The organism is Asaia sp. VD9 (assembly GCF_037150015.1).
GTDB lineage: Bacteria > Pseudomonadota > Alphaproteobacteria > Acetobacterales > Acetobacteraceae > Asaia.
The window spans coordinates 1-57671 of sequence record NZ_JBBCQM010000011.1; the positions used below are offsets into that span (position 1 = coordinate 1).

Below are 57671 nucleotides of genomic sequence, written 5' to 3' on the forward strand. Positions count from 1 at the left end.
AGGCATCACAAGCCCGGCAAACATAACAACGATCTCTTGAGAAAGAAGAATATGTCATGAGAAGATGACGTCTCTGTCGAAGCAGGGAGTCGTAGAATGCAGCGTCGTGAGATCCTGACAGGACTCCCCATAGCCGCCGCACTCGGGGGAATTTCCGCCGCCGAAGGAACACCAATGCACCGACCGGTCGTGCTCGTCCATGGATTGAATTGCGGCGGATGGGTCTGGCGCTTCGTGGGGTGAAGGCGGGCTTGGAACAAAACTCAAGACTACTCTCTGGATCGAGGGGTTTTCAGCTTGATCACGTAAGCGATAATCGCGGCGACGGGTTTGAAGAACTCTGACGGTATCTCGGTCTCGAGGGGCAGTGTGTATAGGCCACGCGCCAGAGGCGGGTTGTTGACGATAGGAACGCGCGCTTCATCAGCGGCATCGCGGATGCGAGCCGCCAACTCGTCAGTGCCTTTGGCGACGATTATCGGCGCCGCATTAGATTGATTTTCATACAATAACGCCACGGCATAATGCGTGGGGTTTGTCACCACTACGGTCGCCTTCTTGACAGATTGTATCATGCGCTGCCGCGCACGCCGCATCCTGAGCTGATGGCGCTTCGCCTTGATCTTGGGATCGCCGTCTTCCTGCTTTGTTTCGTCCTTTACATCCTGATGACTCATACGCAGTTTCTGCAAGCGGCTGTATCGCGTCCATAATTCGTCCAAGGCAGCTATCAGGGCTTGGACCATAAGGATCACAAGTGTCGCATAGACGAACCAAGACACGAGCTCATATGTCAAACGACGGATTGTCCAGCGCTCGGCCAAGGGTGCTGAATGCAAAGTACCGATTGCGACACCATAAAGTACAGTACCGAAAATAAGGAATTTGGTAAGACTTTTGAGGAGTTCTACCAGATTTCGGGCGCTGAATACCCTCTTTATTCCAGAGATGGGAGATAGCCGCTTCAAATCGGGGGCCAGTGCTTGTGGGCGGAAGAGAAATTGCGTTTGGAACAGGCCGAAGCCGATAACCGCGACCATACAAACGCCTCCTAGAGGCGCCATGAGTAGCACCCCCTCGGTGAAGGCCTGGCGTATGATGCTGCCTATGGTTGCCGTGTCGTCGATCGGCGTGGAAAAATGCTCGAGCAGTCCGTGCATATGAGAGATGAAGCGCGAACCCGCAGTCGCTCCCGTAAGGGAGAAAACGATGAGGAAGACGCCCAACACCAGGAGCATTTGCGTTTCACGTGACTGCGCGACATTCCCCTCTTCCCTTGCCTTCGCAAGCCGTCGTGGCGTGGGGGCTTGGGTGCGGTCTTCGCTACCCGCGTCGTCAGCCATAGGACTGCGCCTGTAGGAGAGATACTCTCGTCAATTCAATGCAGCGCATTGATACCGGGAAGTTGAGTGAGTGTTTCCTCCATGCGCTCCTGCCAGACCCCGGTCATGACGTGTATAAGCAGTGCTATAAGGAATACTCCTCCTAATAGCTGCGCGGGCATAGCGATCCCATAGACCTGTATTGCAGGCATAAGCCGGTTCAAGACCCCCAGAAGAGCAGGCCATAAAGTTCCGATGAGAACGAATGGCGCAGCATATTGAAGACCAAGTTTGAAGCTCAACGAGACGCTCAAAACCGCCGAGTGCGCCATATCGTTTAGAAAGGGCGCGTGCCCAGGTAGAAACACAGAGTAGGAACCCATCAGAGCACTGAGCGGGAGGATATAAAGTCCTGATGAGAGGAACAGGACCGGTATAAGAAAAGAGGCCATATGGCTGATTGCAGTGCTCGAAGCACCTAGGTCAGGATCAGGCTGCAGGACGCTGGCAAGACCCGTGAATGTGGCGATGAATTGCATCGATATGACCAGTGACATGGCGATGATGCGAGCGATCCACCCTATGAATGCGCCGATCAACAGCTCCTGTGCGATGACGGTCACTAACAAACTTGGGCTTGCGAGAGCGTGTCTGATCAGGGGAGCGAAATCAGGTTGTAGAGCCGGTAAGATCAGCAAAGATATTGATACGGCGATACCTGCACGTACGGTCATAGGAGAGGTCGACTCGCCGAGTCCGGGCGCCACCATAACCAAAGCGCTCAAGCGGCATAAAATCAGGAGATAGATGCCGATAATCTCGGTTGAAGGAATGGCGAGCATCAGTGCCCTAGCCAGTAATGACGAGATGCTTGGCCCTGTTTATGATCCACCAGCGATCACCATCTGATCGAAAATCTCCATCGCGTAACTATGCAGGGTCGCGTAGATGAACGAGCCAGTCAGCATAAGAGCGGCCGTCGCTGCGATGAACTTAGGTACAAAGGATAATGTCGCTTCGTTCACTTGAGTGACCGCTTGGAAAAGTGAGATCACGATCCCGGCGGCCAGCGACGCGAGGAGAGAGGGAGCACCCATCTTGACTGCGACGATGAGGGATTCCTGCAAGATCTCATGTATATCGACAGCGTGCTGCATTTCAGCTCTTGTTCAGATCGACATCTTCATGACGTCCTGATAGGCCTGAACGAAACGATCGCGCACTGCGGTCACGGTCTGCAACGTTAGTTTCGCCTCGGCAACGGATGTCGCAATCTCGGTTATATCGCCACGCCCGGAGAGGCCTGTTGCGGTCTGGCTCTCTGCAGCCTTGCCTGTCTGAACAGCGTTTTGCAGAGCACCGCTCAAAGCGTCGCTGAAGCTTCCCATGCTACCTTCAACGGGAGCGTTCGTACTCGCTGCCCCTGATGACGCCTGCAGACTCTGCTGAATTTGACCGTACGCATTCATTGCGTCGAAACTACGAGTCGTGACGTCGTTGATCATGAGCCTCTACCCTATCGCCCACCACGTTTTAGGCAGGCTGTTGCCGCAACCGTTCGTAACGTGAACCCGACCTGGCAGCAACATCTTTCGATGCAGCGGCTGAGACAACCCCCTAAATGTCGGAGAGGTACGTTGTGAATTGAAAATAATCGGCACGTCCAGCTTTTACGGACCCTGATTTGGGGTATCTTCCCAAGACGATCTGAACACACTCCAAGAGGATTATCGCCGTGGCTTTTTTACGGAGAGGTTCCCTCCAGGCGCGCTCTTACCGTGCATTAATGACTTCGGCCGCTATACTGGTCGGAGCAGGGGGCATGAATGCCGCGCGAGCGTCGACAACTCTACCCGGTAATGGGGATGGTATCCGTTGTCCTTCCGGGGTTGTAAGGATTGCCGAGGTACAGGCTTTCATACAAAGTGCCGCTCAACAGGAAAGAACGAAAGTGATTGGCTCAGCTTCGCTGGAGGTCTGCGCTGATAACGAAACAAAATATATCGATATCATCACCAGCGGCGCCCCTGACGACGTAGCGAATAATGGACAACAGGGACAGAAAACAGGTATCGATGGCTCCATACAAATCCATGGTCGCACGGCGCGTCTCAACACCAACATTTATATACCGTTGACTGAATCGGATCTGTCGCAGTGTGCCAGGCAGGAAGATGCGCAGCCCGACGGGGCGTGCAAGCCACATGCGCAAGTTGCCAGCTTTACGGGAACCTGGGTTTTCTCTCTGGGAAAATGGACGATGTTCCGGACTGGGGCTGACACTGCAGGCGGATCTGTCGTCGTCGCTGCCCGTATTCTAAATGGACCGGTCGAATGAAATGGGCAAAGCCCAGACCTGGGTTTTTTGTAGCCCCTCACCTGAGAGCAGGTGAGGGGCTTTTTAGTATTACTGGAAGAGTGAGAGGATGTTCTGAGACTGCGAGTTTGCGATGGTGAGTGACTTGATGGCGAGCGACTGCTTGGTCTGAAGCGAGGTCAACTTCGCGCTGGCAGCAGACATATCTGCGTCGGTCAGGGCGCCAATGCCGTTGGTGAGGTTGTCGGAGATGCTCGAGCCATAGGTGCTCATGTTGTTGATGACGTTGCTGTTCGCGCCCAGGGTCGAGGTGACGAACGTCATTGCCTTGATCGCGGCCTGAACCTGCGAAATCATGTCTGAGACGCTCTTGTTGCCGCCGAGATTGCCGCCCGTGGATTCGAACACGTTCGTGGTCGGGTTCGCACCGCTCGTACCGCTGCCCGTGGTGAGGCCCAGAGCGTCGGTAAGGCTCGTGCCGGCCACACCGCTCTGGAAGAACGAAGAAGAGACTGCCGGTGCGCCAGCTACCGTGGAGCCGCCCATGTACGAGGCGATTGCCGCATTGAAGCCCGTGACGGTCGTTTGGTCACCCTGCAGGCCGGTGATGTAGCTCAGATTGTTGGATGTAATCCCCAGGCCATCGCTGGTGCTTCCCGAGATCAGGTTGACGCCGTTGAACGTGGCGTTACGCGCGATGGTGTCGATCTGCTGAAGCAGGCCGGTGATCTGCGTGCCGATCTGATCGAGAGCGGCCGGGCTGCCCTGGTTGTTGCCAAGGGTGGTGACGGCGTTCTGCACGCTGTTGAGCACGCTGATGATCTGGTTGACGGCTGTGCTCGTCGAGCTAACAGTCTGAGCGGCAAAGGAAAGGCCGTCATTCACGGCGGACTGGCCGGAGACGTTGCCCTGCATCTGCTGCGCGATGCCGTAAGCTGCCGCGTTATCTGCAGCGCTCGACACCTTCAGGCCGGTCGAGATGGTGTTTTCTGCATTGCTCAGAGCGGTCTGGGTAGCGTTCAGGGTCTGAACGGCGACCATCGCCGAGGCATTGGTGTTGATCGAAAGGCTCATCGAGTTTCTCCTGGTGCTCGCCCAGATATCGGGCCACGCAACCACCATAAAAACCCAAATGGATAAGAGAAGATTACTAAGCTGTGTTAAATCCGGCTAGGTTGGAACGAAGGAAGTAACTATGCCGCGCATCAATTTTTCTATCTGACGCGGACGCATGGCCTCGGCTCAGGACCCTCTACGAGACTGAGATGATGTAATTCGACGGTCATCGGAAGGAGAACCCGATGTCTGATCTGCCGATGCTGCCTGTGAGTAAGATGCGCGCGTTAGGGCCATATCTCCCGAAAACGCGCCGTCTGAAACGCGTAGATGATCGCCGCGTGCTGAGCGGCATCGTCTACGTGATCCGGCATGGCGTGCAATGGAAGGACGCGCCGTCGGGGTACGGTCCGCATAAGACGCTGTATAATCGCTTCATCCGTTGGAGCCGTCTTGGCGTATTTCCCCGGATCTTTTCCTCCCAGACGGGTAATGCCCGCGTCCCGGAGGAGTTGATGATCGACAGCACGCATCTGAGGGCGCATCGCACTGCCGCTAGCCTGCTCAGGAAGGGGGTGCTGCGCGTCGGATCGGACGCACAAGAGGCGGCCTGAACTCGAAACTGCATGCCGTCTGCGAAGGACATGGCCGTCCAGTGGAGATGCTACTCACCGAAGGTCAGATGAGTGACCACAAGAGCGCAGCCCTCCGCTCGCCACCTGGTCGGCGATTGCGGTTACGACAGCAATCGCTTCCGGCGCAAACTGACCGAACGAGGCATCGAGCCATGCATCCCGTCCACAGAGAGCCTGAAAGTGCCGATCCCGCATGACAAGTCCCTATATCGCCGGCGACGCAAGGTCGAGAACATGTTCGGCCGCCTCTAGGACTGGCGCCGCATTGCCACGCACTATGACCGCTGCGCCCACACCTTCTTCTCGGCAATCTGCCTCGCCGCAACAATCATCTACTGGACGCCCTAATGAGTCCTGACCCTAGTCCTGGGAAGGGTCATGAAAAAAGGCGGGCAAAGGCGCCCCGGAGGCAAGGCAGGCGTCAATTTGATCGCAGGCCTCAAGAGCCTGAGAGATCGTTACATCCATGTCGAGATATCGATAAGTGCCGAGTCGTCCTAGAAAAGAGACATGAGGCTCTTGACTAGCAAGTCTCAAATAGGCGTCCAGGAGGGTGCGCTCATGTGCGAGACGAATTGGGTAATAAGGAATATCTGTGGGACCTGCTGAACGACTATACTCGCGAAAGCAAACAGTCCGGTCGTCATGGGGTGGATCCCAAGGAGCGAAATGACGATGTTCCGTTATGCGCGTGTAAGGCACGTCGTTGTCACAGTAGTTTATGACTGCGGCTCCTTGATAATCTCCGACTGCGTCGATACGTTCAAAATCAAGAGTGCGGTATCCTAAGCGACCTAATCTGTAGTCAAAAAAACGGTCTATTGCCCCTGAGTAGAACACGTGGTCGAAGTCCATATGTAGCGTCTCAAATTGTCTATTGAGCTCCAGGTTTATTCTATCATGCTGTAGCATTGAGCTAATGATGGCGGAGTATCCCTCCGTTGGCACGGCTTGGTATGGATGATGAAAGTAATTGTCGTCATATGTGAAACGTATGGGGAGCCGTTTCAGTATAGAGGCAGGGAGTTCTCTGGGCTGCACCCCCCATTGCTTTCGGGTGTAGCCGAAAAAAAAAGTTTCATACAGATCGCGCCCCACCGTCGCGAGCGCCTGTTCTTCGAAATTCGACGGTTGGTTTCTTCCTGCCTCCGTTTGCTCGGTTATGAAGCGGCGCGCCTCGTGGGGTGAGAAGGTTCGTCCGAATAATTGATTGATGGTATGCAGATTAATGGGCAGCGAATATACGCTACCTCTCGCAATCGCTTTGACACGATTTACATACGGACGGAACGATCCAAAGCGCCTGATATACTCCCAGCAGCGTTCATCAGCCGTATGAAAGATGTGTGGTCCGTAGCGGTGGATCAGCACATTAGACCTTTCGTCGCGCACAGTATGACAATTACCTGCAATGTGGCTGCGTTCATCGATCAAGGAGATGAGATGGCCACGCTCGGCTAAGTGGCGGGAGAGTACCGCACCGGTAAATCCGGCACCGACGACGCAGAATTTCATGATAGAGTGTCTCTTTTTGTACGGGTGCGCTCTAACCAGAGTGATCAGCAGCGGGTGGAAAAGAGGTTGATTCGGGGTCTATGCGCTAATTGCGTTGCCAGGGGTGTTCATGCATCACCCGTATATATCTCGGATCATACATGGTAGTATCGAGCACTAAGGATGACCCCGAATGGAAAGTTGCGGACGGCCTGTTAATCGAACCGGATGGTGATAATGGACAAGTTTTTTATCAGTCTCGAACGTACGCCTGAACGCACCGAGCGCTTCATCGCGGCGAACTCTCATATTAACGGTTTGGTCCATGCTCCCGGTATTGATGGCAAATCGCTAAATCGCGACGCCGTGACCGACGCAGGACTGGTCCATCCCGCTTGTCGCTTCACGGTAGGGGCCATCGGATCTGGGCTCACCCATATCGCGCTATGGGGTTCTATCGCAAAAAATAGAAGACCTGCACACATTTTCGAGGATGATGCCTATCTGTGCAAAAATTTCGAAGCAGAAAGTGAGCGTATCATAGCCGGGCTCGACGAAGAATGGGAGATCATTCTCTGGGGAAATAATCCGGATACGACGCTGAAATTCGCGCTATTTCCCGACATCACACCCTGTGTCATGAGGCTGTCGCAACAATCGGTACAAAAAAACATAGACCGTTTTGCTCAGCAAGAAGTCGCAGCGCTCGCTTTTCGTCTGGATCATACATTCGGTATATGTGGCTATGCTGTTTCGCCTAAAGGAGCTCAAACGCTTCTGAAAGGGTGTCTCCCTCTGCGTGGGGAGGCTGTTTGCTATGACTCATTGGGTGGGAAAACGATTATAGCGTCATCGGTTGACCATTTGATGAATACTATTTACCCGCAAATACAAGCTTACGTGAGCTTTCCTCCCTTGTGCCTTACCGACAATCGAGCCGAACATTCTCTCAATGCTTGAGAACTAGTCGCGTGGCTACGCCAGGTCGCGTTGGCAAAGGATCTGATCCAGTGTCTTGCGGCGGCGAGGTTGAGGAAACTCATGAAAGACATGGCGGTCTTATCGTAGCGGGTTGCGATACGTCGCATCTGCTTGAGCCTGTTGAACATCCGCTCGATACGATTTCGGTCCCGATAGCGTTGCCAGTCTATTTGCTGAGGAGGCTTACGGCCTTTGCGTGATGGAATAACCGGCAGGATCCCGTGGATCAGAAGCGCCTGACGGAAACGGTCGCTGTCATAGCCTCGATCAGCCAGCATCGCCCTCGGGTTTGGAACAGGCAACATCAGTTGGGGGGGCTGTGGCTTTGTAATCTCAGACCTGGCCTCCGGTCAGGACAATGCCGAGAGGACGTCCCTGATTGTCGCATTGGGCGTGGATTTTGCTCGTAAAGCCGCCGCGTGATCGACCAAAACCCTCCGAATGAGCCCCCCCTTTTCCGCCTGTAGCTTGTGAATGGGCACGCACCACAGTGCTGTCGAGCATATGCTGCCAGTTATCGGTCAGTCCCAGATCTCCCAGGGTTTGCAGCAGGGCATCCCAGACACCCTGTTCAGCCCAACGCCGAAACCGGACATAAACCGAGTTCCATTTGCCGTGGCACTCAGGCATGTCGCGCCAAGGACAGCCTGTGCGCAGAACATCCAGCATACCATTGACAAACAGGCGGTTGTCTCCAGATGGACGGGCCCAACGTCCGCGCTCAGGTGGCAGAAGCGGACCAATCAACGACCATTCATGATCCGTCAAATCGCCTCGTGCCATCCCTGCTCATGCGGCCCGTAACCTACAGGCAGGAATTGAAACAGGTCTTGCCCCAAACCGATAGGCCTATTGTCAACGTAACTTAGCTCTGTGTGGCTTGGTCCTGGAGTTCGATTACCCGCAAGTAATTGAGGAGGCGATTACGTTCGAGCTCAGCAAGAAGTGGATTGTCGACAATATGCAAAAGGCGCCTTTTGATTTGCGGGGCGTTTACCTCGTCTTCGCCGAAGATGATCCCTAGGCCGAAAACTCCTGGAACTGATGAAAAACAGAGCGGGAAATCGGCATTTTCTGCCAGGAAGTCCTCAATGGCACGGCGTACGCCGTTTCGTTCGCCACCGGAATGGCATGCCAATGCAAAAGCGCCTTCGCCCCGAAAGCCCCCTTTGACCAGTTCAGCCTTATCTAGGGTTGTTCCCATATCCCAACGATGCGGGTGTCGGAAGGCTGGGGGTATACGATCCGGATTATAATAAAGATCGCGATATGCACATGGCCAATCTACATCGTGGACAAACGCGAGAAAATATCCTCCATCGCGGAGCACTGATTGCCTGATGAGGCTCAACTCATTATAAACAGTATACCAGTTGTGATCGCCATCCACGAACCATCCATCGATATTTTCAATATTCAGGATGTGGTCGAGGCTCGTACCTTTCAAAAATACTAAATCACCCTCGGCGATAGTGGACTGATAGAAATTTTCGTCAGGATTGGTGTCTATGCAAGTTAATTTTCCAAAGTGTTCTTTTACATAGCTGAGCAATACCGAAGTGTTTCCGCCTGTCTCAGACCCGATTTCGCAAATATTTTTTGCGTTAACAAGCTGAAGGATGTCGAGATAGAGGTGAGAGAAGAGTGACATCGAATGAATAAGGCTCATCGTATATTCCTTTGGTTATGCTCATGTCGCGTATATTGACGAATGACTTGCTCGCTTAGAAGCCAATAACGCGGGTCCAATAGTAAGCTGACAGTATAAAAATAACCTTTTGAATCTAGATCATGAACCAATACTCAAAATGGACGGGAGTCGACATGGGTGCGTCGTGATTTACTGAGTTGCGCCAGCTTCGACTCCACCTCGCCATTTTCCTTGAAAAAATTCGCGGCATAAACTGTATGAGAAAATACGTCTTGTGATAGCAGGCGGTAAAAGATCTTCACAAGGTCGCAGAGGATGTTGACATTGAACTCGGTGAGGTGTTCGTCGATTCCGAACTGCGAAACAGCGTCAACGCAGGCATCGAAGGTCTCATGCTGTAACGCTATATAGGACAACTCTGTGTCGCTTCGTCCCTCTTTAAAGAAAATGGGACAAAACACGTCTTTTACATTTGCCATTGTCCTAAGCATCGGATGGGAAGCGAAATTCGCAATTTCTAAGATATGATTCTTATAAACATCGAAGCTATTTTCAACGATATGATGGAATCTACACTTGGGGTGCAGGGAATCCTGCATATAATCCCGATTTTGTGGCATCTTGTGTATGAAAAAGACGTCCAGAGTTTCGCACAAGAGATCTTGTGCAAATTTCTCAAGAGACCAACCGCTCCCGCACAGATCGACAATAATACAGTCATCGCTGATGATTTTGTTGCTATAAGAAATGTAATCTTCGTCACCCAAGCACTTGGAATATCTACTGGTGTAATAATATTCGCATTCGAACTCATTGGGGAAGAGGGTTTCGAATAGAATTTTCCATTTGAAACAATCTCTTGCAGAGAATACAATCCTACTCTTGTTAAGGTGTTGAGCCGTTTTTCGAAGGATCATGCTGGAAAATATCAGAATGGGAAAATTCAACAACAGTTGGGTCTCTTGCACCCTGCGTCTGATGTTGTCTTCTTCCCACGTGGTGAGCCGTAGCGCTCGCATGAGCGAGGCCAATTTGGAAAATTGGGCTTCAAAGAGAATTTTTTCAACCGGTTGGATTTGCGAACGATCTGTGAGCTCGAAATCGATACCGTGTTGGGCTGGGCTATACCCGTCCGCGTGTGGATTGTCCCCGAGATGGCGCTCAATATCGAACCGAGCGAGAATCGCGGGCCAAATCTCTCCATGGTGCTTTCCGTAGTTCGAGACGATCAGAGCGCATTGCTTATCGAAACCAGCGGCCTTGAGAAAGGACATGATGATTTCGCGTGAGAGATACTGGTCCGAGATAAGTAGGTCACCGTCGCGTACCTTGGTAATATTCTCCTTTATGGGAATGATGTTTTCCAGCTCGATTGAGATTTCGAGCTCCATTATAGAGGTCACTGTTGTATGGTCGAGCCCCAGGACACGCTTAACCCCTTCATAGATCTGGTCGAAGCTATAATGTGCTCCCAGAAGATCGCGTTCGCTCTGTATACGTATATTTGCGAAATTAGGGATCCCGAGCCGCTCTTCCATTATGACAAAGATATTTGTTGGTGTTACGCAGCGGCGCGCAATCAACGTATCGAAAACGTCGAAGGTATTAATCGTTCTCTTGACGATCATAAATGCGGTCTTTCCGTTAGTACGCGTGATTAGGTGGCGGTTCCGCTAGGCGGGATAACACGTTCGAAGCTCATGTCCGTGCATTGAAATACTCAGTGGGAGCATAGCATTTTAACGGTTAAAAGTCTCTCTGCCAGATAGAAACATACAACGCGTTGCCTATTATCGTTGGTGATGAAACGACTCGCGCGGTGCTTCCTTGAGGGCTATTCTGCTGGTTTCTCCGCGCGAGACAAGAATGTTGTGAATGCCCCGTCTAATGGAACAGGGCGTTTCTGAGAGCACTTTCGCGAACAACCATCTGAGGGAAATTACGATGTGCGGGTATGGAATCCCGCCTTCCGTCTCAACACCAACATTATATACCGTTGACTGAATCGGATCTGTCGCAGTGTGCCAGGCAGGAAGATGCGCAGCCCGACGGGGCGTGCAAGCCACATGCGCAAGTTGCCAGCTTTACGGGAACCTGGGTTTTCTCTCTGGGAAAATGGACGATGTTCCGGACTGGGGCTGACACTGCAGGCGGATCTGTCGTCGTCGCTGCCCGTATTCTAAATGGACCGGTCGAATGAAATGGGCAAAGCCCAGACCTGGGTTTTTTGTAGCCCCTCACCTGAGAGCAGGTGAGGGGCTTTTTAGTATTACTGGAAGAGTGAGAGGATGTTCTGAGACTGCGAGTTTGCGATGGTGAGTGACTTGATGGCGAGCGACTGCTTGGTCTGAAGCGAGGTCAACTTCGCGCTGGCAGCAGACATATCTGCGTCGGTCAGGGCGCCAATGCCGTTGGTGAGGTTGTCGGAGATGCTCGAGCCATAGGTGCTCATGTTGTTGATGACGTTGCTGTTCGCGCCCAGGGTCGAGGTGACGAACGTCATTGCCTTGATCGCGGCCTGAACCTGCGAAATCATGTCTGAGACGCTCTTGTTGCCGCCGAGATTGCCGCCCGTGGATTCGAACACGTTCGTGGTCGGGTTCGCACCGCTCGTACCGCTGCCCGTGGTGAGGCCCAGAGCGTCGGTAAGGCTCGTGCCGGCCACACCGCTCTGGAAGAACGAAGAAGAGACTGCCGGTGCGCCAGCTACCGTGGAGCCGCCCATGTACGAGGCGATTGCCGCATTGAAGCCCGTGACGGTCGTTTGGTCACCCTGCAGGCCGGTGATGTAGCTCAGATTGTTGGATGTAATCCCCAGGCCATCGCTGGTGCTTCCCGAGATCAGGTTGACGCCGTTGAACGTGGCGTTACGCGCGATGGTGTCGATCTGCTGAAGCAGGCCGGTGATCTGCGTGCCGATCTGATCGAGAGCGGCCGGGCTGCCCTGGTTGTTGCCAAGGGTGGTGACGGCGTTCTGCACGCTGTTGAGCACGCTGATGATCTGGTTGACGGCTGTGCTCGTCGAGCTAACAGTCTGAGCGGCAAAGGAAAGGCCGTCATTCACGGCGGACTGGCCGGAGACGTTGCCCTGCATCTGCTGCGCGATGCCGTAAGCTGCCGCGTTATCTGCAGCGCTCGACACCTTCAGGCCGGTCGAGATGGTGTTTTCTGCATTGCTCAGAGCGGTCTGGGTAGCGTTCAGGGTCTGAACGGCGACCATCGCCGAGGCATTGGTGTTGATCGAAAGGCTCATCGAGTTTCTCCTGGTGCTCGCCCAGATATCGGGCCACGCAATCACCATAAAAACCCAAATGGATAAGAGAAGATTACCAGAATTCGCGTGACGTGAAACCGTGGCGGAAAAAAAGCGGTCTGATGCTCAGGCGAGTTTCCCCATGTTGCGCAGCCCCAGATGGGAGCGCTCAGAAACTGCTTGCCAAATCACGTTGCCGTAACTATCACGTGATCGTGGTGTCATGGATATGTCGACGTTCTGCGGGCATTGTAACGGACGGCTAATATATGTTATCGCTAAGCATATATTAACTCGAATACATTAATAGTTCTTTCAAGCTCAGAGACTTAATAACTTACTTATATTTGGGTTACATGGCGATGCCAAGACTGCCTTTGGGACGTTTGCTCCATATTTCGACTGTGTTCATGACCCTTGCGCTCGCAATGAATGTGCATGCGCTTGCCAGCCGCATGGGGCAGGATGAGCGGCCAGTTCAACCTGAAAATTCGGACCCGGGGATGGTGCCCAGCAAGGTGCCCACGGGATCAAGCAGGGCTCGAGAGAATACTCTCGAAGCCGCGGCAAACGTGGGGCGCAAAGATGGTTGGCAGGCAATCCCAGTCGTGAGCCAAGGGCCAGCCCCTGGAGATGATATGGTGCCGGTAGATGCAGCTTTTCTCAATAACGACGCTCCTGCCTCGTCGTGTGTCGCGACGCCTTGCGTACCGGGCAGTATCGGCGAAACGACAGGACCGACCAAAGAGCAAGCCCAGGCGGAGCTGGTAAAGCGATTGCTCTCGCGTCAGGGTTCGATCGAAGACGAGCAACACAGGCTGGAAGAACAGAAGCACGTTTTGGACTCTGCGCGTATCGCTCTTGAGGACAGGATGCGTGCAATCGATAATTCGATGGCGGAGCTTGCGGAGAAACAGGCGCAGCATAAGGAACTGATGGTGGCGGAGACGTCACGACTGGTAAAAATTTATGAAGAAATGCCTCCACGGGAGGCTGCTGCCGTCTTCAATATTATGGATATCCATGTCTTGGTGTCGATTGCAAACAGCATGAATCCGAGGAAAATTTCGGCCATCATGGGCTACATGTTTCCGGAGCGAGTTAATACAGTATCGCAATATCTGGCCGGAGTGCGGAGCTTCCGTCCCAATCGTACGACGCCCGACAGTATGCTCGGTCATGCACCGAGTGCAGGGGTTCTTTCATGGCTACCAAACGTTCCCGCAGACCGTAGTCCAAGTGTGAAAGAGTAGACCTTGCTACCGCTGTCAGTTCGAGCGTTACGATGCCCTCGACGTGCGATATTGTCTGATGGCGGTATGTGCGCGTTGCAGGTTATCGCGCCCGTTATCAACTGTGCGATCGTCTTTGATATCATAGACATGTTGGGATAGGTTCGAAATGCACCCTGGGTTGCGCGCCTACAAAGCCGTTGCAGATACAAGCATGACGGGCAGAGAGGCGGAGATCGCTTGCTTCACCATGATGATTGATGAGTTGAGCAGGGCCGAACAAGACGCATCAATGCGTATGAAGGCTCTGGATCGCCATCAGAAACTCTGGTCCCTCATAATGAAAGCGAACATCATAGACAGCGGGTTAACGCCCGACGAGGAGCGGGCCTTGATCATCGATCTCGCCGATAAAGCGCAGAGATACGGCATCCAGGCAATCCTCGATGACCGCCTGACGCTGAATCCTCTGATCGATATTGCGCAGGATGTCCTTGATGGCCTGACGGGTGTGGCGGGTTGAGGGACCGTATCCTTCTCTGCCCCACCCTCCTGGGTCTCTTCGCTTAGAAAAAATCCACCTCGCCGACAGAAGAGGGCGGCTCGCTCGTCTTGCCGGTGAAGAGGCCGCGCACACTGCCAAGCTGCACATTTTGGAGGAGCGAATCCAGGCTGACTGGCCTGTCGCCATTATGACAGGCCGTGTCCATGAAGTTGCGCAGAATGATCGTAATTGCATCCACAAATTGTGTCGCGTGGTCGAGCTTCTGCAGATTCCTGATCTCACTTTCATGAAAACTCGTATTCAGAGCAGACCTCTCGATCGCCGCCTGCACGCTTAGGAGATCACCATGTGTGATAACAAGCTGCGCAACAATATTGGAAATGACTTCGCGGGGCTCGGTGTTCATCGATTACATGATTCCCAAGTGACGTGGGGGAGGAAGCAATTCGTAAGGGGCGGCTTCCAAGTGCAAAGAGGCGACGCCGGATAGCGGGTAAATGATGAGCATGGGCGCAACCGAGCTAGAAGAGTTCGACATGTGCAACTTCGCTCATCTTCCACTTCTTCTCGTAGGCGGCCTCTTTTTTGTTATATGCTTGTTCTTCCACGCTAATAGCGCGGCCATCTTCGACGAGGTTTTGCTGTGCCTTTCCGGTCGCTGGCCAAAAGCGTATACGTCTGGCCTGAGTGCCACCGAGGCTCTGTGCTATGCAGGATATACGTTCGTCGGCCAGATAGCCGATGACAAAAACCGCGTTCTCATGACCAATCTTCCCGAGTGAGGGCACGATCGCTGCTCCGCCGAAAGCTTTGCACAAAAGCCGGTCACGTCTCCCACCAGAAGTGAGAATGCCATTTATGAGCTTTTCCATCGCGTTGACGCCGAAGCGGAGCGCGGTGTTGTTGTCGCATCCTTCTCCCGTCGGCAGGAGGAAGTGATTCATGCCTCCTATCCGGGCGATTGGATCGTACATGCAGACGGAGATGCACGACCCGAGCAGGGTCGTGAGCAGGGTATCGCTCCCGCTGGAGATGACGACCTCACCCTGAATGACGGTTTGAGCCTGCATCGGTTGCTGCATCAGGTAATAGGCCCGAAGACCTTCTCCAGTACTTCGCGAAGTTTCGCGACGGTGTAGGGTTTTGCAAGAAAATTATTGACGCCAGCCTTGATCGCTTCCTGCACAAGGTCTCGGCTGGCTTCGCTCGTTAAGATCACGAAGGCGGTCTTTTGGGTTTTTGGATTTTCGCGCACGGCGCGGAGCAGAGCCAAACCATCCATGACTGGCATGTTGAAATCAGATATCACGAGATGTGTAGGGTTCTGGCCCAGATACTCCAGAGCTTCCTTGCCGTCCTTACGTTGGGCCACCTGTGTGAAACCAAGTTGCGCCAGATTATTAGCGAGAACCTGGCGTATGGAGGCCTGATCATCGACGATCAGAGCTCTAATTTGAGAGGCAGCGGGCATATCAGGTCCTTAGAGCTTCGCGCGGAGGGAAATAACGTGATGCGGCTTGATGACTTGGAGGTGTATTTGAAGGAGAAATCATCGTATTCGTGCGGTCATCGCAGCATGACTGATTTGGCCGAGCGGTACGATCTGCGCGGCACCCCCAATTTCAGCCGCGACACGAGGCATCCCGTATACCACCGAAGTGGCTTTGTCTTGCGCAATGGTCCAGGCGCCTGCGCGGCGCATGGAGAGCAACCCCTCGGCACCATCCTGCCCCATACCGGTCAGGATGATTCCAAGCGCCGCTTTGCCAACCTGTTCCGCAACCGAGTCAAAAAGCACATCAACTGAAGGCACGTGGCCGCTGACCGGGGGCCCCGAATGCAGCCTTGTCGTCACCGCGCGATCCTTTGTAGCCACTGTCATATGACGCGTCCCCCCTGGCGCTATTCTAACATCGCCAGGCCCGAGGGTCTCGCGATCTTGCGCCTCGCGAATGGTTAGTCCCCCGATTTTTTTATCAAGGCGAGTTGCAAAGCTCGCTGTAAAAAACGCTGGCATGTGCTGACATATGACGATGGGAGGACTAGAGGCGGGGAAGCCGCTTAGAACCTCTTCCAGCGCCTCTACACCTCCTGTCGAGGAGCCGATTGCGATGACCGAGAATTCCTGCGCCCAGCCTCTAGGCTCAGGCGTCATCCTTACCGCCGGGAGCTCTTTGACACGCGTTTCAGGCTTGGACTTCGCGGCCTGGCGGACAATTCCTGGAAGGCCGGAATAGGCGTTCACACCCGGTGCAGATGACATGGCTTTCGGAAAACAGTCGAATGCACCCATCTGAAGCGCGGTGAGCGCAAGTTCGGCGTTTCGCTCGGTCAGGCTCGAGACCATGACGACCGGGATCGGTCGTAGCCGCATGATTTTGTCCAGAAACTGAAGCCCATTGATGTTGGGCATTTCGATATCGAGCGTGATGACGTCGGGCTGTTCCTTGATGATCATGTCCTTGGCCTCGAGGGGGTTCGAAGCCTCGCCTGTAATCACGAGGTCAGGATGACCTTGGAAAGCGTGACGGATCATCGCACGCGCTGTACGCGAATCATCGACTACGAGGACCTTCACCGGGGGGATCATGCTCAGCCCTCCTTTCTGTAAATGGTCGGTGCAATATTCACCAGGCCGCATTGCGTGGCGTTTGCCACGCGTTCGGAGTGACCAACATACAGGAAGCCACCCGGCTCGAGGCGTTCGGACAAACGCGCCCATAATGCTTCCCGAGTTTCGTCATCGAAATAGATGACGACGTTTCGGCAGAAGATGACGGAAAAACTGCCCCGAAACGGCCAGGGAGCATTCAGGTTGAGCACCTTGAAACTTGGTAACTTACGTAGAGAGACGCTGAAGCTCAGTGACCCAGCGCCATCGTCCTCCAGATAGAGTCCGCGCTCCCGCTCGGGAATTCCCTCCAATTCGTCTCGCCCGTAAATGCCACCGGCCGCCCGCGCTACAACCTCGCTATTGATATCTGTGGCGAGGATACGAAAATCGTAGTTCCCGATTTCCGGGAAGCTGCCCGCCACCGTCATGGCGATACTCCAGGGCTCTTGTCCAGTAGAGCACGCTGCTGACCATATGCGCGTCTTTTTTCCCTGGCGAAGCACTGGGATCAACGACGGCATAACCTCAGTACGCAGATGATCAAAATGATTTCTTTCCCTGAAGAAGCCTGTCACGTTCGTCGTAATGGAACAAATGAGTTTCTCCATCTCGACTGTGCCCGAAGGACTGGTTGTAAAGGCGAGATAGTCACTGAAGCTCGCCATCTGCAGTTCTCGGACGCGCCGTGAAACACGCGCATAGACGAGCGCCTTTTTTGTATCAGGGAGGCAGATACCTGCCTGTTCTTGCGCGATCGCCTGAAGACGCCGGAAATCAGCATCAGTGTATTCCGGAGCGGAGAGGGTGATCGGTGTCGTCATTCTTTCGGAGATTCGCCAACGAGTTGCTTCACGACCGTGTCCAGCTTCAGGATGCCGATCATCCTGTTATCGACGAGCACAAGACCATGAAGGCATCCTCCCTCGTCAGACGTTGGCTGGATGTCGGTTGACTTGATATCGGCGAGGTCGATCACCCTGTCGACGAGGAGGCCATAGACAACCCCACCCCGGGATTCGACGATGACCACCACACGTCGAGCGTTTTCGAGTTCCGGTGCGATGTTCAGATAGGCGGCCAAATCGATGACAGTCAGAATAATCCCGCGCAGATTGATCGCGCCGCACACGTAAGCGGGGGCGAAAGGAAGCGTCGTAGTCTTTTCGAAGCCTCTGATTTCACGGACACTAAGTATCGGTATGCAGTATTCCTGCGCGCCGACCGCAAAGACGATCATCTTGATGGATGCAACGTTTTGCCCGTCGATTGTTGCCAGCTGGTCGGTCATCGGAGATTCCTGATTGATACTGAGCATTTCTTGATGGCCTAGGCTACGAGCTCGGAAAGACCGAGCATTGATTTGTTTTCCGTTTGGCTGAGCGCCGCTGCTATCAACGCGGAGACGTCCAGAATGAGAGCAACGCTTCCATCTCCGAGGATCGTGGCTGCCGAGACCCCAAATATGTGCCGGTAATTCTTTTCCATACTTTTAATGACGACCTGCGTCTGTCCGCAGATTTCATCAACGATGAGCGCAGCTCGACTACCGGACTCATTCTCAACGACAAGCACCACAGCGCCCTCAAGCGTTCCTTGCTTGCGAGGCGCTGCGAGGCCGAGTGTTGCGGCTAGCGGCAGGAGGGGAATACACTCCCCGCGCTTAGAGATGATATTCGTGCCGTCAGGCAGGGCATAGATATCGCCTTCGCTCACGATGATTGCTTCCGATACTGCCGAAATCGGGATCACCATCGTCGTATCGGCTGCGTTGATCAGCATCCCGTCAAGAATCGCCAGGGTCAGCGGCAGGCTCAGGCTGAATGTTGTCCCTCTGCCCGACACGCTGCTGATAACAACGCGGCCTCCGAGGCTCATGATCGCCTGCTTGACGACATCCATTCCGACACCGCGCCCGGAAAGATCGGAGACCTCCGATGCGGTAGAGAAGCCCGGAGTGAAGATGAGATTGTTGATTTCGTCTTCGCTCAGTGTGGCATCTGGCGGGATGATGCCTCGCTTCACCGCCGTCTCGAATACACGCTGCTGATTGACGCCTGCGCCGTCATCTCTGATCGTGATCAGAATACGCCCAGACCGGTGTTCGGCGGAGAGCGTAATATGGCCCTCCGCAGACTTGCCAGAGGCGATACGGTCCTCACGTTTCTCTATGCCGTGATCGACCGCGTTACGCAGCATATGGGTGAGGGGAGCTGCAAGTTTCTCGATAAGGGTTCTGTCAACTTCAGTATCCTCACCCTCGAGTACGAGATTCACCGCCTTCTGCGTCATCGCGCTTGCTTCACGTACGACCCGTTGCATGCGCTGGAAGACGCTTCTCACGGGCTGAGCGCGCACCGACATGACCGCGTCCTGTATGTCACGGGTGAGGGTTTGCATGCCCTCAATGCTCTGAATGAGTTCGTGATGCCCCGAAACACCGCTTTTCTGACAAAGAGACTGAACCGCCGCCTGCGCGATAACCAGTTCACCGACGAGATCCATCAGGTCGTCCACACGGGAAAGATCAACGCGGATCGAGGCTGACTCGGTCTTGCGTGCGGTTGCAGCCTGAGGCTCGTCCTCTTTAAGTGTCTGGGTCGCGGATGCAATCGCTTCGAGTATCTTTTCGGCAGGTGGCCTTGAGTCGATGGCCTTTAGCTGAGCGCCGGTACCAACGCTAGGACGCGTAACCGGGACGATTGCAAGTTCTTCGGGAGGGTGGCTCTCTGAAGATGTATCCGGGCTTTCACTGACGCTTTCGAGCGATTCTGCAAATTCGGGTAAGTCCTTTCCCGGGATAAGTGAGGCGTCATCACGTTGTATCGCAAACGTGCAGCTATCGATCACCCAGTCGAACGCGTCGCGGATCGTCCCCTCATCGACGGCGAGCGGAAGCAGGATATCCCAACGAAGATAGGACTTTTCGACATCCATGGTCTCTAGGCTCGGCAGAGCCTCGGAATTACAGAAAATTGACGCCGCTTCGCCTTTTTCTTTCGCGAGATTCGTGAGGGCGAGCAGAATGTTCCTGGCGTCGTCCCCGCAACCATACATCTCATCATGTGGATGAAAGGACACACGCCATCGGGCGGAGGAATCCAACGCTGAACTGTCCATTCCCAGCTCATCGCCAAAATCGAAAGCAACGGGCTCAAATTCCATCGGGACAGGACAAAAGCCTGAATCGATCGCGTTGTCATCGGCCTCGGAATGCGTGTCGGAGCCCCGAGGATCAGAGGCAATCACCCCCTGTAACTCGGCGACGCTCTCATCGACACGCGATGGGTCAACTGTGGTTCCGCCGCGGGCTTCGACCACAAGGTCGCTCAGAACATCCATACTTTTGAGAAAGACGGCAATGACATCACGCGTCGGCTCGATCCGCGCCGACCGGACGCCGTCGAGCGAATTTTCGAAGACATGAGCAAAGCGAACCAGGTTCTGAAGCCCGAACGAAGCCGCCCCCCCTTTGATGGAATGCACCGCCCGAAACACCGCGTTGACCGTGTCGTCCTCTGCACGGTCCGCATCGAGCGCAGACAGCCCGGATTCCAGCTCCTGCAGCTGTTCGTCGCATTCCTGGAAGAAGATTTCCAGGATTTCATCCATGTCTGAGCTCATGCTGACCCTGCTTTGTTATTCTGTGACGCGACGTATGGCTGAGACCAGACTCTCGGAATTGAAGGGCTTGATGATCCATCCCGTCGCTCCAGCAGCACGCGCACGGGCTTTCTTTTCCTGGTCGCTCTCGGTCGTCAGGACGATGACCGGTAAATGGCGGAAAGGCTCCATCTTGCGTACAGTCTCGATGACACCGAAACCGTCCATACGGGGCATGTTTATGTCTGTAATGATGACATTAGGAGCAGGGATAGCCGCCTCGAGAACACTAATCCCTTCCACCCCATCATTCCCCTGGATCACGTCGTATCCGGCGCCTTCCAGGGCTGTGCGCAGCATACTCTGCATTGTTCGCGAGTCGTCGATTGTTAGAACGCGCACAGTATTCGTTTCTGTCATGATGAGGTCTCGCTGGGGATTGACGCAGTTTCCTGCAGGAGGGAGGACACGCCGAAGAGTGACAAGGCTTCGACCAATTTTTCAGAAGGGTTGATAATCGTTCGCTTGCTGGCCAAAAGAACCTGAAGACAGAGCCCTCCGAGATAGGTCACATCCGACCCGTCAAGAACCGCTCCGCTTTCGATGCTGAGCTCATCGCGCAGCGCGCTCGCCGCCTTGGTGTCGAGGCGGGCAGGGAGCGTGAGCGGCGTATGCCCTGTTTGAGAAGCCGCGCGTGAATCTGGCATCAGAAATCCTCCCAACCCTGATCAGAAGAGGTGACCTGCAGCGCAGGCTTGGGAGGGGTCTTGATTGGAGGTTCGGGGGGGGAAGATGAGGCAACCGCGATAGGCCGCTTCGCTGTGGTGGGGGGCGGAGAGGGCACGGTGACGACGGCCGGTTTCGACACTGGCGGTTTTGGAGTAGGGGCTCTCGGGGCGAGGGCTTGCGGAGGCGAAGCAAGTCCGACATGAAAACGCCCGAGGGTCTGGGAGAGCGTGCGTGTCTCTGCCGTCAAGCTGTGGCTCGCTGCAGTTGCTTCCTCAACCATCGCGGCATTTTGCTGTGTAACTTGATCCATCTCGTTGATCGAGGTCGTCACCTCGGCAAGACGCGTCGCCTGATCACGCGTTGTCGTCGTCAATTCGTCGATACGTTGAGCGATGTTTGAGACGCTTTCTGAAAAATCACCCAGATACTCGCTTGTGCGTTGCACGAGCGTCACACCCCGGTCGACCTGCTCTGCCGAAACTGAGATGAGGCGCTTGATCTCGTTGGCGGATTTTGCAGATTTTTCGGCGAGGGAACGCACTTCCTGCGCGACAACGGCGAAGCCGCGGCCCGCGTCTCCTGCCCGGGCAGCCTCAACACCGGCATTCAGGGCGAGCACATTGGTCTGAAAAGTGATGCCGTCGATCACCGAGATGATCTCGCTGATCGCCGTAGAGGATTTCTGGATACCATCCATTGCGATATTAGCGTCCGCCATGATCTCAGTCGCCAGCTTGACCTTTTCGAGCGTCTTTTTCGTTTCGAGGCTGGACTCAGAGCAAACATCGGCAGTCATCTTGATACCAGTGCTGATTGTCCGGACCGAGGCTGCCGCCTGGCCAAGGTTCTCGGCCTGACGTTCGGTCCTTCTGGCGAGGTCATCCGAAGCTGTGGATATCTCCGCTGCTCCAGTCGTGATGAACTCGGAGCTTTTCGCCATCGTCTGCAGGACGTGCTTCCAGTGTTGGCAGGCTTCGTTGAAAGCCTCGCGAACCGGGGCGAATTCTCCGGGAGCGGCATCTTGCGATATGCGATGCTCAAGATCGCCAGACGCTACAGTCTTCAGAGCAGCGGTGAGTGAGGAAGTCGCAGTGTCGACGGCATTCTGCTTTTGAATTGCCGCTGATTTGAGTTGCTCGATCTCGCCATCCAGATGATTTTTTTTGCTGGAGAGATCCGCTTGACTACGAAATTTGGCGTGCAGTCGATCGAGGATATCCACGAGCGAACCGCTATCGTCCCTGTTTTCGGAGAAGCGCGTGCGTGCGCGTGTCTCGTCGCGAAGTAGTGCTTCTCCGAAGGCACGGACTGCTTCGACAGGTGTGGCAATCGCCGAATTGAGGGTTTGCCACCCTGCTAGCACTGCGAGGCATGTAGCAGCTGTCAGCGCAAGCGATATTGAGAAAGATAGGCGGGTTAATCCCCCATCGAAGAACGCGATACTCTCAGCGAGTGCTGTCGCGATGAGAAGGAATTCGAAAGATAGCATGACCGCGCCAATCTTGGATCGGAATGATGCTTCTCGATAAAGCCAGGTCTTCATATCTTCCTACTTCTCGGGAATAAGTAAACAATATAATAATACGGCCGATGATTCGAAGTCATTTCGGCTTTATCTGACAGTTTCGTCGAATTTCGAGCGCCTTCGATTGCATTGCGTCAAGAAGCTAGACGCTCACACGAAGCCATTAAAAACAAGTTAAGCGCTCTGCCGGGGAGAGAGAGAAGTTGAAACTTTTCCAGAGTACCCTCTGCTGTTTTCGCGCAATGGCGGTTCTTCCGTGAGAGAGATAACAAGCGTCATGTCTGCAGGACGTATGCACATCTCGGCGTTGAAACCTCGGGAGAGGTCGCCGGGCGCGTTATGGCCGCCAGATATCTCTCGGCACCCGTGCTGGAGCAGCCCGTTGGATAGACGGTCCGAGACCAAGCGACCGCTTGGCCTCGTCGCCCGAACGGGAAATTCGGCGCGAGAGCCGCCGCGCTCTAGAGAACGGCGCGGCTCTTCATAGGAAGTGAAAAACGCAAAATCAGGTGCAGCATCGAATGAGTTTCCTGGGACAGACTCCGGGAGGCGGTACGAGCGTCATCCGCGATCCCCGCATTTTGCTGCGTGGTTTGATCCATCACGCCGAGTGCCGAATCGACTTCTTTGAGGCTAACCGCTTGTTCACGCGCGTTGCGAACGATCGTGGTCAGCTTTTCCCCCATGGTGGTGACAAGAGCGGTGATCCTAGCAAGCGCGCATTCAGTTTCATGGACACATTCGGCACCGGAGCGGATCTCGTCGGTTGTCTTACCCACGAGTTCGCTCACATTTTTAGCCGCTTCTGCGCATCGTTGCGCCAGAGTCCTGACTTCCTCGGCAACGACGGCAAATCCGCGTCCGGCATCACCGGCGCGCGCGGCCTCGATGCTTGCATTGAGGGCGAGGACATTGGTCTGGAAGGCGATGTTCTCGATGATCGATACGATGTCCACGATTTGAGCAGAGCTGGTTTCGATCCGTTGCATGGCGTCACGGGTTCGACGCATAATATCGGAGGACGCCTCTGCAGATTTGCACGCGTCGACGCCGATCGTTTGCGCACTCGTGATGAGTTCTTCCGAATGAGACGCGCTGCGCGCGATCTGACTAATTGCTGCAGTTGTCTGCTCGAGTGCGGCGGCTTGTTGCTCAGTACGCTGCGCCAGATTTTCGGCGCCGCCATGGACCACGTCGCTTCCGGCACGAATGGTCTGGGCCGCCTCTGATATGCCCTTGATGGTCTCGGCGAGTTCACTTATCGACCGATTGAAATCGGCACGCAGGACCTCGAACTCCTCGGGTAGAGGCTGGCTCAGCTCTGAGGCGAGATCGCCGCTCGATAGTGCAGCCAGAGCCCCCCCAATCTGTTCGATAACCTTTCTAATGTCCTCGAGCCTGCGCTCGTCCTGCTCATGGCGGCTTTGCTGCGATTGCTCATTAAGGCGTCTCTCTTGCGCGATAAGGATATCGGCTTCCTGCGCCTTGAGAAGGGAAGCTCGAAAGGCGTCCAGGCCCCTTGCGATAGCGCCGATCTCATCCTGGCGCCTCGTACCGAAAACGTGGTTCTGATATTTCCCCTCCTCCAGAGCGGAGACCGAGGCAATCAGACCGGTCAGAGGCTTGCTCAATAGTTTGTGGAAGATGACCCACATGAGCAGGAGTGAAACGGCGATTAGAACAATCCCGGGGATGACGAGCCAGAAGATCGTGTTCCGCACCGGAGCTGCAATCGCCTCGGCAGGAAGGTCGACGACGAGTGTCCAATAGGTGTTGAAGCCATCGACCTTGAGCGGGACGAGAATTCGGTCCGCGCTGCCTCCGTTGAAGCCCGGGATGACCGTAATACGGTGGGAGGTAAAGGCTTTGCCGAACGACCGCGCTGAGTCATCCCGGAAATGCTGCATAAGCAGCGCAGGCGTCGGGCTCACGACCCAGTAGCCTTGGCTGGAGAGGAGGGAGATCTTGGTGCCCGGCGCAATCTGGACGTCTTGAAGCATCGGAACGAGCCAGCCCAGGGGAATATCGGCACCCACAACCGCAATGCGTCTTCCGTCAAAGGTGATTGGAAATGTGGGGGAGACCATCGGGACGCCGGTATCGTGGTCGATATAGGGCTCGAGGCCGTCCGGCTTTCCCGTACTGATGATCGTTTTATAAAAGTCGCTGTAATGAGCGGAGGGCGTACGTATCACGATGCTACCCCGGTCATCGCGCACGACATACGGGAAAAATATTCCCTCAGGATTGGTCCCCGGGCCGCCCGGGATCTGTGTGCCGTCAAATCCGCGTGGAACCTCCTTGAAGTCCATGCCAAATATTGCGGGAAAACGCTGCATATCCTCGAGGAGGAGATCGACGATGAACTGTTTGGTCAATATCCCGGTCTTGTGGCCACTTTCAATGGTGCTCTGAATGCTGCGCATTACGACGCTTTGTTCAGCTATGGAGCGGGCAATTTTTTGGCCGAGTATTTGGCTTTTCTGAATGGCCTGCGAATATACCCTTTTCTCTACTTCCTTCTTCATCATGAACCCTGAAATCGATACTGCGACGACCTGGATGATGATGAAGCAGAGGCCGCAAGCGACCAAGATCTTGGTGGCCAAGTTGACTACAGGATGGTGAAACGATTTTTTGCGCACGATGACTGCTTTCCATATGTGACGGCACGTGGCTCATAGGAGGCGTAACAGCTGCCCCTGAAGGGCAGCGTTTGGTCGTTCGGTTCTCAGAGAGCGCGGTTTGGCGCCGATGCAAGCCATGTCTGCGAAAGGGCAGGTGCCTCGCATCGTTAGATTCAGGTTAATCATTCACGAGGCGTCTGTGACGTCAATATGTTCCGGATACGTTATATCGCACCGCGGGTGGTATTTTTGTGCGGTTTGGCAAAAGGGTAACAGGCGACGCGCACAATGCGGGCAATATTGTGGGCTGAGTGATCTACCCGGCCAGAACGCGAGCCAGATATACTGACCGCACGCCCATGGTACGTTTGCATGCGCTTCGGGGGCTTGACGACAAGGCACGTCCTGATGGTGGCAGTTTTGCGTGAACCGGAAGGATTCTCTTCCTTGCCACCAAAGTAATGCGCGAGCGCAACTCAGCCTCGATGCTTGTTTCTAGGCGCTCTCAACACGCTTGCCGGCTCTATGAGCCGAAACTGCGCACGAGCCCGCCTGCAACCATCTGCCAGCCATCGATCATGACAAAGAAAATAAGTTTGAACGGCAGGGAAATTGTCGCCGGTGGGAGCATCATCATACCCAAACTCATCAAAACGCTGGAGGTGACGATGTCGATGATCAGGAAAGGCAGATAGAGCAGGAAGCCCATCTCAAAACCCCGACTCAATTCGCCGATCATGAAGGCAGGCATCAAGACGCGCCAGGGGGTTTCTGCCACATGAGCGACAGGGGACAAATTGGCGAGATGATAGAAAGTCGCGAGATCGGTCGGTCGGGCATGTGCGACCATAAACCCCCTGAACGGTTCGGCTGCCGCTTTGAGGCCGTCAATTTCGGAGAGGCTGCCGCTAATCATAGGCGCAATTCCCTGATTCCAGGATTGCTCGAACGTCGGCTGCATGACGAAAAAGGTCAGGAAAAGCGAGAGCCCGATGATAACTGTATTGGGAGGTGTGCCTTGCGCTCCAATCGCGCCCCGCAGGAGTGACAAAACAATGACGATACGTGTGAAGGCCGTCACCATCACCAGTAGACTGGGAGCCAGAGAAAGTAGGGTAATGAGCGCAGTGAGCTGGATCAGACGACTAGTCGTGCCCGGTGTCCCCCCGGTACCGCCGAGGTCGAGAGAGAGGGACTGACCATAAGCTATGACGGGCGTACAGAGTACGAGCACTGTCAGGATGAAAATGGGTAGCCGGAAGGAATGCCACTTACGCGCGCGCGAAGGCACGGCATATACCGAGCCGTGATCAATTGCGCTGGCACCGGAGGTCAGGAGCATTCCGCCGAAGGGATGGATCATTGGTTCAACTCGGCGGATGGGGAGAACTCGGGATACAGGGCCTCATTCATGCTCGCAGCGGGCGGGGTCACTACGCGAGCCTCTTCGTCGAGCCAGCCGATGAAGAGATCACTGTTAGGACCTGTCAAGATAAGCCCACGTCGCTCCGAGCAGGAAAAGATCGTCAGGCGCCGCTTCGGATCGAGAGCAAGGGTGTCGGTAACGTGCAGGCTCTTCGTTGATCTCCCGCGGCTCACCCTGGGCTCCAGATATTTAACAACGAACCGCATCAGAAAGATGAGCGAGATCACCAGCGCAAACGAAGCGCCGTAACCGAGCCATGAATATGGTGTCATGGGAGCGGCCGGCCCCATAGTTTGCTAGCGAGATGCGCAAACAGGATTCTCATTTTTGAGCGGAATTCGTCGAAGACAGAATCTCGGTCATTGTCACGCCGATATTGTTGTCGTCAACGACCACGAGCTCGCCTCGAGCGATTAGGCGGTTATTGGCGTAGATATCGACGGCTTCACCGAGCTTCTTGTTCAACTCGACCACGGCACCGCGACCCAGCCTTAATAGCTGGCTTACGGGCATAGTGGCTGTGCCGATCACCGCTGTGATTTTGACCGGAATGTCATAAACCGCATCGGTGTGGGGGGACGGTGATACACCAGAGACTGGCGCGTTAGCCGCCGTTTCTGGAGTGTCGAAGGATTCCGAAGTGAAGTCCTCTAGTCCGATCATTCCGTTTTCTGCGCTCATGATTTACAGTCCGTCTGCCATCTTGCGTGTTTTTGTGTCTGGACGTGAGAGAGAAGTTACGGAGGCTAAAACCTTCTCCACAGCTCTTCTGCGCCATTCGTCCGGATCGAGAACGACCATGTTTGTTTCAGTGCTGATTCTGATACGTGACTCTTCAGGAACAGCACAAGGCGTGAAGCTAATTTTGTCGGGATAGGCGAGGGCGCTTCTGATTAGGGCCTCGTCAGACGCTGTGCAGGATACTGTGACCTCGGATCCGTAACCCGTAATCAGGTCTATCGCATCCTGCACCAGATCACGATGCATACCGCGTAGCACGTCGGGAGGAAGCCGCGTCAGGGCGCCGACAACGTCGATCACGGTCTGCGCGAAGAGCTCTCCTGCGCGTTCCGCGAGGAGGGCGTTTCGTGCGCGCTCGTTTTCTTCGTCAAGTGCCATTTCAGTCAAGGCTGAGGAAAAAGAAGCTTCGGCTGCGAGCCGTGCTGCAGTCGCGCCTTCACTGCGTCCAGCTTCGAAGGCAGCCTGAGTCAGCGCCTCGATCTCATCTTGAGGAAGGGAGACCAGCGGACTCGTTTGTGTGGCTGGGATATCCAGCTCATCGTCGGTGGGGGTGTGAATGGGCGCAGGGGGAGGCGGCTTCGCATTGAAGTCGACGAGATGACGAGCGAGGGGCGCCTGCGGAGTGCTGACTGCCCTTGGCGTAGGCTCGCTACATGACTTCAGGGAGAAGGGTACAAATTCAGACATCAGGAAATAAATTCGTCGGTGCCAGAGCTATCGCTGATATCGATTTCTCCCGCATTGACCAAATTCTTGATCGTCATGACAATTTCCGCCTGCGCTGCCTCAACTTCCTTCACGCGCACAGGCCCAAGGGAGGCGATTTCTTCAAGCAGTATATTACCAGCGCGTTTCGACATACACTGAAGAAATAGCTTGCGCTCGCTATCCGTTGCGCCTTTCAATGCAACAGGTAGGCGATCGCGATCCATCTCGTTGACAACCCGCATGAGCGATTCCTGCGAGAGGCGGGATATATCCTCGAAGGTGAACATGAGCGCTTTGACCTTCTCCATATCCTCATGACTCTGCTGATCCATGAGCTCTGTGAGACGTGTCTCGGTCTTTCTGTCAAAATTATTGAAGACTTCAGCCAGAAGCTCGTAGCTGTCACGCTTGGAGGACCTGCCGAGGGAAGAAATGAATTCTGACCGCAATGTTGCCTCGACGCTCTCGATCACTTCGCGTTGCACCGTTTCCATGTGCAGGATGCGCATCATAACGTCTGTCGCATAATCCTCAGGTAAGAGGGCGAGAACACGCGCCGCATGGGCCGGCTGCAAGCGGCTCACAATGACCGCCGCAGTTTGAGGGTATTCGCTTCGCAGATAATTAGCGAGGATTGACTCCTGTACGTTGGCCAACTTGTCCCACATATTGCGCCCGGCAGGTCCACGGATCTCATCCATGATCTTCTCGACCTGATCAGGGCTGAGCGAACGGCGCAGGAAGGCCTCGGTCGTCTCGAAGGTTCCGACCAGACCATCGGCAAGCTCGAAATTCTCTATGAATTCCTTACACACCATCTCGACCATCGGGGCTCTGACCACGCCTAGTCCTGCCATAGCTATCGAGATGTCACGTATCTCGTCCTCATGCAGGGACTGCATAAGAGAAGCGCTTCTATCGCGACCGATAGCCATGAAGAGGATCGCCGCCTTCTGCTTGCCCGTCAGGATGAATTCTGGTTCGGCAGGGGCGGGTGATCCCGTATCAGGGGGAGGCATGACGCTCATGAAGGGGCTCCCTGTCGTGGCTCGGGCGATTCAAGCCAGTTACGGATGATCCCGAGGCTGCCCTCAGGATTCTGGTCAATACGATCAGCAACTTTCGCAATGGTTCCTGCACGGGCCTTACCCTCGATCCCATCGATCGAGACAGTCTCCGCGTCGTTGCGAAGCGCCAGGCTGTTGCCATTGTTTTGTCCGAGCGCGGAATGGCCTGAGTCGTTATCCAGAAAAGCGTTGGAAGCGCCGTTGAGTGCCTCAAGATGGGTCGGCCCTGGCCTGGAGAGGGCAGGGAGAACACCGCTACCACTCCCACGTCGAAGCAGAGGCCTAAGGGCAAAGAAGCCGGCTCCGAGCGCGAGCAAGATCGGTATGACCCATTCGGCGAGATAGATCAGGTGATCGCGAGAAAAGAAACCTGGGGCACTGGGGAGGGGCTCGACACCCCCGTCTGGCATGAAGCGCATGGAGACCACTTCAACCTGATCGCCGCGCGCTTTGTCATATCCCACGGCGGTCTTGACGAGGGTTGTGATTCGCTCGATTTGTGCGGCATCGAGTGGCTTCCATATCTCGGCGCCACTCTTGTCTTTAGCATAGGAACCATCAACCATGACGGCCATGCTGACACGCGAAACGCGTGGATGGGTCTGATTGACGACCCGCATGCGTTTGCCGATTTCGTAGTTGTTCGTCTCTTCGTCTCGCGTATCGCTGGACCCGCTTTTGTTGGACTGCCCAGCGTTCGCATTCGGAAGATTATTGGCAACGGATGTATTGGGACTCGACTCTGTGTTGACGCTCTTGTCCGAGCTCGTCTGCTGTGATCTCAAAACCTGCTGATTGGGGTCGAAGCTCTCTTCGGTCTCATGGACCTCATCCGTATTGATGGTCACCGCCGCGCGAGCGCGCACATGCGCGGTTCCTAATGTCGGGACAAGCATGTCCTCGACTGACTGGGAAAGCCGGGTCTCCTCGGCATGTCGGAACTTCTCGAACGCGTTTTCCTGGCCATCTTCGCTATTAGGCTCACCGGGCTTCGCCAGCACGTCTCCTCGTGTGTCGACAATCGAGATTGATTGCGGTCTCAAGCCAGGAACGGCTGCGGCAACGAGGTTCTGAATTGCTTGGATGCCGTCAGGGGCGATGCGCCCCGCGCGCCCAATGTCAATCACGACACTTGCCTGAGACGGATTAGTCTGTACCGAAAACAGGTCGCGATGAGGAAGTACAAGATGGACACGCACATTGCGTACGCCCTGCAGGAGTCGGATCGACCGCTCGAGTTCGCCCTCAAGAGCACGCGTTTCGTTGATGTTCTGCTCAAACTGTGTGCTTGTCAGCGTCGCGCTCTTATCGAAGAGCTCATAGCCGACGCTCCCGCCATTCGGAAGGCCGTCCTTGGCCAGAAGAAGGCGCGCCTTCGCGACTTGATCCGAAGGGACATAAAGACTGGTGCCATCCGGAGAGGTTGTGCTCGGAATATGCGCTTTGGTGAGATCCTCAACCATTCTGGCGGCTTCGTTGAGGTCCAGGTTACCGTAAACAAGGGCATTCGGCTGGCTGGAGCCACCGATCATCAGATAGCCGAGGAGCCCAAGCACGAGCGCTCCGGCCATGCCAAGCGCGATAAGGCGGTTGCGCCCAAGGCCTTTCAGGGATGAGATAAGATTTTTCATCGATTATGGTCGTCAGTCGCAATCGATTATTTCAACAACTGGCACCGTTAATCTCCATTGCTCTTTATTCAATTTCTAGTTCTATCCGCAGTCGATTGCATTGACGAATGTTCTAAATGACGAACGTAATATTCAGGCGGCTGGTAAAAGCACGCGTCAGCCGAAAGGATGATGGACGGTTCAGGGCATATAGGCATTTGTCGGCGGCGTCTCTTTGAGCGGCAGGTTGAGGCGATTGGCGTTCTGATCTTGGGTAAGACCCGTGGGACCCTGCGCAACCTGTCGAGCCACATTGGGCATGAGGTCGGGTCTACTCCAGCAATCCACCCCGTTCCAGCTCTGTGTGCAGTATGGTTGGGGCGCCGGGGGGCGTTCCGCAGGCGCACACCAATCCTCGCCCTGTTGTATATACCCGGCATTACACTCACGCCCTGTGAGGTGGCGGGCGACATCGTCCACGGCGCATGCAGAGAGCATGAGGCATGACATTCCGAGCAAAAAGACGCACCGGATGCCTCTACCGCTGAGCACTGAGAAGGGATGACGCATCGCGGTCCTTGCTGGAAGTCGTGAATTGTTGCAGTCGAACCGGGAGTCAAAAGAGACCCTGTCATCACGGTTCGGATTTAGCTCGTTGGTTCAGCGGCTATTTTGTTGATGGCGTTCATGCCACGCGTGGTTTCGGTCTGGATAAGCTGGAAAGTAAGGTCGTAGTCGCGCTGGATTTGAACCAGGCGGGTAGTCTCGGCGACGGCATTGACATTGCTTCCCTCGAGCATTGCTTGATGCAGCTCAGGATTGGGAAGCTGACGCGTAGGGGTGGTCGGCCGGAGGAGGTAGCTTCCCTCCGCGATAAGCGTCTGAGGATTATTCACAGTTACAATGCCGATCATCCCCAGAGGCCCATCCTCGGTCGAAATGGTCCCGTCCTTTGCAATCGAGAAATCGCCGCTCTCCTGTCGCAGCACGAGATTGCGCCCGTTATTATCGAGGACCGGATTACCAGCGCTGTCGATGATTGTGCCGTCCAGGCGCCGAGTGAACTGCCCATTTCGCGTGAGCCTTACGCCCTGTGTCGTACGCACCGAGAAATAGCCTTCTCCGTTGATCGCGACATCAGTGGCATTACCTGTGCTTCTCAACGGGCCCTGGACAAAATCGCGAAACGTCGCCTTGTCCTCTGTATAGGCTTGCTCACGATCACCCGGAATTTGCCCAGAGCCCTTTTGATGCACGAGGTACTGCGAAAAGAGCTCTCGCGACCCCTTGAAGCCGTCTGTATTTTCGTTGGCCAGGTTATTCGCAGCGACGTCGAGCTCACGCTTGAGGACATCGATACGCGACAAAGCAATATAAGCGGTACTATCCATGGCGCACGATCTTCCCTTGAGATTGAGGCAGTGTAGGGGGAAAGTGTAAGTAAAATACTTCCAATAAGACTGCCATTATTTCATCAAATTAATGGTTCGCGTGAGCATGGAGCGTGTCACCTGCATCGCGTTGAGGTTAGCCTCATAAGAATGCTGCGCCTCATGCGTATCCATGATTTCGGTCATTGCATCGACATTGGGAAGCTTCACAAGCCCATTCCGATCTGCGGCGGGATGAGACGGATCGTAATGTGTCTCAAAAGAGGACTGATCTTCACCAATCTCTTTGACCGACACAGAAGACACACCCGTATCGCGGTTGAGGATTTCCTTGAATGTGATGGTTTTTCGACGATATGGGTCGGAACCCGGTGTCGAGCCCGTCGTTTCAGAGTTAGCCAGATTTTCGGCCGCAACCTGCAGTCGCTTTGCCTGCGCCTGCATCCCGGACGCTGAAATTCCGATCGTATCTGAGAAATTCATTTTTTACCTCATGGACCCGGGGTCAGGATGAACCAAGCGCAAGCGAAAACATCGACATATAGGTGCTGTAGGCATTCGTCGCCATGCGCTGTTGGTCGTCAGTCTGAGCAATCTTCACGAGCTCACCTTCCAGATCGACGCGGTTGCCATCAATCGACATGCTTCCCTCAGTCTTGCCCGTACCTGATTGACTCGTCGCTCCGGTCAAATGCGCTGAATCTGTGCGGGATAACGGCACGGACATCTGATGCGAAAGTGCGCTTTTGAAATCTGGCAGATCGCGAGCTACATAGCCTGGAGTATTGGCGTTGGCGATATTGCCCGCAATCAGTGACTCTCGCGACTGCAACCACTGCATGCGCTGCTTGGCGAGGTCGAGGACATCTGTTCCCTTGCCCACGCCAGTCGAAGGCGTTGATAGTGCTTGGAGCATTAAATTCTGCCCTTCGTTATGCAACCGTGATGACGGCAAATGGCATTATCTGAATGTCGGAAACTGTAGAATGAAATCGGCTGCGAGAGAAGCACAACTGCGGTCCGTAACAAAAAAAATCCCCTTCTGGTTCCAAAGCGATGCTCATCGCTGTGCTTCCGTCGTAGGGGAACCGGATTGAGTCAATAACGCGAATATCCTGGCCTTCGGGCCAGTCATCTCACGCGCGGTAACGCGGTCCGTCAGCCATTTGAGGGTCGCGATGTCCCCGGCGCGGGCCGCATCTGAAGCTAGTCTTAGGGCTAGATCCTGCTGAACATCCGACAGTGTCCCCCCGGCGGGAAGCTCGGTTTGCGCGATAGCCTGAAGCTCATGGCTCGCAGAGGTCCAATCGGCTTGGTTTTCGAGCATTCTGACCCGCATCAGCTTCGCTGAGGTGCTTTGCGCAGCCTTCAGTATGCTCAAGCTTTGCGCTTTATCCCCGTTCACTAGCGCGATTTCAGCGCGTGCTACGTCACGCTGCGCTTTGAGTTCGGGAGAAATCGATGGCATATCGGTGGCGTCGAGTGCAGCGGAGGCCTTGGCGGCATTTTTCAGTTGAAGATAGGCTCGCGCAAGAGCGAGGCCCGCTTCTGCTTTATTTTCCGGGACAGTCAGACCGGGGATCGCGGTTTCCAGGGCTTGGCTCGCATCATCAGCAAGCCCCAGCGAGAGCAGAAGCTTGCCGTAAGCAGCCTTCAGGAGTGACGAGTCCGGGCCTGCTGGCAGCAGCGCGATATGGGATTTGATCAGCGCGGCATCGCGAAGGGCTTGTTGGTTGTCCTGTCCATGCGCGCCGGTTTCTGCCAGGCCCTTCAGCGCTACGATGAGATCCGCGTTACGCCTTTTTGAATACGCCGAGGGACCGTCCGGCGGCGCGCCTTGGTCGATCATCAAGGCCGCGCTATGCCATTCGCCTGCTTCCAAAAATGCTTCTGCCTGCGCGAGGCGTACTGGTGCTTCACGTCCGGCGAGGCGGGCGTCGAGAATAAGCGCGTCAAGCGCGTGGATTGCCTGATGAGGCGTCAGCTTTCCTTGCGTGCGATCAAGCAGGATCAGTCGCTCGGCGGATTTTTCGGCGATAACAGGGTCACGGTCCGACCTGAGACGATCGAGCGTTCGCCGCGCGGCATCGGTTCTTCCGATCCGTATATTCGCAAGCGCGCGTGCGAACTGAAAATCTGCCTCTTGTGGCAACGTATTCAGACTTGGCAGATCACTCGGACTTGCCTCGCGCGCTATTGCCTCTGCGGCGCGCGGCAGAAGGACCGTGCGCACGTGACGCGGATAACTCCTCAATCTATCGAGATCGAGCGCGAGACGATGCAGGCTGGAAGCGTCACTTTGCTCAGTGCGCGCCAGATAGAGGGCGCGCCAGAGCTGCGCGGCGCGTTGCTGGCTTTCTGGCCAAGGGCCATCGAGCGCCGATGCCTCTTCCAGATCATCGTTCATCAAGGCTGTGGCGGCGGAGAGGAATCGAATTTCAGGACGTCCAATTTCTTCCGGATCGTCTCGAAGCGCTACGGCTAAAATACCACGCGTCTCTTTGAACGCTCCCATACTGAAAGCCGCTTGCGCCTCCTTCACGCGACTATTGAAGCGTGCCGCCGGGCTAGAATCTGCGGCGGCTAGAAAGGAAGAGTGAAGTCTCTCGCGGAGCCCTGTATCGGCCAAATCCTGAAGAGCCAGCCACTTCAGATCGATATCGTTCGCGTATACCGCCCGACCATCATCTATCATACGGTGGCCATCTCGATTGAGAAGAAGGCCGGATGGGACAGCTTGAAGGGTGACATCATCATCCCGCGAAGCGACCACGACGCCCTCACTCGTAGGCCATACATCATATCCGGGCGCGCGGCGCATTGAGGCGATGCCTCCATCGTCCAGAAGGGATGTGCCGACTAAAAGCCGCCCGCCAGAGCTTGGGTCGGCGATCGAAAGGACGCGACCGCTACGACGCATCGGATAAAGGATGCCGGTCGGGACCGCGATGGGATTCAACGCCCGGCGGTCTCGTTGTGCGGCATCGACGGGCGGTTGGAGGCCCAGAACCCATCCGTCGCTTTGCTGGGAAAGATAGAGAGGGCGGGTGTCAGCCTTGCGTAGCTGGATCACGGTCGCATCAGGCAAGACACTGACGCTCAGTGATGCGAAGATACCGTCACCGTGTATCGCAGAGGTATCCATCGGGATCGCGTTATCAATCAGGATTATGAACCGATCACCGCTCTCGAAGGCAGCAATGCCCGCTTTGGCGGGGATCGGAAGCAGCACCCGGCTCTGCGAGGACGCGGACATTGAGAGTGTCGGCCCAGGTCGGGTACCTCCCACGTCAGACGCGCCATGCGGCGCAGATTCGCTCGAGGGATGAGGCGATGTATTCCTGATAGACGCCGAGGTGGCAGGCGGGGGAGGGTCCAAGAGAGTGGCGCGCCAGGACGACGGCAAACCGTTCACGAGATCGCTGCCAGAAACCTGATTGGTGCCACCGTCCGGCTGCGCAATTGCAGTGGGCGTTGACCCGGGAGCGGGATTCGCGCGGGCTTCCCTGTGATGGGCTGCCGAACGCGTTGGGCGGGCGTCGCTGGAAGACGTAGCTGCGTAAAAGCAGGCAAGCGCTACGGGGGGCAGCCAGGGAAAATACCTGGCAAAACTCAGGGGAGAATAAATCACTTTCCAGCTTGACCAAAAAAACAAGCCTTTGCCTCTCCGATATGCCTGTCCGTACACACGTGTTTCACAGGCTCCGCCCGGACCGCAGTAACGGCAGGTCAGGCGAGCAAGTTCAGGATCTGACTGAACGTCGAACTGCCCGTGGCGGAAACGTTCGTTCCGTCACTGTCGGCTTGGCTCGTCTCTGCTGCAGCGTTCCTGATATTTCGATGGGCCATGGCTGACGGGCCGCCATGGCGGCTCACCTCATAAGAAGCATGGGCGTTCGAACTTGTCGCTTTTAGCAAAGCGGCTGAGACCGAAGAGGCGGCTGCGATATCTGACATGTTAAACCTTTTTTGAAATCTGGCTCCGCAGCGAAAAGCGGCGATTTTCTTACAGCAATCGAGACCCGGTCTGACCGTGTGGGCTCATTATGAAGCAAGTATGTTTCATTAACGTTAAAATCTTTTGAATCGTTTGCAGAGCAGTCCGGTGGCTCCTAGACGTTGGATTAGCACGTTTTTTTTCGTCGAGCAGATATTTTTTGCGAAATATTTCCTATTTATGCGCAAGGTCCGGGAGGATCGTTAACGATCCTTGACGAATTGACGATGCCAGTTTGCAACACCTCGAGAAAATCGGCAGAAAGCGGCCATGTTTTGTCACTGTCGGATGGTCGCATCAGTTTTTGCGTTGTAAGATGAGGCGAAATGCGGGGTGTTGTAAGTAAATAGAACTTAGAGAAAAATTAATTTTCGTTACCGGCAGTAAACAACAAATACATGATCATATTTCTGGTCGCAAAAAACTCAACGCGAACTTTTGTGAATTATTGGTGGATAATAAATGCGCATATTATGTGTGGCTGAGAGCTCAGGTTTCAGCCGACCTAGTGTTGAGCTTGCAAAAGCTGCTATCGCGGGTTCGCTCTCGATCATCGTCAATGATTCCTCAGGGGTTGTGGAAACTCTACGTCGATCGCATTTCGACGTGGTTGTTTTGCAGCAGGCAGCGTCTGACACGCGCATGATCCGACAATTGCGCAAAGGGAAAATTGCGCTGCCGGTTGTCGTATTCCGCAAGATGGCATCGGTAGAAGGGGAGGTTGAATTACTTTCCGCTGGTGCCGATGATTGCCTGAGCGAGGATACCGATCACACGGTCATTTTGGCCAGACTTCGCGCGGTCATGCGGCGTGCTGGCGGGCATGACAGCCCCACGCTACAGATTGGACGGTTGTCCGTTGGCGTTGAAAGACGCGAGGTCCATATCGATAATACGGTCGTGCCTTTGACGCGCAAAGAATATGATCTTCTCGCGCTTCTGGCGATGCGGAAGAACCAAGTCTTAAGTAAAGAGGTCCTCCTGGACAGTCTTTATAGTGGTGAGGACGAGCCTTTCGGCAAGGTCATTGACGTGATGATCTGCAAAATAAGGAAGAAGATCCGCGCACTCGGTATCGCCGAGCCATTCACAACGCAATGGGGTATCGGCTACCGACTTAATGAGGCCGCTTTCATGCCCGTCACTCTGACCTTGCCCAAGGAAGATTTGCAGGTGCGATCGGTATCCAAAGAGACATGCCTGCCGGTGATGGGGGGAATTCACATGCTGAATGCGATACTCCCGCCCGAACGCGCCAGGGGCTGAACTGTCGGAAATAGCTGCATCCTGAAGTAAACGCTCTGCTTCATTGAGGCATTCCGGTAAACACCGGAATGCCTATGCCGTCTCTCAGCTCTCCGCAGCGCTGGAGGTGCTGGTATCATCCGCGGCCGTTGTCGATGTTTTTCCGCTGAAATTGGTGATATTCGAGAGGGGAATGGTCGCAGCGCCCATTTGGATCTCAAGGTCAGAGCTGCCTTTCGTAACACCTGTGACGATGCCCTTGATGGTGAATGGCAAATCGGACGTGGTCCCAGTCGAATCGATGGTCTTGACTGCTACGCTGTATGCGCCGTCGGCAAGCTTGTTGCCGGAATTGTCTGTACCGTCCCACGTCCAGTTATTGGTGCCAGAGACGGACGTTCCTGTCTCGGTTTTTACGATCTTTCCGCTCGAATCACTGACAGCAATTGCGACGTTCTGGCCCTGCGTGGCGGTGAAGCTCAGAGATGCCGCGCCACTTTGCAGAGGCAAGGTCGTAGTTTTGGCTGTTGCCGTCTGACCGACCCATTGGCTGCCAGAGCTGAGCTGGCTACTTTCATTAAGTGAAATAAGAGAGGAGAGATTCGTGTTGGTCTGAACCTGCTGCTCCACCCCTGCGAACTGTACCAGTTCAGACGTAAAGGAGTCCGAACTCATCGGACTGCTGGGATCTTGATGCTGCAACTGGGTCGTCAAAAGGGTGAGGAAGGTCGTGTAGTTATTGGCCAAAGACGACAGGCCGAGCGCGGCGCTGGAACTCGAGGATGTGCCGGACGTCGTCGCATTGGCAGAGGCTTTTGCAGTGGCCTCCGCCGCTTGGATAAGTGCGGTCTGATTGCTGATCGATGAGGTTGCCACGTAGTTTGCCCTTTCCAGAATAGTGTATAGTTCTCGATTGGCGTTACGCCGTTATGTTTAGTCGGCCGTCTCGGCCCATCGCAGGGCCGTTGTTTCGGGTTGACGCGTAGGTCTCGGTTGTTGCGTCGCGGTCCATGACATCCGGGATGCTGAGTTGCGGTTTATAGCCAGGATTGGAATTCTGCCCTCCACCCGCGAATCCTTGCCCTTGCGCGAAGAAGGTCATGCCGCTCTGAGACTGGTGGTCATGCGTTTGTGTATTGGAGCCGGCAGACCCGGGAGCCACAATGTCTATCTTGATCGTGCTCGTATCGATTCCGGCTGAGGTCAATGCCGCGACCAGATCGTGTCTATTTTTGTTGAGGTTCTGCGCTGTGACATCGTCGTCACTTTGAAGGATAATACGGGTTGCTAGGCCATTCTCGCTCTCGAGGCTCAGATGGATCGGGCTCGAGTCCGCTGTCTGTATCGTCATAGAGAGAGCGGTCATATCCTGTGAAGGGCCAGACGATTGATCGGTTCCTAAAGACGGATCAGTTCTTCCCCCTGACTTGACTGTATCGGATAGGCTTCGGTCACTCAGATCGCTCTGTCGATCGGCGAGCAGCGATGCGAACTCGCTGTGTAGACTGCCAATCGAGTTTGCAAGCTGCGTCATCAACGGTTGAGGTGAACCACCGATTTCGTTGCGCTCGTCGGATGATGCGTCCCCGTCTCCAGATGATGCGCCGCTACCTAGGCCGCCGCCAGTCGTAGATCCGCTCTGTGTCGCATCTGCGTTCTGAGCAATCTCCTGGCCGGACGCGACGCCCGATGCTCCTGCACCCGCCTGCGGACTATCATCCAGCTCACGGACACCCTTGATGAGAGAATCAAAGCGAGGCGTTGGGCTCGTTATCTGCAGGAGCGGCGCGGCAGAGGGCGATGCGTTTGCCAGCCCTTCGTGAGTTTGGTCTTGAGCTGGCTGCGCGGATGACTGTTCATCGGTGATCTGAGTTGTCGAAAGCGACCTGCTGCCGTCAAAAGTTTCGATAGATGAAGTGACTGAGGCACCGCTCGTTATATTCGCGGCAAGTCGGGTGATCGTTACGCCCGGACTGCTTAGAAGGACTGCGCTCGAAGCCAATCTGTTCGATATCTCAACGTGACCCGTATTGGTCCCGATGAGATAGGCTCCGGCTCCGCCTGCAAGCGCTGATGATGCGGTCGTGTAAGCGGCGGAGCGGATTGACCTTGGCGCGGTGTCTGGCTGTGAAAGCGCGCTGGCGGAATTGAAGGGCAACTTCTCTCCGGCGGGGAGGGGGGTGATTGCTGTAGACGTCGATACGAAGGAATTGCCGTCGTCGGGATTTGAGTCCAAATTCTTCTGTGCCGGGGCGGACCCTGCGCTCGAAAGCGCGATAAAGCCACTCATAGTTGCGGTCGCCGTGGAGCCCGCGCCCGGTACTATCGTGCTTCCTTCGATCCCCGGTTTGTCTTGGTCAGCAGGGCTCGCTACCAATTCTGAAGATGTCGAACCTGGCGTGCCGTTTGAGGTCAGGACGGCGAAATTCATCGGAATCAGATAAGCCCCCTGAAGGCCTGGAGATCCCGATCCGTCCTTGACTTGAGAGCTCGTGGCGTCTGTGCTTTCCGCATTCGCCGCCGGAATTGGTCTATGAAGCGGCTTCGTCATAGCCTGTGAAGAGACAATTTGGGCACCCGATGAAATCGGGAGGCGTGCGCTTGAGTCGGAAAAACCTGAACTCGTCACATCGCTCCGACCCGAAGGGATTCTCTTGGGGTGTTCCGGGGTTGCTTGTCTTTGATGTGCCGCTGCGGAAAGCTCGTTCCTGAAGGCGGGCTTGTAGCTACCTGGTTCGGCGATCACCTGGGCGCCCGACGTTACGCGGCTCGCGAGGCCAAGGGAGCTCATTGTCGAAGCGCGTTCGTTACCGACTGAGCGGGAATGGCTTTCTCTGAGTTTCATTGGGGAGCCTCCGAAGGCCGGTGTTGCGTGCGAATCACGAGGCGACGGCCTGAGACTCTGAGAGCGCCGTGTCTAATTCGAAAAAGCTTGGCATTGCTTCCGGCGGGATCTCTTTACGTCCAATCTCGGCGCTGACCTGAGGGGGATTCCCTTGGAGATGAGCGACGAGCACCGTTTTGATGATGTTCTGATAGCGGCTGTCCTGCACGATTACGGCCTTGATCCTGGATGCAAGCGGTGCAACCACACCGTAGGATAAAAGGACTCCAAGGAAGGTACCAACGAGCGCCCCGGAGATCATCTCACCCAGGATCGCGGGTGGTTTGCTGATGGAGGCCATGGTCTTGATCACGCCCAGCACCGCCGCGACGATGCCGAGTGCAGGGAGAGCGTCGGCGATGCTGGTAAGGCATTCCGAGATATGAAGTTTCTCTTCCTGGTTCTTGCGCAGTTCGCGAGCCATCACATCATCGAGCTGATAGGCGTCTTCGAGGTTGAGACTGACGAGACGCAGATAATCGCAAATCAGATTCCGCGTCTCCTCATCGTCACGCACCTGTGGTGAAAGCGCGAAAATACCACTTTCCTCGGGATTTTCGACGTGCTCCTCAAGCGCCATAGGCCCTTTGGACTGGGCGAGGCGCGTTAGGCGGAAAAGGATAACCAAGAGACCAATATATGCGGCCTTGTCGTATTGCGGGCCTTTCAAGGCGAGCTTGAAATTATGCGGCAGTTCCTTGAGAGCGCCGAGAGAATTCGACATCACGAATATGCCGAGCGCGGATCCAAGGATTGTCAATAGCTCAAATGGCATGGATGCGAGAAGGGGGCCGAGTACGCCGCCGGAGGCTGCGAATGAGCCAAATACGCAGAGCAGGGAAAAAACGAGCCCCCCGATGAAAAGCATCTTGCAGTTCCAATTCTGAGTCTGATCTGGGAATTTGTAGGTCGAAAAAGATAGGGCTTAAATAATGGTGTCTGCGAGGAGCGCCGCCGTAGGCGATCGATAATTTATTTCGGGCTAGGGGGATTATCTAGGTTTTTTTGACTCGCCTCCCCACTATTGCGGGGCTCGGGAGATGGTGAGTCCATATTTGGGTGAAGGCGATGCATAATGATCACAACACGACGATTGGCAGCCGCAGAGGGTGTTGCCTGTACCGCAAGCTCACGGTCGGCTCCCCCTGAAACGTCGAGAAGTCGGGTATCGGGATACCCTGCCTTGACCAGGATTTCACGAGATTGGTCGGCTCTCAATGCAGAGAGTGTCCAGTTCGACATCGCGCCCGAAACCTTACCTTTGTAGGGGGCGCCATCAGTGTATCCTACAATTGAGATACGCTCTGGCATTGGGGCGAGCCATTTGGCTATCTCGGTGAGCATCGCGCGGCCCGCCTTGTTTGGGCTCGAGGCACCAAGATCGAACATGGGCACATTCCGCGTGTCATGGAGTTCGATCCTGACCTCGTTTCTCCCATAGGATATCGAGAGATTGTCGGAATAGGCGCTTGTTTCGCTGCCATCCTTCAGCGCTTTTTCCAACTTGCCCGTCATTTCGCCCAGGCTTTTTTGCTCGGCTTTCGCTGCTTCGGAGCCCACTGGTCCCGGCTTGTCTTGACGTGAGCCGCTTTCTGGGCCGCCAATCGGTACGATTGCTGCCTGAACTGGGAGTGATTCGTGTTCCGTCTGATGACGGATTGCCGGTACCGCGTCGATTGGTGACGAAGCACCATGGCCTACGTATGGGACCGGCACTGGTCCCGCCGTATCCATGTTGGCATCATCTTCCAGGCGATCGAAGCTGCTGCCGCCCATCATGGGAGCGGGAGGGGTGTCAACGATCTTCTCAGGCGGAACTGCCGATTTCTCATCGGCCAGAGGGTTAAAATACTGTGCAATCCCGCGACGCTGTTCGTCGGTCGTCGCGTTCAGCAGCCACATGACCAGAAAGAACGCCATCATTGCAGTCATGAAATCAGCGTAAGCGATTTTCCAAGCGCCGCCGTGATGGGCTTCATGGCCGTCATCCGCGGATTTGCGGATGATGACAGTCGGTCGGTTCTTTTTGGCCATGAGCGCCCTGCGTTTCCGTTATCGTCCCTTTAGATGCAACATGCCAAGACGCGAAGAAGGGGTCCCCTCAAATCCCGCTCGTCCAGCATGGTTGAGGGCGATCGAAGTGTCCAGCCAGACCTCACCTCCCAAATCCCGCCAACGTTTGCAGAACGTGAAATCCTCACTCAGGTAGGTGCCTGTTTCCTGGTCGATGCTTCCGTCGAATAAGGCGTAACACATCGCGCCGTCACCGGAGCCAGCAGCGTCGATGCGCTTATAGGCGGTTTCCGGGTGATGTTTGATCATTGCGGCAATCGCCTTGCGGCTGATCATCATGAAGCCGGTTCCAGCGTAATGGGTCCTGAAAAGCGGCCCTTTTTCCCAGGACGCGTGCATCGCATCTGTTTCACCCACGTAGCGCAAAGACGCAGTTTCCATCTTCTCGCCGCGGTTGAGGTTTTCCTGCGTTCCCTTGTCCCAGAAGCGCTCCTTGATCGGATACATTCCCGCGATGACGTCCTTGTCCGCTGCGAGCAGTCGTGCAGGCGCTTCCGCCGGAAACCCGATATCCGCGTCAACGAAGAGGAGATGCGTCGCATCGGAACGGGTGTAGAATTGATGGACAAGCGTGTTGCGCGCGCGGCTAACCATCGCATCATCACCCAATAAAGACAGGGTCATTGGTATGCGAATGATGCTCGTGCAAGCAATGATCGACTCCATGTATTCCTGCGTAACGAGCCCCCCGAAGCAGGGCGTCGCGATGAATATCTTGGCGTTCTGTGTCTCTTCCATAACGTTCCTGATAGCTACTGAAAATAAGGATGCACCGCTGTCATAGCAGGCTGGAATGAACAGGTTATTGCGCGTGACAAAACGCGGCTTCCCCGAGCGTTAAAACAATCTTGTCAAACACGTAAGCCGCGGAACTGCCGGGCCCGTAATGATAACTCATCGAGCTCCGCCTGCTCACGGCGTACGTGAGAATCATTACGCTCTTTTTCTCGACGCCGGAAGAGCGTCTCTGTTGCCTTGCATTCGAGCGCCGCTTGCAAGGCAACGTTTTTGGCTCGCTCGGTTTGCACCACTGCTGCGCGTTCTGCCTCCTCTGCGGTTGCGAGCCTTTCAAGCCCGGCCGGAAACCAGGCCCTGAAGTCCTCCATTGTTGCGTTGCCCTCAGAGGCTATCTGACGCTCCAGAGCAAGTGTTTCGGTGGCATAAGCCACGCTTGCCGTAGCTTCGCTTTCGAGCCTGCGCATCGCGATGAGACCTGTCTTCGCCGCCTGTTTCTCGCGTTCCCTGAGTTTGACGAGGGATGCGAGCGCACGCAGGCGCCGCGTCATTGCGGGCCCCCATAGGCCGCTATGAGATTTTTGAGGGCAAGAAAGCTGTCGGAAAGCGCTCTGACCTCGGCGCGATCTTGCTGCAGAAGAGACTCTATATCAGGAGCGAGCCGAACCGCGCGGTCGGATTTGGCATCGCTCCCCTCGCGGTAGGCGCCGAGTTGCACGATGTCCTGAATGTCGTCCCATACGGCCAATGTCGCTCGCGCTTCGCGTGTGAGGGCAATTTCCTCTGCGTTATTGCAACCCGATGCCGTGCGCGAGAGGGACTTGAGGACATTTATTGCCGGGTAACGCCCCGCCTCCGCAATGCGTCGGTCCATAACAACATGGCCGTCGAGTATGCCACGAACGGCGTCTGCAACGGGCTCATTGTGATCATCACCTTCCACCAACACTGAATAGATCGCCGTGATCTGTCCCGTCTTTCGATTGGGCGCGGGGAGGCCCGGTCCTGCCCGCTCAAGGAGCTTCGGCAGCTCCGCGAAAACGCTCGGGGGATATCCTCTTGTTGCTGGAGGTTCGCCACTGGAAAGGCCGATCTCACGCAGAGCATGGCAAAACCGCGTGACGCTATCCATGAGGATAAGAACGGATTTGCCTTGGTCGCAAAAATATTCGGCTATGGTCGTCGCCGTGTAAGCCGCCTCCCGTCTCATGAGAGGAGGAGAGTCGGACGTGGCGATAACGACGACGGCTTTGGACAACCCTTCTGAACCAAGATCGTCCTCGAGAAACTCGCGTACCTCACGCCCGCGTTCACCTACGAGCGCGATCACCGCAACATCGCAGTTGCTGTTGCGTGCGAGCATGCCCATCAGGGTTGATTTTCCAACCCCTGAACCTGCGAAAAGCCCTAGCCGCTGACCTTCCCGGCATGTGGCAAACAAATCTAGCGCAGAAATGCCGAGACTTACACGCGGCCCGAGGCGCGCGCGCATTGCCGCCTCAGGCGGCTTGGCGCGAACATTGCACGGCGTTCCGTTGGGGGATAGCGGCTGCTTGCCGTCAATTGGTCTCCCCATCGGATCGATGACGCGCCCAATGAGATCGTCGCTGACCGTCAAGAACGCCCCAGAACGCCCCTTTCGCGTCTCATAAGGAGGTAAAGGGAACAGAGCACGACAGCCGGCGCCGATCCCGTCCAATGGCCCAAACGGCATGGCGATGGCCTCGCTGTTGCGAAAGCCAACGATCTCGGCGACAACCTCGCTTTCATCCAGGGCGAGGAGCGTTACCCGATCTCCAACACCAGTGAATCCTGTCATCCCGGACAAAGATACTGAAAGACCGGTCACTGCAGTGACGGATCCTTCCAGCGTGGCAACGGGCACGTCATCGAGGGGTGTCTCAACAGCGTGTTTTATGGTCTCAAGACGTGAAGCGAGGGAGCCGAGCCATGCTTCAGAAAATAAGGCGGATTGCGCGCTCAAAACAGGCCGGAATAGACGCTTGAGGACGATGAGCTGTCATTGTCATCGAAAAGGGCCAAGATGCCGGACTTGGAGTTGTCGCCACCGAATAAGTCAAGCATGTCTGCAGGCTTATCAACGGGTTGGGGGGTGATCTGAAGAAGTGTCAGATATTGTTCGGCATATTTTTGGATCTGCTCAGGCGTCTTCAATTTTGAGAAGTCGACCTTCTTGGTGAGCATACGCAATTGTTGGTTATAGCTGAGCGCGCCGAATGTCGATGGATCATACCCGGACACAGTCTCCACGACCTGCAACAGCTTGGTATCTGACATAAGCTGATTGATCGAGGTCACACTGCTCATTTTACGCGTGAAATACAGGGCATTACCTACCCCGTTGTCCGTATTCGCATCGTTCGACTCATATTGCTGCTTCTCGTAATTCGAGATGATTTGGTCGATCGATACGCCATCGACGGTGCTTGCTATCGTGCTGTCACTCGTCAAGACCGTTTGAGGCGCCTGCGCGGTTTGAGAAAGGTTGGGGGGCTGTAACGCTACACTATACTGCACTCCATTTACGGTTGCTTTGAGCGAGGGGATATCATGCGTATACTGCCCGTTCACCTTGAGCAGATTTCCCGATGCGTCAAACCCGACAGAGACAAGGGTGCTGTTGACTGTCGAGCCGTAGGGATCAACAACATATGCATTCCATGTTCCGGGATCACTGCTGTCCTGCGCCCATTTGACCGATAGATAGGTGCGACCGAGTGTCACGTTATTCGCGTCATCAGAGGCTTGGTTTGGGTCGAACGGGGCGGTGACGTAGGTTTGGTCAGTTCCAGAGATAGTGCCGAGCGTTGCAGAGGGCATCGTCAGGGAGGTACTAGAAGAGTCCACGTTCTGAAGCAGGACCGACTGGCTCGAACTCGTCGCTTGATAGCTGTTTTCCGCCATCGTCACACCCGTCCCACCCCCGAGCGATCCCAAGGAAATCGAGATGGCCTGTCCCTTGCCATTTGCGTCATTCAAAGTAATGGGGAGCAATACGGCTTGCCCAGAGGCTCCCGAGGCGATGCTAGCGCCCGTGAACACGTTGCTGGCTGAAGCGAGCGTACCGTTGCTATTGAAAACAACATTGAATTCGTTATTCGCGACCAAGGCGTTGCCATCCGCATCATAGGCGGAGACATTCCAGCTTAATGGATCAGAGCTGCTCTGTGTCCATTTGAGCGCGACCTGATGGGCTCCGGAGAGATCGTCATGCGCGGTGACCGAGGGGGACGTATAGATCTGGCCGGTTGACGCTGCCGAGGGAAGGGTGGCGCTCATGGTGAGCGTCGTCGTTGGTTTATAGGTCGTGCTCAGCGCCGTCGAGCCGGAACCAGCAATAAACGTTGTGTCTGCCGTGCTCCCCTTGTTCTGACCCCACACCTTGAAGGCATCGGCAAAGGCCAGCCAGGTTGCGTTCTGAGATTTGCGCGCCAGAGACGTGCTGGAGCTGGGATCCTGGGTGAGGAGGTCCTTGATCAGTGCGGTTGCATTGGCGTAATTCCCCATGCCGAAGGCGCCGAGCACAACCTTGAGAGATGAGTAATCCTTTAGAAGGGCGTCTGCTGAGGTGATCGCCGGCGCTTTCTTCTCGAAGGCAGCAACGGCCTGTTTTGTCGCAACATCGCTCTTCGCGTAATTGGATGCCGCGAGATCTTCGTCTTTCAGAGCGGAGAGATAGCTGGCGACAGGCGATATGTTGGTTATGGCCATATCAGTCTCTCCAACTCCCCGGTTCGTGACGAAGTTTATCCCGAGAAGGTTACGAAGAGGTTTCCAGAATGTCCCTGCGCCTTCCTTCGCACTCAGGTGGCGATTCCAGGGTGGGTAGTGTGCGAGAATTTTTTCTCGTGGCCGCGCCGTCAATTTCCCCCGCGATGACGAAACGTCTGACGAGCTGGCTGAGCGAGCTCGCGGTATCGATGAGGCTTCGTACCGCATCGGCGCTCTCCTCGGCCGCAGCGGCGTTTTTCATGGTTGTCTCCTCCAGCCCACTCATGGCGACGTCGAGTTCGGTCAGGCTCTGGGATTGGCCTTGGGCGGAGGTGGCAATGACTGTGACGGCGCTGCTTATTTCACGGATTTGCTCCATTACCTTTTGCAGTGCGAGACCGGCCTCCCGCACTTTGGTCACGCCGAGCCGCACATTGCCGGCCGACTGCGCGATCAACCTGCCAATTGCTTCAGCAGCTTCGCGCGAACGCTGGGAGAGGGCGCGGACCTCGTTTGCGACAACGGCAAATCCACGCCCAACGTCACCTGCTCGGGCAGCCTCCACGCTTGCATTCAGCGCGAGTAGATTGGTTTGGAACGCGATCTCGTTGATAATTGTGATGATCCCGCCGATTTCCTGAGACGAGGTCTCGATGGCGGTCATCGCTGCGATGGTGTCATTTTTGATGGCATCAGCATGCTCGGCCTCACGCCGGGCGACGATGACCATTTGCTCGGTTTTGCGCGTCTCCATGGCGGTCTGCTTGACGCGTTCAGCGATTTGCCCAAGTGCGGCGGACATTTCCTCACCCGCGGCCGCCTGTTGCTCGGTGCGGCTGGAGAGTTGGTCGGCACCATGACCTATCTCGCTGGCATTGGTCCCCACATGGGCCGCCTCAGCACTGATATCGCGTATCGTCTGCTCGAGCGTTGTGGCAGCCTTATTGAAGTGCTGCCTGAGGGCATCGAGCCTATCCGGTATGACGCCATCGGCAATCCGGCGAGAGAGGTCCCCGTTGGCCAGGGCACTCAAGGCCTCTCCGAGGGCTGTGACAGTCGAGCGATCTTCCTGAGCGCGTCGTTCTTGCTCTTCCTGCAGTCGCGCGCGGGCCTCATCGACACCCGCCATATAGGACGAAATTGTCAGATCGATCTCAAGCAAGACAGCCTTGATGAGACTCTCTATCCGCGCAGAAACCTTCTTCGCGTTTGACGGAAAAAATCTGCTCGTAAGTCCTTTGGAGACGCTTTCCTCGATGACCGCGCGGATAAGGGGGACGAGGACCTGACCATAGGCTCCAATATAAAGGCTTGGATTCAAACCGATCCGGGCATGAGCCGCACCTATCCTCTGTACGTGCGCGACATAATCTTCGTCGAATCTGGCCCCGGCGATACGCTGCCAGTGATCAAGTTGTGCCTGTTTTGCACGCGCCATGTGGGCGTCGTCGCCGAAAAAGCCCTGTGTCTGAGGCGTTTCACGAATTTTACGATAAAGACCATCGAGTGCTGTCGGAAGCTCGTTCCTTATGAGTTCGGCCATCGAGCGCAACGCCGCGGCGTCGCTCTCATTCATGCCGATGAAGTCCTGCTTGCGATTGAAATCGGTAAGAAGGGTTCCGGTCATGTCGAGACTCCTCGCTTTTTCTTTCTATGTCTCCCATGCGTCATGACGCGCGCGGTACCGACTGAACTTTGGAGGAAAGCGAAGAGAGGACTGTTTGTTGCTATTGTCAATCATCAAGTGATGCGGCGCACAATGCGATGCACGGAACGTTTCGGCTAATCGGCAGCCAATTTCGTCGACAGGACGCGCAGCAGTCGTCAGTCCGGAACCTCCCCGCTACTAGGCACCTGTTCGCTTCGATTTCAGCTGTGAAAATTTTAAGGAAGCGAAACTAGGAGATAGTTTCCACCGTCTTGATCCGCGCGCGAGGATAGATTTCGGCCTGCGATAATACGGGCACCGCCGGGCGGACACGCTCGACGATGGAGCGCATGGGGTCACGGACCGCAGAAGAGACCACGATGACGGGTACTTCACCGCTCGTGGACACTGCATTGAAGGCATCGCGCAGCTTGAGCACGAAGCGATTGAGCATCGAGGGCGGCATGGCCAGGCGCCGTTCGTCTCCCTGTCCGGCGATATGGTTGGCGAAATCATTCTCCCATTCGGGAGAAAGCGTGATCATGGGAATATATCCCGCTGGACCCTCCAATCCGCTGCAGATCTGTCGTGAAAGACGGATACGAACGTGGCCCGTCAATGCCTGGATCCCGCGCAGACCTAGGCCATTGCCTTCCTGGATGCTCTCTAGGATTGTCGGCAGGTCACGTATCGAGACGCGCTCCGCCAGCAGGGACTGCAAAACCCGTTGAACCGTACTCAGGGTTACCTGAGAAGGGATCAGGTCGCCTACGAGCTTCTGCTGATCTCGGGGCAGTTCATCCAACAGGCTCTGCGTGGCGACGTATGTGAGCAGGTCAGGCAGGTTTTGTCTCACAAGTTCGCTCAGATGCGTAACAAGCACGCTCGCAGGATCGACAACGGTACATTTCAGAGCCATGGCTTTGGGCTTCAGCGCAGGAGCGATCCACACCGCCGGAAGACCGAAAGCAGGTTCGGTCGTTCTCTCGCCCTCAAGGTCCGGCGTGCCTCCCGACGGTGTCATCGCCATAAGACGACCGGGGCGCACTTCCCCTGAGCCGATCGTAATCTCTTTGAGCTTGATCACGTAGCGATCGGATGGGAGGACGATATTGTCCTGTATCCGGATAGGCGGTGTGATGAATCCCATTTCGGAGGCGATGGTTCTTCTCAGCGCCTTGATCTGCTCGGTGAGCTGCGCGTTTTCCCCGTTGGTCATGGGAAGAAGCCCGAAACCAAGCTCCAGGCGCAGAAGGTCCAACTTGAGGACTTCGGAAATAGGGGTGGCGGAGGGGGGGGGAGCGGTATCGCTCACCTCTGCTTCCGCGTCATCGGACGCCGGAACTTTCCAACGCCACCATGCGGCAGCTCCGGCGAGCGCGCCAATGGTCAGAAACGGAAATGCAGGCAGGCCGGGCATGAGTGCGAAACAGCCGGATAGTACCGCGGCCATGGCCATAGGCTTGGGATTTCCGCCGAGCTGACGGACAAGGGTGACGTCCGCAGAGCCGGAGGTGCCGCCTTTCGTGACGACGATACCAGAAGCCGTTGAAACGAGCAGGGCCGGGATTTGTGAGACGAGACCATCACCTACCGTGAGTGTGGTGAACGTGCTCGCCGCATCACCGATCGGCATGCCGTAGCGGAGAACACCGATGGCGAGCCCCCCCACGATGTTGATGGCTGTGATGATGAGCGCGGCAATCGCGTCTCCTCGCACGAATTTTGCGGCGCCATCCATGGCACCGTAGAACGAACTCTCATCCTCGAGTTCCTTGCGTTTCAGCCGAGCGACCTTGTCGTTGATGGCACCCGACGAGAGCTCCGCGTCGATGGCCATCTGCTTTCCCGGCATCGAGTCCAGAAAGAAGCGCGCCGCCACCTCGGCAATACGCCCGGACCCTTTCGTGATCACCATGAAATTCACGACGAGAAGGATACTGAACACGATGCCGCCGATCACGACATCGCCCCCCATCAAGAAACCACCGAATGCCGCAACGACGTGGCCCGCTGCGTAAGTCCCCTCACTTCCATGGCTCAGAATCAGGCGTGTCGTGGCGATTTCAAGAGAGAGCCTGAGCAGCGTCGTCAACAGAAGCAGAGTGGGAAAAGAGGTGAACTCGATCGGGCGTTCGAGGAACAGAGAGACCATCAGAACGAGTACGCTGGAGGTGATCGACAGCGACAGGCCAAGATCGAGGATGAAGGTTGGAAGTGGGATGATCAGGATCGAAAGAAGCAGGAGCACGCCGATGGCGAGACCGACATCGGTGCCCGGAATAGCCCTGCGCCAGGACGTTTTGTAACTGCCGTCGCGAACTGATTGCGAAGCGCGGTTAACCTGACCCGAGAGAGATGAAAGGAGGCGTGCGGCTGTTTTTCCGCCAGAGTAGGGGCGGTTGGGGGGGGGGGGGGCGACCGGGGAAACGTTTGCGCTATCCAAGATGTCCGCTTTCCTAGCCTTCGTCGTTATGGCGCCTGCTCTTGAATGCAGGAAACCCAGACGGAGCGTTCTGTGGGGTATGTGGCGCGAATTGTTCCGCTTTGCGCCCGAATCTCGAGGCTAGAGGTATCTCGACTCGCGCGGATGAGGCAAGATATTAAGCGTTACGCGTTCATTGATCGCGAACCCGCCCAATCAATAGTCCGAACATGATCGGTGATCGCATGACACATGACCCGCAAAGCCTTGTTCCGCGAGCGGTGGATGATGCACCGTCGACCGGGGAGGCGTGGTCGAAAAACCCCGGCATGCCCCCTGCTCCTGAAAAATTCGTTGAAACCTGTGAAGCGTTGCTAGGCGCCGGCGACGGTATGGCGGGACTTAAGCTTATCCTTGAGACGATCGCTGTTCATCAACAGGAGTGGCAGCTTTCCATGGCGGGCGCGTCGCTCGTCCTGCGCTTTACGACGCGGTACGATATTGTAGAAATCCTCTTGCGCAACGTCATCCGTCTGCAACCTGACAAGGTTCCCGCGCAAGCATTTCTCGCTCATTTGCAGATTGTACGTGGGGATTTGGGGGGAGGGTGCGCGAGTTTCGCGCGTATGATGGCGACCTACCCTGAGCACAAGGCGGAGATAGGCGAGTTCATCAGTATGTCCCTGCTGGAAGTGGGATATCCTGCGGAAGCTCTGGAGGTCCTGAAAAGCCTTTTCAAGGATGGCGACGAGACCGCTTCTTTGTTGAATAATGCTGGATGTGCTCTTGAGCGGCTCAATCGCTCTACTGAAGCGCTCCCTTGGTATGAAAAGGCTTTGAGGCGTGATTCCGGACGCAAGGCCATAATTTTCGGTTACGCATGTACACTGATAAAAGCGGGCCAGTTCGAACGGGGGTGGCCGGTATATTTCGGTCGGGAGCTGCAGATCGGCAGGCAGCAGGAGTGGCTGCGTGCTATGCCGCGGCTACGCCCGGAAGTCGATGTTGCGGGCAAGCGCATTCTTCTTTTCCAGGAGCAGGGTCTTGGAGACACGCTTCAGTTCATACGCCATGCCTCCACGCTTGCCGCGCGCGGCGCACGAGTTGATATCTCCGTCCCACAGCCCCTCATTCGTCTACTTCGACATTCTTTCCCTGATATGACGGTGCTTGAGCCTGGCGTGATCAGCGAGGCTGGCGCCTATGACTACGTATCTCCGATCCCCGATCTTCCCTACATAACCGGCATGCGGACCGTACATGACATTCCCGCTGCGGTGCCTTATCTCTCAGAGGTCCCGAGTGATCGCGAAAGAATGGGCGCGCTACTGCCTTCCGGGCGTCCGCGTATCGGGTTGGTGTGGGCAGGCGAAAGACGCCATCGTTCGGAATTCGCGCTCGCGGACATGCGTCGTTCAATTTCATTTAACGACATGGCGGGCGCGATTTTGCCGGCGGACGCCATTTTCGTTAATCTTCAGTTTGGAGCGCCAAGGGAGGAATTGAAGGCCTGGACCGGCCAAATGATTTACGATCCCATGGGCGACGTCCGCGATCTGGCCGATACCGCAGCTCTCATGCGCGGTCTCGACCTGATCATTTCGGTCGACACATCCCCGGTCCATTTGGCGGGCGCACTGGGATGTCCGGTCTGGTTGATAAGCCGATGGGATGCGTGTTGGCGATGGGGGGACGAAGGGACGGGAAGCCCCTGGTACCCTACGATGCGGGTTTTTCGCTCAAACCAGCGTTCGTTTCAGCCTGTCCTCGAAGAGGTTGCCAAAGCTTTGAGGCTATGGATCGACATGCGCCCGGCCTGACGGGTCACCCTGTAGGGCGTGCCAGTTGTGTTGGCATGCTCCTGTACGAGGCAAGACTGCGTCCCTTCATCCCGTTCATCCCGGACCGGTGGAGAGGGGGCTGCGTAAAATGACTAAATCCCTGGAACGGGTGGAACGCTTTCACCACGGGGCGCGACCCTTCGCCCGCATCTGCGAGGATAGCGTCGCCGTACGGTGATTGACTGCGTGTTTTTTCCGGCACGGCCACTGGGGTGCCGCGGAGCGGACGCTTTTGGTTCGCTACGGGTGCAACCTGCTCGTCGTCTGGTATTGCCCAGGTCTCGAGCACTTTCCACTGATAGGGAGTTCCGAGCCCCGGGGTCTGTGAGTGATAAGCCGCGGCGGCACGTGGCCAACTGCCCATCTTGTCGTGCATCTGGGTGAGGAAACGTCCCGCATAAAGGGCATTCGACATAGGGTCGAATGCCTGGTCAAGTGTCGGGAAAGCATCGGGATGCTGTTGCAGGTTCACTTGCAGACAGCCGACGTCGATTGACAGGACACCTTCCTTGCGGAACTCCGTAGCAGCTGTGATGGCCTCTTGCTTGCTATCGTAATAATGGCCAACCCCGTTTGCCATGATTGTCCATGGCCATGCTGAGAGATGTCCCTGCGCATCGGTCTTTCCGCTCTCGACCCGACTGATCGCGTATAGGAAACCATCAGGAATGTGGAGTGAGCGTTCTGCCTGATTCGATGCGATTCGGCACTGTTCCGCCTGGAAGCTTTGGGCACGCCCCGGTGCGGCAGGCGCAATAATAACGATACACAGCGCAGCGAGGCGCAGACTGCCTTTTTTTAAACCGGAGGATTGTTCTGCGGTCATGCTTCCAGATCGCCTACCAGCGAAATTGAGGGCAGGCCGCCTATTGGCAGCCGGTCATGGGATGAGGACTCACCGCACTCGGAGCGGCCATTCAGACAAAAGATGCCTGCGTTCCGTTACAGGATTACCGCAGGCTGAGCCAACCATAATTTTCCGCAGCGTTGCGGCAGCATCTCAAACGTCCCTGCGATACGAAGCATTAACCTTGTTGTGGTTGAAAGCGACTCTTCCATATCGTAGGCTCCCGCAAACAGGCCCTCGTTAACGATGGCAGTCGACGGTGCAGGGTATTCCGCTTGATCACAAAATTCCGTTCCACGTTTCTTGCGAGGACTCGAGCTGGGCTGCGCGGTCATGTAATGCGCTTCCGGAATAGTGGAGGCACGATCGGTCGCTTCGTTTGCGGGCCCATGTTCTGCTTATTGATTGGCGTCGGGCTCTATGCGCCAGTCGCGAATGCGACGGCCGTGCGGGTGAAAGACATCGTCGATTATGAGGGTGTGCGCGATAACCAGCTTGTGGGGTACGGACTCGTTGTCGGTCTGCGCGGGACCGGCGATCGATTGACGAACACGATTTTCACGCGTGAGACCCTCATAAGCATGCTGAACAGGCTCGGGGTGAATATCCGAGATCGCGAAGTGCAGCTGCAAACTCACGATGTTGCCGCTGTGATGGTCACGGCGACCCTCCCTCCGTTTTCTCATGGGGGCGGTCGTATTGACGTGACCGTCTCTGCCGTTGGTGATGCCCGGGACCTCGCAGGGGGCACTCTGCTTGTGACGCCGCTCCAGGCGGCCGACGGCGAGGTCTACGCCGTTGCGCAAGGATCGCTCGTTACGAACGCCTTCGCCGTCGGGGGTGCTGCAGCTTCCGCGACGCGCAATATTCCGACGACAGGGCATATCGCCAACGGGGCCGTGGTTGAGCGAGAGGTTCCGGTTGTTCTCGGGAGTGGCGGACTGATCCATCTTTCCCTGCGCAATCCGAACTTCACGACTGCAAACAGGATCGTCAACGCGATCAATCGTTCTCTGGGGCGGGGTATGGCGCGTATGGATGACCCACGCACGATCTCCGTGAATATGGCGGGACGGGACGCTCCTTCTCTGCTTTATAGGATCGGAGACCTCATGATCGAACCAGACACAATGGCGAAGGTCATTGTTGATGAAGCGAGCGGAACAATCGTCATGGGGGATAATGTGCGTATCAGCACTGTTGCCATCGCTCAGGGAAACCTGACGATCCAAGTGACAGAGACTCCGCTCATTGCCCAGCCTGCGCCCTTTTCCAATGGAACGACGGCGATCGTGCCGCGCACACAAATCGACGCCAGCACAGACAGCTCCCACCGGCTGGGGATACTACGCGAAGGCCCGACTCTGGCCAGTCTGGTTGCGGGCTTGAATGCCCTTGGTATGGGGCCACGGGATATGATCAGTATCCTGCAGGCGATCAAGGCCGACGGGGCGCTACAAGCCGATCTAGAGGTACGATAAGATGATAGGCATGACGCTTCCAGCGGTTTCCCCTCTTCCCGGCGCGCAGAACGACGCTCTTGACGATGCACAGAGGAAGGCCCGTAGCGCAAGCGCCGACAAGGCGCGTGAAACTGCGGAGTCATTCGAGGGCCTCGCGCTGGGGGAGTTGCTTCAACCCATGTTCGATACCGCTGACGTGTCCGATAACGCGTTCGGTGGGGGGGCAGCCGAGAAGCAGTTCCGTTCGTTGCAGGTGCTGGAGATGGGTAAGCAGATCGCGAAGAATGGCGGTGTGGGTATCGCGGAGAGTGTCTACAGACAGATACTAGCGATGCAGGAGCAATCGGGGTCATGAACGGCGCAGGAACTGACGGTTCGATAGCGGTCAAAAAGATTATTTCGCGTTTTATGGTCTTGCTTGAGGAGGAAAATGCTCAGCTACGCGCCGGTAAGCCGGAAGCGGTTGAGGCTCTACTAGAGCGTAAGATGAAGCTCTCCAATCTGCTGGAAGAGGCATTGCTCCGCTTCGAACGAGAAAATGGAAACAAGGCGGCTCTAGGACCGACGATGAGTAATTTGATCCAGCGTGTTGCGGAGAATCAAGCTCTCCTTGAGCATGTTTCTGCCGCGCAGACCGAGTTCCTAAAATTGATCTGTGCGCCGCATGTGGACGAGGAGCAGCAAGCCTATAGTGCATCCGGCCGCTATGCTGCTCGAACGGCGCAAAGTGAGGCGCTCACCCTGCGTAGCGATATTTGAGAATCGGAAAGTGACACCTAGCAATGATGGGGCGCGCCCTGCTTCGCAATCGGAAGACGCGATCAGGGCGTACGGGACCAGGGGGAGTCAGGGTCGCAAGTTGGCACTGTTCAGAGCTGGCTCGCTGCTCTCGAGGTCGAGTGGGGGCGCTTTCGCGGCGCTCATGACACTGGCGTCCTGTCAGTCACCAGCCAAGCCGTACCTCACCATGGGCAAGCGCATAGCGGATGCAGGGTTTGTTGCTCATCCGGCCAACACGACGGCTCGCTATGCGATGATGAATTCGCTGCCCCCAGGCGTTATGACTTATCGTCCGTCTCCGACTGGGCTTGTTTATCTATATGCAGACCCGATTGGGTGCGGTTGCGTATACATGGGATCGGATGTTGCATTCGTCTATTTGCTGAACTCGTCGCCTATCGTAAAAAATCAGCATGTGCCAATAAAAAACGTTCCCTCAGTGGCGGAAATGGCCGCCGAGAATAGGCGTGATACGTCAGGCTGGGACTGGAGTGCCTGGTCTAATCTCGCGGATCCTGGCCCGACGCAGCCCCGTTATGTTAGTGGCGCCGCCTGGTGATATCGTCCCGCTGAGTTATTCGCCCAGGAATTTACTGCTCAGGCGCTGTCGTGCGCTTCGATGAACGGGCTTCGGCTTGTCCAGATTTGAGGAGATGGCGGCCGCAGGATGGGGAACCCGTGAAAGCGTATCGCTCGTTTGAGGTTGTTCCGCCTGGGCTTCAGGAGTTTCTGCGGCGCTATCGGCCGAATCATCTTCATCGTGAAGAATGGGTGTCTCGATCTTTCGAAGCATATCCAGTTTGATATCGGAAGCGTCTTCTAGGAGCTTTCCAAGCGCTTGCTCGCTTGTCTCGGCCTGTCTCGTGAGCACGCTCAGTTGCTCGGCCTTCGAGTCTGCTTTGTCGACGAGGGTATCGAGTTCACCGCCCACAATCTTAGCCTGCTCGATGGTCCGGCTTAAGGGGCGGCCGCTGACCTGACCTGCCACGCGCAGCTTTTCGACGCCATCATGGGCGTTCTTTATACTGGTTTCGAGCTTCTCGATAAGTTTGATCAGGCTGGCTCTATCGCTCTTCAGAGCCGAGAGCGTTTTGCTTATGTGGAAGTTATAGGCGATGCCCAGCAGGAGCAGGACGGAGAGAGCTGCTTCTATGAACACCTGGATCTGAGCGAGCATCGACGTTCAAGCCTCCATCACTTTCTTATTTTCCTTAGCGCTCACGGGGGATTAGACCGTCGCTTGCGGTTCGGAAGGTACGTCGCTTGGGTTGTGAATGTGGGGACTATCTTCCGGGACAAGCCTGTGGTCAATCTTGACGGCCGCCTTTCCTGAGGACTGACCAAGATGACCCTCGAATAGAGTGGTCTGATTGCATTGTAGAGTGACAGGCAGCGTATTTTTCACCTTGTGAGGGAAGACAAGCTGCGTGCCTGGCTTCATCTTGAGCAATGTGGAAAGAGGGACGGTCTGTTCCTCCAGAACGGCCAATATCTCGGCATCTGTCTCCATGATCTCG

General features: G+C 55.6%; 55 protein-coding genes and 1 pseudogene (1 of these 56 running past the window's edge). 11 read left to right on the forward strand and 45 right to left on the reverse strand.

Annotation, left to right across the window (positions count from 1 at the left end):
• Positions 1–96 precede the first annotated feature (96 nt).
• Positions 97–243: a hypothetical protein gene (locus WFJ47_RS12860; protein ID WP_158625334.1), complete on the forward strand. Its 147-nt coding sequence runs from the start codon at positions 97–99 to the stop codon at positions 241–243.
• A gap of 26 nt (positions 244–269) precedes the next feature.
• On the opposite strand, the gene WFJ47_RS12865 is transcribed toward WFJ47_RS12860, so the two are convergent.
• The 4 genes from WFJ47_RS12865 to WFJ47_RS12880 are packed head-to-tail and all read right to left on the reverse strand — an operon-like array spanning position 270 to position 2827.
• Complete coding sequence (locus WFJ47_RS12865; protein WP_336763511.1) at positions 270–1343, reverse strand: EscU/YscU/HrcU family type III secretion system export apparatus switch protein; 1074 nt, start codon at positions 1341–1343, stop codon at positions 270–272.
• A 35-nt stretch (positions 1344–1378) separates the two neighbouring features.
• Positions 1379–2164 (reverse strand): flagellar biosynthetic protein FliR, encoded by a 786-nt coding sequence (locus tag WFJ47_RS12870; RefSeq protein WP_336763512.1) that lies wholly within the window; start codon positions 2162–2164, stop codon positions 1379–1381.
• A gap of 39 nt (positions 2165–2203) precedes the next feature.
• The gene (locus tag WFJ47_RS12875) at positions 2204–2479 is read right to left on the reverse strand and encodes a flagellar biosynthetic protein FliQ (RefSeq protein WP_127101029.1); all 276 of its coding nucleotides are present in this window, start codon (positions 2477–2479) and stop codon (positions 2204–2206) included.
• A 12-nt stretch (positions 2480–2491) separates the two neighbouring features.
• On the reverse strand, positions 2492–2827 hold the full coding sequence (locus WFJ47_RS12880) for a flagellar hook-basal body complex protein FliE (RefSeq protein WP_127101027.1): 336 nt from the start codon (positions 2825–2827) through the stop codon (positions 2492–2494).
• A gap of 317 nt (positions 2828–3144) precedes the next feature.
• Here WFJ47_RS12880 and WFJ47_RS12885 point away from each other — a divergent pair, with 317 nt between their 5' ends.
• On the forward strand, positions 3145–3660 hold the full coding sequence (locus WFJ47_RS12885) for a hypothetical protein (RefSeq protein ID WP_336763515.1): 516 nt from the start codon (positions 3145–3147) through the stop codon (positions 3658–3660).
• Positions 3661–3729: 69 nt separating this feature from the next.
• Here WFJ47_RS12885 and WFJ47_RS12890 read toward each other — a convergent pair whose 3' ends face one another.
• Positions 3730–4713 carry a flagellin gene (locus tag WFJ47_RS12890; protein ID WP_336763517.1) on the reverse strand — a complete coding sequence of 328 codons (984 nt, stop codon included), beginning with the start codon at positions 4711–4713 and terminating at the stop codon, positions 3730–3732.
• A 227-nt stretch (positions 4714–4940) separates the two neighbouring features.
• Between WFJ47_RS12890 and WFJ47_RS12895 the strand changes: the two are divergent.
• Positions 4941–5678, forward strand: a pseudogene (locus WFJ47_RS12895) (IS5 family transposase).
• Positions 5679–5690: 12 nt separating this feature from the next.
• Here WFJ47_RS12895 and glf read toward each other — a convergent pair.
• Positions 5691–6845 carry a UDP-galactopyranose mutase gene (glf, locus tag WFJ47_RS12900; RefSeq protein WP_336763518.1) on the reverse strand — a complete coding sequence of 385 codons (1155 nt, stop codon included), beginning with the start codon at positions 6843–6845 and terminating at the stop codon, positions 5691–5693.
• Positions 6846–7061: 216 nt separating this feature from the next.
• Here glf and WFJ47_RS12905 point away from each other — a divergent pair, with 216 nt between their 5' ends.
• Positions 7062–7784, forward strand: a complete 723-nt coding sequence (locus tag WFJ47_RS12905; RefSeq protein ID WP_336763519.1) for a glycosyltransferase family 25 protein — start codon at positions 7062–7064, stop codon at positions 7782–7784.
• Here the strand turns inward: WFJ47_RS12905 and WFJ47_RS12910 are convergent.
• From WFJ47_RS12910 to WFJ47_RS12930, 5 genes are all read right to left on the reverse strand, one after another.
• On the reverse strand, positions 7721–8110 hold the full coding sequence (locus WFJ47_RS12910) for a transposase (RefSeq protein ID WP_336763520.1): 390 nt from the start codon (positions 8108–8110) through the stop codon (positions 7721–7723). The two genes, WFJ47_RS12905 and WFJ47_RS12910, sit on opposite strands and share 64 nt — an antisense overlap.
• 28 nt (positions 8111–8138) lie before the next feature.
• Positions 8139–8588, reverse strand: a complete 450-nt coding sequence (locus tag WFJ47_RS12915; protein WP_336763521.1) for an IS5 family transposase — start codon at positions 8586–8588, stop codon at positions 8139–8141.
• Between the two features lie 82 nt (positions 8589–8670).
• On the reverse strand, positions 8671–9474 hold the full coding sequence (locus WFJ47_RS12920; RefSeq protein WP_336763522.1) for a class I SAM-dependent methyltransferase: 804 nt from the start codon (positions 9472–9474) through the stop codon (positions 8671–8673).
• A gap of 134 nt (positions 9475–9608) precedes the next feature.
• Positions 9609–11084: a hypothetical protein gene (locus WFJ47_RS12925; protein ID WP_336763524.1), complete on the reverse strand. Its 1476-nt coding sequence runs from the start codon at positions 11082–11084 to the stop codon at positions 9609–9611.
• 641 nt (positions 11085–11725) lie between these two features.
• Positions 11726–12709: a flagellin gene (locus WFJ47_RS12930; RefSeq protein WP_336763517.1), complete on the reverse strand. Its 984-nt coding sequence runs from the start codon at positions 12707–12709 to the stop codon at positions 11726–11728.
• Between the two features lie 410 nt (positions 12710–13119).
• Between WFJ47_RS12930 and WFJ47_RS12935 the strand changes: the two genes are divergently transcribed.
• Together WFJ47_RS12935 and WFJ47_RS12940 are read left to right on the forward strand one after the other, a co-directional pair.
• Positions 13120–13962, forward strand: a complete 843-nt coding sequence (locus WFJ47_RS12935) for a hypothetical protein (protein WP_336763525.1) — start codon at positions 13120–13122, stop codon at positions 13960–13962.
• Positions 13963–14122: 160 nt separating this feature from the next.
• A complete protein-coding gene (locus WFJ47_RS12940) occupies positions 14123–14464 on the forward strand; it encodes a flagellar biosynthesis regulator FlaF (protein WP_336763526.1) in 342 nt (113 codons plus the stop codon).
• 43 nt (positions 14465–14507) lie between these two features.
• Here the strand turns inward: WFJ47_RS12940 and WFJ47_RS12945 are convergent, their stop codons facing one another.
• From WFJ47_RS12945 to WFJ47_RS13045, 21 genes are all read right to left on the reverse strand, one after another.
• Positions 14508–14852, reverse strand: coding sequence for a hypothetical protein (locus WFJ47_RS12945; RefSeq protein ID WP_127102013.1), 345 nt, complete (start codon positions 14850–14852; stop codon positions 14508–14510).
• 115 nt (positions 14853–14967) lie between these two features.
• Positions 14968–15528 carry a chemotaxis protein CheD gene (locus tag WFJ47_RS12950; protein WP_336763529.1) on the reverse strand — a complete coding sequence of 187 codons (561 nt, stop codon included), beginning with the start codon at positions 15526–15528 and terminating at the stop codon, positions 14968–14970.
• Entirely contained in the window at positions 15528–15917 is a 390-nt protein-coding gene (locus WFJ47_RS12955) for a response regulator (protein WP_023980065.1), read from the reverse strand. The genes WFJ47_RS12950 and WFJ47_RS12955 overlap by 1 nt, the downstream gene beginning before the upstream one ends.
• A 78-nt stretch (positions 15918–15995) precedes the next feature.
• Positions 15996–17036: a chemotaxis response regulator protein-glutamate methylesterase gene (locus WFJ47_RS12960; protein ID WP_336763531.1), complete on the reverse strand. Its 1041-nt coding sequence runs from the start codon at positions 17034–17036 to the stop codon at positions 15996–15998.
• 2 nt (positions 17037–17038) lie between these two features.
• A complete protein-coding gene (locus WFJ47_RS12965; RefSeq protein ID WP_336763532.1) occupies positions 17039–17881 on the reverse strand; it encodes a CheR family methyltransferase in 843 nt (280 codons plus the stop codon).
• Positions 17878–18348 carry a chemotaxis protein CheW gene (locus WFJ47_RS12970; RefSeq protein WP_127102009.1) on the reverse strand — a complete coding sequence of 157 codons (471 nt, stop codon included), beginning with the start codon at positions 18346–18348 and terminating at the stop codon, positions 17878–17880. Before WFJ47_RS12970 ends, WFJ47_RS12965 begins: the two co-directional genes overlap by 4 nt.
• Before the next feature lie 38 nt (positions 18349–18386).
• The gene (locus WFJ47_RS12975) at positions 18387–20669 is read right to left on the reverse strand and encodes a chemotaxis protein CheA (RefSeq protein WP_336763534.1); all 2283 of its coding nucleotides are present in this window, start codon (positions 20667–20669) and stop codon (positions 18387–18389) included.
• A gap of 27 nt (positions 20670–20696) precedes the next feature.
• Positions 20697–21080 (reverse strand): response regulator, encoded by a 384-nt coding sequence (locus tag WFJ47_RS12980; protein ID WP_336763536.1) that lies wholly within the window; start codon positions 21078–21080, stop codon positions 20697–20699.
• The gene (locus tag WFJ47_RS12985) at positions 21077–21367 is read right to left on the reverse strand and encodes a hypothetical protein (protein ID WP_336763537.1); all 291 of its coding nucleotides are present in this window, start codon (positions 21365–21367) and stop codon (positions 21077–21079) included. Before WFJ47_RS12985 ends, WFJ47_RS12980 begins: the two co-directional genes overlap by 4 nt.
• Complete coding sequence (locus WFJ47_RS12990) at positions 21367–22878, reverse strand: methyl-accepting chemotaxis protein (protein ID WP_336763539.1); 1512 nt, start codon at positions 22876–22878, stop codon at positions 21367–21369. Before WFJ47_RS12990 ends, WFJ47_RS12985 begins: the two co-directional genes overlap by 1 nt.
• Before the next feature lie 497 nt (positions 22879–23375).
• Positions 23376–25559, reverse strand: a complete 2184-nt coding sequence (locus WFJ47_RS12995; protein ID WP_336763542.1) for a methyl-accepting chemotaxis protein — start codon at positions 25557–25559, stop codon at positions 23376–23378.
• A 505-nt stretch (positions 25560–26064) separates the two neighbouring features.
• Positions 26065–26904, reverse strand: coding sequence for a flagellar type III secretion system pore protein FliP (gene fliP / locus WFJ47_RS13000; protein ID WP_336763544.1), 840 nt, complete (start codon positions 26902–26904; stop codon positions 26065–26067).
• Positions 26905–27288: 384 nt separating this feature from the next.
• A complete protein-coding gene (gene fliN / locus WFJ47_RS13005; protein ID WP_336763546.1) occupies positions 27289–27648 on the reverse strand; it encodes a flagellar motor switch protein FliN in 360 nt (119 codons plus the stop codon).
• A gap of 3 nt (positions 27649–27651) precedes the next feature.
• Positions 27652–28395: a hypothetical protein gene (locus tag WFJ47_RS13010; RefSeq protein ID WP_336763548.1), complete on the reverse strand. Its 744-nt coding sequence runs from the start codon at positions 28393–28395 to the stop codon at positions 27652–27654.
• Positions 28395–29444 carry a flagellar motor switch protein FliG gene (locus WFJ47_RS13015; protein ID WP_233582034.1) on the reverse strand — a complete coding sequence of 350 codons (1050 nt, stop codon included), beginning with the start codon at positions 29442–29444 and terminating at the stop codon, positions 28395–28397. Before WFJ47_RS13015 ends, WFJ47_RS13010 begins: the two co-directional genes overlap by 1 nt.
• Positions 29441–31114, reverse strand: coding sequence for a flagellar basal-body MS-ring/collar protein FliF (gene fliF, locus WFJ47_RS13020; RefSeq protein WP_336763550.1), 1674 nt, complete (start codon positions 31112–31114; stop codon positions 29441–29443). Before fliF ends, WFJ47_RS13015 begins: the two co-directional genes overlap by 4 nt.
• Positions 31115–31740: 626 nt before the next feature.
• Positions 31741–32484: a flagellar basal-body rod protein FlgF gene (gene flgF / locus WFJ47_RS13025; RefSeq protein ID WP_336763551.1), complete on the reverse strand. Its 744-nt coding sequence runs from the start codon at positions 32482–32484 to the stop codon at positions 31741–31743.
• Between the two features lie 75 nt (positions 32485–32559).
• The gene (flgC, locus tag WFJ47_RS13030) at positions 32560–32967 is read right to left on the reverse strand and encodes a flagellar basal body rod protein FlgC (RefSeq protein ID WP_127101998.1); all 408 of its coding nucleotides are present in this window, start codon (positions 32965–32967) and stop codon (positions 32560–32562) included.
• Between the two features lie 22 nt (positions 32968–32989).
• A complete protein-coding gene (locus WFJ47_RS13035; protein WP_336763552.1) occupies positions 32990–33439 on the reverse strand; it encodes a flagellar basal body protein in 450 nt (149 codons plus the stop codon).
• A gap of 105 nt (positions 33440–33544) precedes the next feature.
• The gene (locus WFJ47_RS13040; RefSeq protein WP_336763553.1) at positions 33545–35716 is read right to left on the reverse strand and encodes a hypothetical protein; all 2172 of its coding nucleotides are present in this window, start codon (positions 35714–35716) and stop codon (positions 33545–33547) included.
• A gap of 497 nt (positions 35717–36213) precedes the next feature.
• Positions 36214–36441 (reverse strand): hypothetical protein, encoded by a 228-nt coding sequence (locus tag WFJ47_RS13045; RefSeq protein WP_336763555.1) that lies wholly within the window; start codon positions 36439–36441, stop codon positions 36214–36216.
• A 517-nt stretch (positions 36442–36958) separates the two neighbouring features.
• Between WFJ47_RS13045 and WFJ47_RS13050 the strand changes: the two genes are divergently transcribed.
• Complete coding sequence (locus tag WFJ47_RS13050) at positions 36959–37747, forward strand: response regulator transcription factor (RefSeq protein ID WP_336763557.1); 789 nt, start codon at positions 36959–36961, stop codon at positions 37745–37747.
• 84 nt (positions 37748–37831) lie between these two features.
• On the opposite strand, the gene WFJ47_RS13055 is transcribed toward WFJ47_RS13050, so the two are convergent.
• From WFJ47_RS13055 to flhA, 10 genes are all read right to left on the reverse strand, one after another.
• Positions 37832–38602: a flagellar hook assembly protein FlgD gene (locus WFJ47_RS13055; protein WP_127101994.1), complete on the reverse strand. Its 771-nt coding sequence runs from the start codon at positions 38600–38602 to the stop codon at positions 37832–37834.
• A 43-nt stretch (positions 38603–38645) separates the two neighbouring features.
• Positions 38646–40157, reverse strand: coding sequence for a hypothetical protein (locus WFJ47_RS13060; protein WP_336763560.1), 1512 nt, complete (start codon positions 40155–40157; stop codon positions 38646–38648).
• A 448-nt stretch (positions 40158–40605) separates the two neighbouring features.
• Complete coding sequence (gene motA / locus WFJ47_RS13065) at positions 40606–41478, reverse strand: flagellar motor stator protein MotA (protein WP_127101992.1); 873 nt, start codon at positions 41476–41478, stop codon at positions 40606–40608.
• Positions 41479–41582: 104 nt separating this feature from the next.
• The gene (locus tag WFJ47_RS13070; RefSeq protein WP_336763561.1) at positions 41583–42644 is read right to left on the reverse strand and encodes a flagellar motor protein MotB; all 1062 of its coding nucleotides are present in this window, start codon (positions 42642–42644) and stop codon (positions 41583–41585) included.
• A gap of 18 nt (positions 42645–42662) precedes the next feature.
• A complete protein-coding gene (locus WFJ47_RS13075; protein WP_336763563.1) occupies positions 42663–43349 on the reverse strand; it encodes a hypothetical protein in 687 nt (228 codons plus the stop codon).
• A 185-nt stretch (positions 43350–43534) separates the two neighbouring features.
• On the reverse strand, positions 43535–43969 hold the full coding sequence (locus tag WFJ47_RS13080; RefSeq protein ID WP_336763565.1) for a hypothetical protein: 435 nt from the start codon (positions 43967–43969) through the stop codon (positions 43535–43537).
• Positions 43966–45336 (reverse strand): FliI/YscN family ATPase, encoded by a 1371-nt coding sequence (locus tag WFJ47_RS13085; protein WP_336763651.1) that lies wholly within the window; start codon positions 45334–45336, stop codon positions 43966–43968. Before WFJ47_RS13085 ends, WFJ47_RS13080 begins: the two co-directional genes overlap by 4 nt.
• 62 nt (positions 45337–45398) lie before the next feature.
• A complete protein-coding gene (locus WFJ47_RS13090; protein ID WP_336763567.1) occupies positions 45399–47150 on the reverse strand; it encodes a DUF1217 domain-containing protein in 1752 nt (583 codons plus the stop codon).
• Positions 47151–47199: 49 nt separating this feature from the next.
• A complete protein-coding gene (locus WFJ47_RS13095; protein WP_336763569.1) occupies positions 47200–48777 on the reverse strand; it encodes a methyl-accepting chemotaxis protein in 1578 nt (525 codons plus the stop codon).
• A gap of 271 nt (positions 48778–49048) precedes the next feature.
• On the reverse strand, positions 49049–51082 hold the full coding sequence (flhA, locus tag WFJ47_RS13100; RefSeq protein ID WP_336763653.1) for a flagellar biosynthesis protein FlhA: 2034 nt from the start codon (positions 51080–51082) through the stop codon (positions 49049–49051).
• A gap of 386 nt (positions 51083–51468) precedes the next feature.
• On the opposite strand from flhA, the gene WFJ47_RS13105 reads away from it, so the two are divergent.
• A complete protein-coding gene (locus tag WFJ47_RS13105) occupies positions 51469–53043 on the forward strand; it encodes a tetratricopeptide repeat-containing glycosyltransferase family protein (protein ID WP_336763570.1) in 1575 nt (524 codons plus the stop codon).
• 4 nt (positions 53044–53047) lie between these two features.
• Here the strand turns inward: WFJ47_RS13105 and WFJ47_RS13110 are convergent, their stop codons facing one another.
• The gene (locus WFJ47_RS13110) at positions 53048–53890 is read right to left on the reverse strand and encodes a transglycosylase SLT domain-containing protein (RefSeq protein WP_336763572.1); all 843 of its coding nucleotides are present in this window, start codon (positions 53888–53890) and stop codon (positions 53048–53050) included.
• A 410-nt stretch (positions 53891–54300) separates the two neighbouring features.
• Here WFJ47_RS13110 and WFJ47_RS13115 point away from each other — a divergent pair, with 410 nt between their 5' ends.
• Genes WFJ47_RS13115 through WFJ47_RS13125 form a run of 3 tightly spaced genes read left to right on the forward strand, consistent with a single transcriptional unit; the run spans position 54301 to position 56133 of the window.
• Positions 54301–55392, forward strand: a complete 1092-nt coding sequence (locus WFJ47_RS13115; RefSeq protein WP_336763574.1) for a flagellar basal body P-ring protein FlgI — start codon at positions 54301–54303, stop codon at positions 55390–55392.
• A 10-nt stretch (positions 55393–55402) separates the two neighbouring features.
• A complete protein-coding gene (locus tag WFJ47_RS13120) occupies positions 55403–55729 on the forward strand; it encodes a rod-binding protein (protein WP_336763575.1) in 327 nt (108 codons plus the stop codon).
• Complete coding sequence (locus tag WFJ47_RS13125) at positions 55726–56133, forward strand: hypothetical protein (RefSeq protein ID WP_336763577.1); 408 nt, start codon at positions 55726–55728, stop codon at positions 56131–56133. Before WFJ47_RS13120 ends, WFJ47_RS13125 begins: the two co-directional genes overlap by 4 nt.
• A gap of 595 nt (positions 56134–56728) precedes the next feature.
• On the opposite strand, the gene WFJ47_RS13130 is transcribed toward WFJ47_RS13125, so the two are convergent.
• Together WFJ47_RS13130 and fliM are read right to left on the reverse strand one after the other, a co-directional pair.
• Positions 56729–57331: a DUF6468 domain-containing protein gene (locus WFJ47_RS13130; protein WP_336763579.1), complete on the reverse strand. Its 603-nt coding sequence runs from the start codon at positions 57329–57331 to the stop codon at positions 56729–56731.
• 51 nt (positions 57332–57382) lie between these two features.
• Positions 57383–57671: the final stretch of a flagellar motor switch protein FliM gene (gene fliM / locus WFJ47_RS13135; RefSeq protein ID WP_336763581.1), read on the reverse strand. It continues 722 nt past the right edge of the window; the window shows 289 of its 1011 coding nt (coding positions 723–1011); its start codon lies off the right edge, out of view; its stop codon occupies positions 57383–57385.

Coding starts and splice junctions, on each gene's coding strand:
- fliP (WP_336763544.1), bottom strand. CDS start 26,904: ATGATCCATCCCTTCGGCGGAATGCTCCTGACCTCCGGTGCCAGCGCA.
- flgC (WP_127101998.1), bottom strand. CDS start 32,967: ATGAATTTCTCAGATACGATCGGAATTTCAGCGTCCGGGATGCAGGCG.
- WFJ47_RS12965 (WP_336763532.1), bottom strand. CDS start 17,881: ATGACGACACCGATCACCCTCTCCGCTCCGGAATACACTGATGCTGAT.
- WFJ47_RS12990 (WP_336763539.1), bottom strand. CDS start 22,878: ATGCTATCTTTCGAATTCCTTCTCATCGCGACAGCACTCGCTGAGAGT.
- WFJ47_RS12925 (WP_336763524.1), bottom strand. CDS start 11,084: ATGATCGTCAAGAGAACGATTAATACCTTCGACGTTTTCGATACGTTG.
- WFJ47_RS12880 (WP_127101027.1), bottom strand. CDS start 2,827: ATGATCAACGACGTCACGACTCGTAGTTTCGACGCAATGAATGCGTAC.
- WFJ47_RS13110 (WP_336763572.1), bottom strand. CDS start 53,890: ATGACCGCAGAACAATCCTCCGGTTTAAAAAAAGGCAGTCTGCGCCTC.
- WFJ47_RS13015 (WP_233582034.1), bottom strand. CDS start 29,444: ATGAGCGTCATGCCTCCCCCTGATACGGGATCACCCGCCCCTGCCGAA.
- WFJ47_RS12955 (WP_023980065.1), bottom strand. CDS start 15,917: ATGCCCGCTGCCTCTCAAATTAGAGCTCTGATCGTCGATGATCAGGCC.
- WFJ47_RS12865 (WP_336763511.1), bottom strand. CDS start 1,343: ATGGCTGACGACGCGGGTAGCGAAGACCGCACCCAAGCCCCCACGCCA.
- WFJ47_RS13045 (WP_336763555.1), bottom strand. CDS start 36,441: ATGTCAGATATCGCAGCCGCCTCTTCGGTCTCAGCCGCTTTGCTAAAA.
- WFJ47_RS13095 (WP_336763569.1), bottom strand. CDS start 48,777: ATGACCGGAACCCTTCTTACCGATTTCAATCGCAAGCAGGACTTCATC.
- WFJ47_RS13130 (WP_336763579.1), bottom strand. CDS start 57,331: ATGCTCGCTCAGATCCAGGTGTTCATAGAAGCAGCTCTCTCCGTCCTG.
- WFJ47_RS12935 (WP_336763525.1), top strand. CDS start 13,120: ATGACCCTTGCGCTCGCAATGAATGTGCATGCGCTTGCCAGCCGCATG.
- WFJ47_RS12945 (WP_127102013.1), bottom strand. CDS start 14,852: ATGAACACCGAGCCCCGCGAAGTCATTTCCAATATTGTTGCGCAGCTT.
- WFJ47_RS13010 (WP_336763548.1), bottom strand. CDS start 28,395: ATGTCTGAATTTGTACCCTTCTCCCTGAAGTCATGTAGCGAGCCTACG.
- WFJ47_RS13120 (WP_336763575.1), top strand. CDS start 55,403: ATGACGCTTCCAGCGGTTTCCCCTCTTCCCGGCGCGCAGAACGACGCT.
- WFJ47_RS12910 (WP_336763520.1), bottom strand. CDS start 8,110: ATGTTGCCTGTTCCAAACCCGAGGGCGATGCTGGCTGATCGAGGCTAT.
- motA (WP_127101992.1), bottom strand. CDS start 41,478: ATGCTTTTCATCGGGGGGCTCGTTTTTTCCCTGCTCTGCGTATTTGGC.
- glf (WP_336763518.1), bottom strand. CDS start 6,845: ATGAAATTCTGCGTCGTCGGTGCCGGATTTACCGGTGCGGTACTCTCC.
- WFJ47_RS12970 (WP_127102009.1), bottom strand. CDS start 18,348: ATGACCGACCAGCTGGCAACAATCGACGGGCAAAACGTTGCATCCATC.
- WFJ47_RS12980 (WP_336763536.1), bottom strand. CDS start 21,080: ATGACAGAAACGAATACTGTGCGCGTTCTAACAATCGACGACTCGCGA.
- WFJ47_RS13125 (WP_336763577.1), top strand. CDS start 55,726: ATGAACGGCGCAGGAACTGACGGTTCGATAGCGGTCAAAAAGATTATT.
- WFJ47_RS13080 (WP_336763565.1), bottom strand. CDS start 43,969: ATGACGCGGCGCCTGCGTGCGCTCGCATCCCTCGTCAAACTCAGGGAA.
- flgF (WP_336763551.1), bottom strand. CDS start 32,484: ATGGATAGTACCGCTTATATTGCTTTGTCGCGTATCGATGTCCTCAAG.
- WFJ47_RS13060 (WP_336763560.1), bottom strand. CDS start 40,157: ATGAATTTCGCCGTCCTGACCTCAAACGGCACGCCAGGTTCGACATCT.
- WFJ47_RS13090 (WP_336763567.1), bottom strand. CDS start 47,150: ATGGCCATAACCAACATATCGCCTGTCGCCAGCTATCTCTCCGCTCTG.
- fliN (WP_336763546.1), bottom strand. CDS start 27,648: ATGAGCGCAGAAAACGGAATGATCGGACTAGAGGACTTCACTTCGGAA.
- WFJ47_RS13070 (WP_336763561.1), bottom strand. CDS start 42,644: ATGGCCAAAAAGAACCGACCGACTGTCATCATCCGCAAATCCGCGGAT.
- WFJ47_RS13115 (WP_336763574.1), top strand. CDS start 54,301: ATGTTCTGCTTATTGATTGGCGTCGGGCTCTATGCGCCAGTCGCGAAT.
- WFJ47_RS12885 (WP_336763515.1), top strand. CDS start 3,145: ATGAATGCCGCGCGAGCGTCGACAACTCTACCCGGTAATGGGGATGGT.
- WFJ47_RS13075 (WP_336763563.1), bottom strand. CDS start 43,349: ATGGAGTCGATCATTGCTTGCACGAGCATCATTCGCATACCAATGACC.
- WFJ47_RS12860 (WP_158625334.1), top strand. CDS start 97: ATGCAGCGTCGTGAGATCCTGACAGGACTCCCCATAGCCGCCGCACTC.
- WFJ47_RS13105 (WP_336763570.1), top strand. CDS start 51,469: ATGACACATGACCCGCAAAGCCTTGTTCCGCGAGCGGTGGATGATGCA.
- WFJ47_RS12985 (WP_336763537.1), bottom strand. CDS start 21,367: ATGCCAGATTCACGCGCGGCTTCTCAAACAGGGCATACGCCGCTCACG.
- WFJ47_RS12930 (WP_336763517.1), bottom strand. CDS start 12,709: ATGAGCCTTTCGATCAACACCAATGCCTCGGCGATGGTCGCCGTTCAG.
- WFJ47_RS12870 (WP_336763512.1), bottom strand. CDS start 2,164: ATGCTCGCCATTCCTTCAACCGAGATTATCGGCATCTATCTCCTGATT.
- WFJ47_RS12905 (WP_336763519.1), top strand. CDS start 7,062: ATGGACAAGTTTTTTATCAGTCTCGAACGTACGCCTGAACGCACCGAG.
- WFJ47_RS12950 (WP_336763529.1), bottom strand. CDS start 15,528: ATGCAGCAACCGATGCAGGCTCAAACCGTCATTCAGGGTGAGGTCGTC.
- WFJ47_RS12875 (WP_127101029.1), bottom strand. CDS start 2,479: ATGCAGCACGCTGTCGATATACATGAGATCTTGCAGGAATCCCTCATC.
- fliF (WP_336763550.1), bottom strand. CDS start 31,114: ATGAAAAATCTTATCTCATCCCTGAAAGGCCTTGGGCGCAACCGCCTT.
- WFJ47_RS12975 (WP_336763534.1), bottom strand. CDS start 20,669: ATGGATGAAATCCTGGAAATCTTCTTCCAGGAATGCGACGAACAGCTG.
- WFJ47_RS12960 (WP_336763531.1), bottom strand. CDS start 17,036: ATGATCCCCCCGGTGAAGGTCCTCGTAGTCGATGATTCGCGTACAGCG.
- WFJ47_RS12920 (WP_336763522.1), bottom strand. CDS start 9,474: ATGAGCCTTATTCATTCGATGTCACTCTTCTCTCACCTCTATCTCGAC.
- WFJ47_RS12915 (WP_336763521.1), bottom strand. CDS start 8,588: ATGGCACGAGGCGATTTGACGGATCATGAATGGTCGTTGATTGGTCCG.
- WFJ47_RS12890 (WP_336763517.1), bottom strand. CDS start 4,713: ATGAGCCTTTCGATCAACACCAATGCCTCGGCGATGGTCGCCGTTCAG.